Below are 54,889 nucleotides of genomic sequence, written 5' to 3' on the forward strand. Positions count from 1 at the left end.
ACCACCCCCCATGCGGAAGGGAGTTCGACCATGGCCGAGAACATGGAGCAGCAGAACGTCGGCGAGAGCGGCGAGGAGGGCCCGGAGGTCGAGGCGCACGTGGCCAACATCCTGGACCTCCAGTCGATGAAGGTCCTGAGCGAGGCCTCCGACGGCAACTGCTTCAGCCTGATCAGCTACGTCGCCGGCGCCGAGACCTCCGCCTGACCGGAGTCCGCACGCCGGGCCGGGCACGGGGGCGGACGCACCGCCGCCCCCGGCCGCCGGCCGCCGAAGGCCTCCGGGGCGGTCCCGCCGGGACGGGACCGCCCCGGCCCGATCCGCACCCCCGCGGGTGCCCCCGCCCGACCACGGAGGACGGCCATGGAGCCCACCCCGCTCGCCCGCAACCGGGACTTCCGGCTGCTCTGGGCCGGCGGCCTGCTGGCCTCGCTCGGCTCCCAACTCGCCTCGATCGCCCTGCCGTTGCTGGTCCTGCGGGAGACCGGATCGGCCGCCCGGGCGGGCGCCGTCGGCACCGTCTCGGTCGGCGCGCTGCTGCTCACCATGCTGCCCGGCGGGGTGCTCGCCGACCGGATCGAGCGGCGCCGGCTGATGCGGATCTGCGACGCCCTCGGTCTGCTCGCGGTCGGCGCCCTGGTCGTCGCCGTACTGCATGGGCACACCCCGCTGCCGCTGGTCCTGCTGGTCGCCGCCGCCGGGGCGCTGATCACCGGCGTCTACGGGCCCGCCGCGGGCGGGCTGCTGCGCGCGGTGGTGCCCGCCGGGCAGGCCCGCGAGGCCTCCTCCCGGATGCAGGCGCGCGGCGCGGCCGCCCGGCTGATCGGACCGCTCGGCGGCGGGGCGCTGTTCGCCTGGCACCCGGTGCTGCCGTTCCTCGCCGAGGGCGTCGGACTGCTGCTGTCCACCGTCTGCGTGGCGCTGATGCGGACCCGCTCGCTGCCCGCCGCGAGGAACGGGCCGGTGCTCGGCCGGGCCGAGCTGACCGCCGGACTGGCCTTCATCTGGCACCGGCCCTATCTGCGCACCCTGCTGCTGATCTTCGGCCTCGGGATGAACTTCGCGTTCAGCGCGCTGATGTTCGCCACCCTGGCCGTCGCCTCCGACGGCGGCCGCTCCGGCGTCGGAGGCGGCACGGTCGTCTCCTGCACCGCGGCCGGCGCCCTGGCCGGCGCGCTGCTGGCTCCCCGGCTCGGTGCCCGGGTCCGGGACGGCAGCCTGGTCGCGCTCGCCTGCTGGGCCTGCGCGCTCACCGCCGGGGTCCTGGTGCTCACCCGGGTGCCGCTGCTGATCGGACTGCTCTGCGCGGCCTGCATGTGCCTGTCCACCGTCGCCAGCATCGGCTTCGTCTCCGGCATGCTGATCGCCGCGCCGCCCGACCGGATCGGCCGGGTGCAGAGCGCGGCCGGCTTCCTGTCCACCCTGGTCCAGCCGTTCGGCCCGCTGGCCGCCGGCACCCTGCTCGGCTCGCTCGGCGGCACCCTGACCTTCGCCCTGCTGGCCCTCGCCATCGCGCTCTGCGCGGCCGCGGTCACCTGGGCGCCGCCGGTCCGGCGCGGACCGCGGCCGCGCCCGGCCGTCTGAACACCGCCCGCTCCCGGAAGACTTCGGAACAGGAGGCCCCATGGCCGGCGCCCACGAGACCCAGCTGTACTGCCTCGCCGATCCGATGTACTACGACACCCCCGGGCGGCTGCGGGACGGGGCGAACCGCTACCCGCCGGCCCTCGGCGAGCCGCCCGCGGGCTGGCGGCGGGAGCAGCGCGGGCTGTGGACGGTGCTGCGGCCCGAGGTCCCGTCGGCCGACTCCCGGCTGCCCGAGCAGGGCTGGAAGCTGCACGTGTCGGCGGTGCGGGAGAGCGCCGAGCGGACGCTGGACGCCGTCACCCGGATCTGCCTCGACCGCCGGGTCGCGTTCAAGTTCCTGCGCGGCCCGGCGGCGCTGGCGGTGACGAACGGCAAGTTCGCGGGGCGCGGCAGCAGCGGCAAGTTCATCACCGTCTACCCGGCCACGGAGGGCGAGTTCCTCACCCTGGCCGAGGAGTTGGCACGGGCGCTGGACGGCTTCCCCGGGCCGTACGTGCTCACCGACCTGCGGATCGGCGACGCCCCGGTGTTCGCGCGCTACGGCGCCTTCGTCGAACTGTGGTGCCAGGACGCGGCCGGGCGGGTCGTCCCGGCCCTGCGCGACCCGTCCGGCGCGCTCGTGCCCGACCCCCGCGAGCCGGCGTTCCGGCTGCCCGGGTGGGTCGAGCCGCCGGCCGCGCTGCGCCCGCACCTGGCCGCCCGGGCGGCGGCCCGCGGGCACCTGCCGTACCGGATCGTCGAGGTGCTCCGGTTCTCCAACGCCGGCGGGATCTACCTCGCCGAGCGGCACGGCACGGGAGAGCGGGTGGTGCTGCGCGAAGCCCGCCCGCACACCGGGCTGGACGGCGCCGGGGCGGACGCCCTGACCCGGCTGCGGCGCGAGCAGTGGGCGCTGGAGCGGCTGGCCGGGCTGGCGTGCGTGCCGCGGCTGCACGAGGTGCGCACGGTGTGGGAGCACACCTTCCTGGTGCAGGAGCACGTCGAGGGCGTCCAGTTGTTCACCGAGGCGATCCGGCGCTACCCGCTGGTGCACCAGAACTGCACACCGGAGCAGCGCGCCAGGTACGCGCGGTGGGTGGGCGGGGTGGTGGCGGGGTTGGAGCAGGCGCTCGCCGCCCTGCACGGGCGGGGCGTGCGGTTCGGGGACCTCCACCCGTCCAACGTGGTGCTCCGGCCGGACGGGTCGGTGGTGCTGGTGGACTTCGAGTACGCGGCCGGGCTGGACGACCAGCGGGTGCCGGTGGCCGGCGCGGCCGGACAGCACGTCCCGCCCGGACTGACCGGCGCCGAGGCCGACCGCTGGCTGCTCTGGGCCACCTGGCTGATGCTGCTGATGCCGGTGCTGGAACTGGCCGACCTCGACCCGGGCAAGCTCCCGGCGCTGGAGCGGCGGGCGCGCGAGTGGTTCGGACTCGGGGAGGAGGAGGGGCCGGTGCGCCCTGGAGCGGTGGCCCTGGTGGAGTCGGCGAGCGAGCGGCGCGGGCGGGAGCTGCTGGCCGGGCCCTCGCTGGACCCGGTGCGCCGGGAGCTGGTCGCGGGCCTGCACGCGGGCGCCACCCCGGACCGGCCGGACCGGCTCTTCCCCGGGGACGTGGCCGGGTTCGCCGACGGCGGTACGGGCGTGTCGCACGGCGCGGCGGGGGTGCTGTACGCGCTGCACCGCGCCGGCGCCGACTGGCCGCAGGAGTACGCGGACTGGCTGGTCGCCGCGGTGCGCCGGCGGGCCGACCGCCCCGGCACCGGCGGACTGTACGACGGGCCGCTCGGCACCGCGCTGGTGCTGGCCCGGATCGGCCGGACGGAGGAGGCGGAGGAACTGCTCGGGCGCGCCCGCACCGCCCGCCCGGCCCGGGAGGCGGGCCTGTTCGGCGGCCGGGCCGGTGCGGCGCTCGCCCGGCTGCGGCTGGCGCGGGCGCTGGACCGCCCCCGGGAGCTGGCCCACGCGCTCGACGACGCGCGGGAGTTGGCCGCCGTGCTGCGCGGCGAGCCGGTGCCCGGACTGGACGAGCCGGCGGCCGCCGGACTGCTGTACGGGCTGGCGGGGATCGCGTTGCTCCAGCTGCGGCTGTACCGGCGGACCGGCGAGCGGTGGCTGCTCGACTCCGGGCGGACCGCGCTGGAACGGGCCGTGGCCGGGTGCGTCCGGGTGCCCGACGGGTCGGTGCAGGTGCTGGAGGCCGGGCGCCGGCTGGCCTACCTGGACCGGGGCAGCAGCGGGATCGCGCTGGTGGTGCGGGAGTTCCTGGAGCACGCGGAGCTGCCGGGCGGGGAGACCTTCCTGGCGGACGTGCGCAAGGTCTGCGCGCCCGGGTTCATCCGGGAGCCGGGCCTGTTCCGCGGGCGGGTCGGGCTGACGCTGGCGCTGGACCGGCTGGGCGGGGCGCCCGCGCGGGAGGCCGTGCTCGGGCAGGTGCGCAAGCTCCAGTGGCACCTGGTGGCCCGGCCGGAGGGGCTGCTGGTGCCGGGGATGAGGCTGCGGCGCTTCTCCGCCGATCTGCACACGGGCGCGGCGGGGGTGCTGCTGGCGCTGAGCGGGCTGGAGGAGGGGCCCGGGGAGCGGCGGGCGGACGTGCTGGACCTGCTGACCCTGGGGTGAGCGAACCGCGCGGCCGTCAGGTCGGCGCCGGTGCCCCACGGGCGCGGCCGTCAGGTCAGTGCCGGCGCCCGCACGGCCTCCACCGCGCGTTCGCGGGCGTGCAGGTGGGTGAGCCGCGGCAGGGCGTACAGGGCGGCGTGGGCGGTGACCTCACCGGTGGGGGAGGTCACCGCCCCGGTGTCGGTGAGCGCCTCCAGGGTGCGCAGGGCGAGCCGCTCGGGCCGGCCGAGGGCGGCGGCGGCCTCGGGGAGGGTGAAGAGCAGGGCGAGCGGCAGGGCGGCGAGCCGGGCCAGGGCGAGCCGTCCCCGGTCGGTGAGGTCGCGCCAGCCGGAGTCCAGCCGGGCGCGGACGGTGACGTCCCCGGCTACCAGTTCGTCCAGGGCGCCCGCCGGGTCCTCCAGCCGGGCCGCGTACTCGGCGAGCGGGAGGTGGCGCAGCACGGCCAGCCGGGTGCCCGCGACCCGGACGGCGAGCGGCAGCAGCCCGCAGGCGGCCACGATCCGGGCGGCTGCGGCGCGGTCGGCGCCGGTCCGGCCGGTGCCGACGATCCGGCCGAGCAGGTCCAGGGCCTCGGTGGGGGCGAGCGGCGGGACGGCGACGCGGCGCACCGAGGCGAGGCCGGCCAGCTGGCTGCGGGAGGTGACCAGTACGGCGCTCGGGCCGAAGCCCGGCAGCAGCTCGCGGACCACGGCCTCGCCCGGGGCGTCGTCCAGGATCAGCAGCAGCCGGCGCCCGGCGAGCGAGGCGCGCCATAGGGCGGCCGCCCGGGCCGTGTCGCCGGGGCCGGGCTCGGGGGCGTGGTCGGGGCCTTGGTCGGGGGCGAGTCGAACAGTCCCGACGGGTGCGACGGGTGCGACGGGTGCGGCGCCCGGGCGGCCGGTGAGGACGGCGAGTTCGGCGAGCACCTCGGGCAGCGGGCGGGCGGTGCCGTCCTCGGCGCGCAGCCGGACCAGCACCCGGCCGTCCGGGAAGCGGTCGGCGAGCAGGTGGCCGGCGTGCACGGCGAGCGCGGTCTTGCCGCAGCCGGCCGGGCCGGAGAGCACCGCGACGCGCCCGCGGCCCTCGCCCAACTCGTCGACGAGATTGCGTAGTTCGTCGGTTCTTCCGGTGAAGTCGGCGGTGTCGGCGGGCAGCAGCGCGACGCCGTTCGGCCCGGCGCCGCGCTCCGGGCGGGTGTCGGCGGGCAGGGAGCGGCCGCGGGCGAGCAGCTCCCGGTAGCGGGCGGTCAGCGCGGGGCTCGGCTCCAGCCCCAACTCCCGGGCGAGCAGCTGGCGGTGGGTGTCGTAGACGGCGAGCGCCTCGGCCTGGCGGCCGGACAGGTGCAGGGCGTTCATCCGGGCGGCCTGGAGGCGCTCGCGCAGCGGGTGGCGCTCGGCGAGCTCGGTGAGGTCCTCGGCGACGGCCCCGGGGTTGCCGAGCTCCAACTCGGTCTCCGCCCAGTCCTCGTGGACGCCCAGGCAGCGGGCCTCCAGCCGGTCCGCCTCCGCCTCGACGGCCGGCGAACGGCGCAGGTCGGCGAGCGGCGGGCCCTGCCAGAGGTCGAGGGCCTGGCGCAGCAGCCGGGCGGCGGGGGCGAGCGCTCCGCCGTCGGCGGCGGCCCGGCCGGCCCGGGCCAGGGCGCGGAACCGCAGCAGGTCCAACTCGGGCTCGGCGACCCGCAGCAGGTAGCCGGCGGCCGAGTGCACCAGCCGGTCGGGCCCGTCCCCGCGGCCGAGCAGGGTGCGCAGGGTGCAGATGTAGACCTGGAGGTTCTTCCGGGCGGTGCGCGGCGGCTCCTCGGGCCACACCGCGTCGGTGAGCAGGTCGACCGGGACGGCGGTGTTGGCGCGGCTCAGCAGGACGGCGAGCACCAGCCGCTGCTTCAGCGGCCCGAGGGCCAGCGGGCGGCCGTCGGCCTCCCCGGTGAGCGGGCCGAGGACGGCGAAGCGCAGCCGGGCGGGGGTGGCGGGCTGGGCCAGGGGCATCGGCGTACCTCCGGGGCGTGGGCGTGGGCGTGGGCGTGCGCGTGGGTGTGGGCTTGGGCGTGCGCTTGGGCGTTCGCGGCAACGGTGTGGCAGGTGGCAGGTGGCGGGGCTGCCGGCGGCGGGGCGGCCGTGGTGCGGGTGCGGGTGCGGGTGCGGTGGTGCGGTGTGGGCGCAGGCTACTTGACGGCCGATCGGCGCTGAAGGCCGCGGAACCGGCCGGGTCCGCTCCCCCCGGGCCCATGGCCGGGGCCCCGCGGCGGGGCGTCGACGGTGGGGTCCGTACGGCTGCGCGGTCGCCGTTCCGGCAGGTCGGCCGGGGTGGCGCGGCCCGGTCGGGCCGGGTGGACGGGCGGCCCGCGGGGCGCCGCCGGGCGGGCGTACGGGACGGTGGGGAAGGGCGCGTTCCGGCGGTTCTCGACCGGGGCTCCGCGCCGCGGTGAGCGCGGCCCGAGCGGGCGGCGATCCGGGCACGCGGCCACCCGACGGCCGGTCAGGAGGCACGGGACGCGCGGCCGGGAGGCGCCGGGCGGGCGGCCGGGAGGTCCCGGGTGCGCGGTCGGGAGGTCCCGGTCGGGGCCCGGGAACTCGGGCCCAGCGGCCCCGGGCGGGCGGGCCGAAGGGCCCTGGGGCGCGGAGGGCGCCTGTTCGGATCATGGAGCGCCATCCATTCGCACGACGTTCCGAAGGAGTGCGTCCTTGAGCGCCACCCAGGCACAGGGCGACCCCACCTCACCGCCAACGGCCCTCCCAGCAGGGACGGCCAGGGCCAGGAGGCCCGGTTCGGCCCTGGTCAGACTGCTGACCACCACCGACCACAAGACGATCGGCACCATGTACCTGGTGTCGTCGTTCGCGTTCTTCCTGATCGGCGGCATCCTCGCCCTGGTCATGCGCGCCGAACTCGCCCGGCCCGGAACGCAGATCCTCTCCAACGAGCAGTTCAACCAGGCCTTCACCATGCACGGCTCGGTGATGCTGCTGCTGTTCGCCATGCCGCTGTTCACCGGCTTCGCCAACTGGATCATGCCGCTCCAGATCGGCGCGCCGGACGTCGCCTTCCCGCGCCTGAACATGCTGTCCTACTGGCTGTTCATGTTCGGCTCGCTGATCGCCGCGGCCGGCTTCGCGACCCCGGGGGGCGCCGCCGACTTCGGCTGGTTCCTCTACGCGCCGCTGTCCGACGCGATCCACTCGCCCGGCGTCGGCGCCGACATGTGGATCATGGGCGTGACGCTGTCCGGCTTCGGCAGCATCTTCGGCGCCGTCAACTTCATCACCACCATCATCTGCATGCGCGCTCCGGGCATGACCATGTTCCGGATGTCCATCTTCTGCTGGAACGTGCTGCTCACCTCGGTGCTGGTGCTGCTGGTCTTCCCGGTGCTGGCCGCCGCGCTGCTGGCGCTGGAGTGCGACCGCAAGTTCGGCTCCCACGTCTTCGACCCGGCCAACGGCGGGGCGATGCTCTGGCAACACCTGTTCTGGTTCTTCGGGCATCCCGAGGTGTACATCCTGGCGCTGCCGTTCTTCGGGATCGTCTCCGAGGTCATCCCGGTGTTCAGCCGCAAGCCGATGTTCGGCTACTCCGGCCTGATCGCCGCGACGGTGGCCATCGCGGGCCTGTCGGTGACGGTGTGGGCGCACCACATGTACGTCACCGGGCAGGTGCTGCTGCCGTTCTTCTCGTTCATGACCTTCCTGATCGCCGTCCCGACCGGGGTGAAGTTCTTCAACTGGGTCGGCACCATGTGGCGGGGCTCGCTGAGTTTCGAGACACCGATGCTCTGGACGGTCGGCTTCCTGGTCACCTTCCTGTTCGGCGGCCTGACCGGCGTGCTGCTCGCGGCCCCGCCGATCGACTTCCACGTCTCCGACTCGTACTTCGTGGTCGCCCACTTCCACTACACGCTGTTCGGCACCGTGGTCTACGCGATGTTCGCCGGCTTCCACTTCTGGTGGCCGAAGATGACCGGCAAGAAGCTCGACGAGCGGCTCGGCCGGATCACCTTCTGGACCCTGACGGTCGGCTTCCACGCGACCTTCCTGGTCCAGCACTGGCTGGGCGCCGAGGGCATGCCGCGCCGGTACGCGGACTACCTGGACTCGGACGGCTTCACCACCCTGAACACCTTCTCCACCATCGGCTCGTTCCTGCTCGGCCTGTCGATCCTGCCGTTCCTCTACAACATCTGGAAGACCGCCAAGTACGGCGAGAAGGTCACCGAGGACGACCCGTGGGGCTGGGGCCGCTCGCTGGAGTGGGCCACCTCCTGCCCGCCGCCGCGGCACAACTTCGTCAAGCTGCCGCGGATCCGCTCCGAATCCCCGGCCTTCGACCTCCACCACCCGGACATCGCGGCCATGGACGTCCTGGCGCACAGCGGCAAGCCCGCCACGCACCTGGGCGACGTGGAGCCGACGAAGTACGACCGGCCGCTGAGCCGGGCGGACCGGGCGGCCGCCGCCGTCGCGGTCAAGGCCCCGCCCTCCGAGGCCGCCGCGTCCACCGATTCACCCTCCTCGGGCGGCTGAGCCCGCCCCTCGAACGCCGTCCCCGCCCGCGTCGCTGCCCCCGGGCGGGCGGGGACGGCCCACTTCTCCCCTTCTCCCCTCCCCACCCCTTCGTGACCAGGAAGGCCGGGTCGTGAACCACACCGTTCTCGCCATCGGCACCGCCGCCCTCACCGCGAGCGGCTGTGTCTGGTACCTGCCCGCCATCGCCGACCTCCAGGCCGGCGCCGACCGGCCCCGCTCCACCCGTACGGCCGCCGCGGCCTGCGTGCTGTGGTGGGCCGGGCTCGCGCTCGCGGGCGGGCTGCTGCTCGTCGTGCCGGACTGGCGGCCCGCCGCACAGATCGCGCTCGCCGGACTGGTCGGCGGCACGGCGCTGCGGCTGCGGGCCCTGTGGGACCGCCGCCGGGAGGTGAAGGAGACCGCGGCCCGCTGGGCCGCCCTGGACGTGGGCCCCGCCCCGCGCTCCCACCGGCCGCCGGCCCTGGCCCTGGCCGGGTGGCTGGTGGTCGGCGCGGCCGTCGCCTCGCTCGGGGCGGTCGCCATCCTGGTGTCCGGCGGCGGCGAGGTCGTGCCCCGGGTGGTGCTCGCGGCGGCCAGCGGCGCGGGCATCGCGCTCGCCTTCCTGCTGATGGGGCTCGGGAACGTACGGCGGCAGGGGCGCTGAGGACGCTTCCGCCGGCGCGCCTCCCGAGCGGCCCGGCGGACCCTGAAGAGACCTGAAGAGAACCGCAGGACCGGCCCCGGTCCGGCCCGGGCCGTGTGGCCCGGCCGGAATGGGGCCGTTGGGCCCTGGGTCCGCGGCCGGGTCCGGGGGATGATGCCCTGGGCCCCGCTGGGAGTGTGCGGGGGTGCGACGAAGGTGGAGCCGCGTGATGGCGACCAAGACGGAGGGTGCCGGGGCCCCGGCGCCGGTCCGGGTGTTCCTGCTGGACGACCACGAGGTGGTGCGCCGCGGGGTGCACGACCTGCTGGACTGCGAGCCGGACCTGGAAGTGGTCGGGGAGGCGGCGACGGCCGAGCAGGCGCTCGTCCGGGTGCCCGCGCTGCGGCCCGACGTGGCCGTGCTGGACGTCCGGCTGGGCGACGGTGACGGCGTCTCGGTCTGCCGTGAGCTGCGCTCGCGGATGCCCGGGCTGGCCTGCCTGATGCTGACCTCCTTCGACGACGAGGAGGCGCTGCTGGACGCCGTGATGGCGGGCGCCGCCGGGTACGTGCTCAAGCAGATCAGCGGGACCGACCTGGTCGCCGCCGTCCGCACCGTCGCCTCCGGCCGTTCGATGCTCGACCCCGGCGCCGCGACCCGCCTCCTGAACCGCCTGCGCAGCGACGCCGAGCCCGCCCAGCCGGTCACCACCGGACCGGGCCTGACCGCGCGCGAGCAGGAGGTCCTCGAACTCATCGGCGAGGGCCTGACCAACCGGCAGATCGGCGAGCGGCTCTACCTCGCCGAGAAGACCGTCAAGAACCACGTGTCGCGGCTGCTCGCCAAGCTCGGCGTCGAGCGGCGGGTGCAGGCCGCCCTGATCGCCACCGAGCTGCGCCAGGCCTCCGCGGCCGCGCAGCCCTCCGTGCTGCGCACCGGCCGGGGCTGAGTCCGGCCGTTCGGCACTGTCTGTGCCCGTTCGGTGCGGTGCAGTGCCGTTCGGGGCCGAACGGTCCTTCGGTCCCGGGCCTGGGACCCGGGGCCGACGGCCCGCCGGGCGGGGCTCTCGCCGGGCCCGGCCGGGACCATCGGCCCTCGCGGCCCGGCCCGGGCCCGGGCGAGCATCGCTCGCATGAACCGCGACCACGTCCCGTCCCCCCGGCCCGTCCCGTACGACCCGCCCGGTCCGGCAGCTCTGCCCGGTCCGGCAGCTCTGCCCGCCCCGGCCGCCCCGGCCGTCGCGTACGACGGCCCCGCTCCGCTCGACCGGCCCGTTCCGTCCGGCCGACCTGTTCCGCAGGACCGGCCCGACCTGCCGGAACTGCGCGAACTCGACCGGAAGCGGTCGCTGGAGCTGCTGGCCCGTGCCGACGTCGGCCGGGTGGTCTACACCGTCGACGCCCTCCCGGCCGTCCTGCCGGTGCCGTTCCGGCTGGCCCCCGGCGGTGTGCTGCTCTCGGCACCGGCCGGCTCCGAACTGGCCCGGGCGGTGGACGGCGCGGTGATCGCCTTCGAGGCCGACGAGGTGGACGGCCGGGACGGCTCCGGCTGGTTCGTCACGGTCCTCGGCCGCGCGCAGGTCCGCCCGGTGGCCAGGACGGCCGATCCGGGCGGCACGGTCCGCATCCGCATCCGCCCGGAACTGGTCATCGGCCGGTGCCTGGCCTGAGCCGGCGGCCCCGAGGCGTCCTCACGGCCCCAGCAACGCCAGGGCGGTGCGCAGGAGTTCGGCGTCCGCCGCGGCGTCCGCGGTGCCGGCCAGGCCGGAGCGGAAGAGCGAGGCGCCCTCGATCAGCATGACGAACACCTGGGCGCGGGCTTGCCGTTCCTCCTCCGTCAGGGTCGGTTGGCGTTCGGCGAGGAAGCAGGCGACCAGCTCCCGGTAGCGGTCGTAGAAGGCCCGGACGGTGGCGGCCACCGAAGGGTCGCGGGCGGCCAGCGCCCACAGCTCGGCGAACAGGCGGACCAGGCGCACGTCCTGCTGCTCGGCGAGCAGTTCGCGGAGCAGGGCGTCCTCGTCGCGGCCCGGGTCGAGCAGCGGGGCGAGCCGCTCCACCGAGCGGGCGAGGACGCGCTCCAGCACGGCGGCCACCAGCTCGGCGTGGGTCGGGAAGTAGTGCTGGAGGTGGCCGAGGCGGACGCCCGCGGCGGCGGCCACCGCCCGCATGGACAGTTCGGTGCCGCCCGCGGTGACGAGCAACTCCTCCGCGGTGTCGAGCAGTTGCTCCCGCCGCTGGGCGCCCTTGCCGCTCAGGCCCCGGACGCTGCTCATGCCGCCGCCGCCGCCGTGCCGCGCCGCCCGTCGGCCCCGGTGGCCGTGACGGTGACGGTGACGCCCAGGGCCGCCAGGTCCTCCAGGACCTGCCCGGGGCGCGGGGTCTGCTCGGGGAAGGCCACCCCGGCGGGCGGCGGGGCGCCGTCCGTGCCGAGCGCCCGGCGCAGCGCCAGCAGGGCGCCGACGGCGGTGAGCCGGGCCTGGCCGCCCCGGTCCTCGACGGTGGCGGTGAGGGCGCGTCCGCCGGAGGCGACGTCGGTGCGCAGCAGGGCGGTGCCGCCCTCGCCGGGGGAGTGGAGCAGGGCGCGGCGGGCCGGCTCCCAGCGGTCGCCGCGGCCCCAGCGGAAGAAGCCGGCGTGCCGGGCCGCGAGCAGGGCGGTGGTGGAGGAGCGGGAGCTGAAGCCGATCCGGGTGGCGGCGGTGGTGGCGCCCAGCGTGAGCGGGAGGGTGAACTGCTCGGGGGTGTCGATCCCGGCGACCAGGGTCGGGGTGTCGCCGATGCGGACGGTCCGCGGGCGGCTGAGCGGGGCGACGGAGTGGCGTCGGCCGTCCTCGATCACCTCGTAGTCGAGTCCCAGGCGGTCCATGAACTCCACCGAGTCGGCGCCGGCCCGGTCCGCGAGGTCCCAGCGGATGGCGGTCTCGATCCGCTCGGCCCCGCCCAGCCGGTCCGCCAGGGCGGCGGCGACCAGGCTGGTCACCCCGCCCATCCAGGCCGAGGAGAGCAGCACCGGGGCGGTCGGGCGCAGCAGGGCGGCGAGCGTGGCCGCGCGCTGGAGCCGGGCGGTCCAGCGGGTGACGTCCACGTACGGGACGCCCGCGCGGACGGCGGCCCGCAGCACCCGGTCGTCCGGGTCGTTGACCACCCCGACCACGGCCCGTACGGCGGCGGTGAACGGCTCGGGGTCGGCGAGGTCCCAGCGGCGGACGGTGGTGTCGTCCAGTTCGGCGGCGAGGGCGGCGCCGCGCTGCTCGGAGCGGCCGGTGAGCAGCAACGGCCAGGTGGGGGAGGCGAGTCGGGCGAGTTCGGCGCCGACGGTGCCGTAGCCGCCGACCAGCAGGACGGGGCCGTCGGGGTTGTGGCTGAGGCGGTCCGAGGGGAAGGTGGGGTGCGGGGAGAGACCTGAGACGGATGTGGGGCTCATGGAGACAAATATAGGTCGCCCGACCTAAAATTTTCGTCATGACGTACTCCGATTCCCCCGAACAGACCTTTGACCTGCGTACCTTCGACAGCGGCCACGGCCGCCTCGCCTACCTCGACGCCGGTACCGGCGAACCCCTGGTGCTGCTGCACGGCGGCCTGCTGGACCGCCGGAGCTGGGCCGACCAACTCCCCGCCCTGCTGCCCGAATACCGGGTGATCGCCCCGGACACCCGCGGCCACGGCGCCTCCGACAACGCCGGCCGGCCCTTCCGCCCCGCCGACGACCTGGCGGACCTGCTGCGCCACCTCGGCCTGGGCCCGGTGACCGTGATCGGGCTCTCCATGGGCGGGACGATCGCCCTCGACCTCGCCCTCGAACACCCCGAACTGGTCCGCGCGCTGGTGATCAGCGGCAACGGCACCAGCGAATCCGAGTTCACCGACCCGTGGCTCGGCGAACTCGCCGCCCACCAGACCGCCGCGCTCGCCGAGGGCGACGCCGAGGCCTGGCTCGACTCCTTCACCAGCCTCGCCTCCGGGCCGCACCGCCGCCTGGACGAGGTCGATCCGGAGGTGGTGCGCCGGCTCAAGGAGATGACCCGGAGCACCGTCGCCAAGCACACCCCCGACGAGCCCCAGTACCTGGTGCCGGTGACCGACACCTGGAAGCGGCTCACCGGGATCACCGTCCCGCTGCTGGCGATCAACGGCGGCATCGACTCGGTGGACCACATCAACCTGGCCGAACGGGTCGTGCGCACCGTCGTCGAAGGCCGCGCGGTGATCGTCGAGGGCACCGGGCACTACCCCAACATGGAACGGCCGGAGGAGTTCAACAGCCACCTCCTCGGCTTCCTGCGCACCCTGCCCACCCTGCCCACCCTGCCCACCCTGCGCGGCTGACGGCTGACGGCTGACGGCTGACGGCTGACGGCTGACGGCTGACGGCTGACGGGAGGCGGGTGGCGGGAGGCCCTCAGGACCCGATCGGGGCCTCCCAGACCAGCCGGGTGCCGCCGCCCTCGGCCGGGTCGACGGTGAAGGAGCCGCCGACCCGGTCGGCGCGCTCGGCCAGGTTGCGCAGCCCGCTGCGCCGCCCGCCCTCGGGCACGCCGACGCCGTCGTCCGTCACGCTCAGCGCCACCCGCCCGGCCAGGGCGCGCAGCGTCACCTCGACCCGGGATGCCCTGGCGTGCCGGGCGGCGTTGCTGAGCGCCTCGGCGAGGACCGCGACCACGTGCCCGGCCAGCTCCTGCGGCACGTCGGTGTCCAGCAGGCCCTCCATGCTCAGCCGGGGCGGGAAGCCGAGCGTGCCCTGGGCGTCGGTGACCACCCGGGTGGCGCGGGCGCGCAGGCCGCGGTCCGGCTCGCTGTGGGCGCGCAGACCGAAGATGGTCGAGCGAATGATCTTGATGGTCTCGTCCAGGTCGGCCACCGCCCGGGCCACCCGGTCCGCCGCGGCCTGGCTCTCGATCAGCCGGCCCGCGCTCTGCAGCGTCATCCCGGTCGCGAACAGCCGCTGGATCGCCAGGTCGTGCAGGTCCCGGGCGATCCGGTCGCGGTCCTCCAGCAGGTTCAACTGCTCGGCGTCACGCCGCCGTTCGGCCAGCTCCAGGGCCAGCGCGGCCTGGTCGGCGAAGCCCAGCAGCGGACCGGTCTCCTCCGGCCCGAACGCCGGCTGACCCTGCGCCCGGGCCAGCAGCAGCACGCCCCGCCCGTACCCGGCACCCGTACCCAGCGGCACCGCCACCGCCGCGCCCAGCCCGTCGAAGCGGCCCGCCGGACCGGCCGGGAAACGGGCGTCGCAGGCCAGCTCGTCACTGGTGGCCGGCGAGCCGGAGGCGTACGCGGCACCCGACAGCGTGCCGTCCACCGGCACCGTCACCCCCAGCCGCGCGGACGGCGTGCCACCCAGCGCGACCTCCACCGTCAACTCCTCGGCCCGCTCCTCCGGACCGGCCAGCGCCACCGAGACGTCCGCCAGCTCGGCGCCCGAGATCTCCCGCGCCCGACGGGCGATCAGCTCGACCACCTCCAGCCGCGGCGCCCCCGACAGCAGACTGCGGGTGATCTCGGTGCTCGCCCGCAGCCAGCGCTGACGCAGCTGCGCCTCCTCGTACAGCCGCGCGTTGTCGATCGCCACACCGGCCGCGACCGCCAGGGTGGAGATCACCGCCTCGTCGTCCTCGTCGAAGTCCAGCCCGCCGCGCTTGTCCGTCAGGTAGAGGTTGCCGAACACCTCGCCGTGCACCCGCACCGGCACCCCCAGGAAGGTGTGCATCGGCGGGTGGTTCGACGGGAAGCCCACCGAGGCCGGGTGGTCGGACAGCACCGGGCAGCGCAGCGGCCGCGGCTCGCGGATCAGCTCGCCCAGGATGCCCCGGCCCGACGGCGGCGGGCCGATCTCGGCGATCTCCTCCTCCGTCAGGCCCACCGTCAGGAACTGCGACAGCGTGTGCCCGTCCGGCCCGATCACCCCGAGCGCCCCGTACCGGGCGTCCACCAGATCGGCGGCGGCCTCCACGATCCGGTGCAGCGCCTGCGCCAGGTCCAGCTCCCGCCCGACCGCCAGCACCGCCTCCAACAGGCTGTGCACCCGGTTCTGCGTGCCGCGCGCCGCGTCGATCCGCCACTGGAGCTCCTCCAGCAGCTCGTCCAGGCGCAGCCGTGGCATCCGCGCGCCGCCACCCGCCGCGCTGCCGTCCGCTCCGCCCACCGCTGTCCTCCTCGTCGTGCTGCCCTGACCGGCCCGTCCACCTTCCGGACGCGCCCCGTCCGCCCCGCGGACGGCCGCCCCCACCGCCCGACCCGACTCGGGTGCCGTCCGACCAGCGGGATTGCCGTGTTCAAGGTAGTGCCCCGGTGTCGGTGGTGGGGACGGCGGGGTCGGCCGTAGGCTCCGTCGGGCGGGCCTTTCGTCCCGCCGCGCAGGGTCCTGCGGCCTCTGCCGCCGGGCCGCGCGTAGCTGCCAGGGTGGGGGAGGAGCGGACGGGGCGTCAGAGCACACCGCGGCCCGCACCGAACCGCCGAGCGTCGACGACCTGTCGACAGTGTGGAGGAACAGTCATGACGTCAACCGTGCTGGCCGGGGTCGACGGATCGCCGCAGAGCGCCGCGGCCGCCCACTGGGCCGCCGCCGAGGCGGTGCGCCGGGGCGCCTCGCTGCGCCTGGTGCACGCCTGGCCGTGGCTGACCGACGGCGTGTCCTCCTTCGCCGAGGAGGACGACCTGCCCGAGGCCGTCCGCCGCACCCTCGCCGAGGCCGCCGAGGACATCCGCGGCCGGCACCCCGACCTGGCCGTGGAGACCGACGCCGTCCTGGACGCACCGGTGGACGGCCTGCTGGCCGCCGCCGCGGAAGCGGAGCTGCTGGTGCTCGGCTCGCGCGGCCGCGGCGGTTTCACCGGCCTGCTGCTGGGCTCGGTCAGCATGTCGGTGGCCGGGCGCAGCACCGTGCCGCTGGTCGTGGTGCGCGAGGAGGGCGAGGCCGGCGCGGGCGAGGTGGTGGTCGGCGTCGACGCCCACACCCCCGAGACCGAGGTGCTCGACTTCGCCTTCCGCGAGGCGGCCCTGCGCGGCGCCCGGGTCCGGGCGGTGCACGGCTGGGAGCTGCCGCCGGTGTTCGGCTACGCGGGCGGCGCCGTCCCGGCGGCCGAGCTCGCCCAGCTGGAGGCGCTGGAGGCCAAGCTGCTCTCGCTCGCCCTGGCCGGTCCGCGCGAGCAGCACCCGGAGGTGGAGGTGGTCGAGGACGTGCAGATCGGTGCCGCCCGCGCCCTGGTCGAGGTCTCCGCCGGCGCCGCGCTGGTCGTGGTCGGCCGGGGCCGGCGCCCGGTCGAGTTCGGGCCCCGGCTCGGCCGGGTCGCGCACGCCGTCCTGCACCACGCCGAGGCTCCCGTAGCGGTCGTCCCGCACGGGTGATGGACGGCCCGTCCGGTGGATCCGCCCCCGTCCCGATCCACCGGACGGGCCCGACGGCCTCCCGCCAGGGCCCGACGGCCTCCCGCCGGGGCCTCCCGAGCGGGAGGCCCCGGCCCGGCGGCCGCGAGGACGGGCCCAAGGGCCCTGTCCCCGGACCGGTCGGGGCGCGCACGCTCGTAAGCAGCGGGACCCGCGGGTCCCGTGCGGCCGAACCCCGCGGTTGAAGCCGAAGCCTCGCGGTTGAAGGAGTGGATCGCCATGACGCTCGACCCGGCTCTCACCCAGATGCTCAGCACGGCCGACCTGCGCCTGCTCGCCGCGGCCGGCGGCGCGGCGCCCTCGCTGCACAACAGCCAGCCCTGGCGCTTCGCGCCGACCCCGGACGGGCGCGGGCTCGCCGTGCACGCCGACACCGGGCGTTCCGTACCCCTGGCCGACCCGGTCGGCGCCGCGGCGCACATCGCGGTCGGCGCGGCCGTGTTCAACCTGCGGGTGGCGGCCGGCCGACTGGACCGGGAACCGCAGGTCCGGCTGCTGCCGGAGGCCGCCGAGCCCGGCCTGCTCGCCGTGCTCGACCTCTCCCGGCCGGCCGTCGAGGAGACGCCCTTCGGCCGCGACCTCTACCCCGCGATCGCCGCCCGGCACTCCAGCCGCGAGCCCTTCACCCAGCGCGACGTCCCCGAGGCGGTGATCGGCGAGCTGATGGCCGCCGCCCGCGAGGAGGGCGTCGCGCTCGCCGCGCTGGAGGAGGACGGCGTACGGCGGGTGCAGGCGCTGACCGCCGAGGCGGAGCGCCGCATCGCCGCCGACCCGGCCCGCGTCGCCGAGTCCCGCTCCTGGCTGCGGTCCGACGACGGCACCGCCGAGGACGGCATCCCGCAGGCCGCGCTCGGCCCGCAGGACCACGACGCCCGGGTGCCGATGCGCGAGTTCGCCGGCCGCCCGCCGGAGGCGCCCGCGCAGCCCTCCCGGCGGTTCGAGGCGCTGCCCCAGCTGTGCACCCTCACCACTCCCGGCGACGGCCCGCTGGACTGGCTGCGCACCGGGCAGGCGCTGGAGCGGGTCTGGCTGCTGGCCACGGTGCACGGCGTCCGGCTCACCGTTTGGCACCAGGCGATCGAGTGGCCGGACATTCGCTGGGCGCTGCGCGACCCGGCCGCCGGGCCGGGCCACGTCCAGCTGGTGCTGCGGGCCGGCTACGGCCCGCCCGGTGCGGCGACCCCGCGGCGGACGGTGGAGGAGACGCTCGGGGAGCCTCCTGCCTGAGCCGAGCGCCCTCCCGGAGCCGAGCGTCCTTCCCGGAGTGTCTCCCCCGGCCCCCGGGGCTCGAAGCCGTCGGGCTTCGGGCCCCAGGGCCTTCGGGGACGGTCAGCGCGGCCGTTCGGCCGCGGGCAGCACCTGGGCGGCGAGCCGCAGCGGCGGACTGTGCCGGAAGGCGAGGGTGAACTCCACCCACTGGCCGGCCCGCAGCGGCGGCGGCTCGGCGATCATCAGGTCCGCGTCCTCCGGGGTCATCCGCAGTTCGCCGCGGCCCGGCACCGGCAGCGCCGAGGCCGGCTCCCAGCGGCCCGCCGCGCCCTGGTGCAGGTGCCGCTTCAGTGTGATCCGGCCGCCGAACTCCCAGGAGGCGCCGGTCAGTTCGTCGGGGACGTCGCCCGGGTTGCGGACCGTGAAGAAGGCCGCCGTGGCGGTGGCCGCACCCGCCGTCGGCAGCAGTACCCAGCCCGGTTCGGCCGTCACCGGGAGGGCGCGGCCGGCCCCGCCGACCGCCGTCCACCCGGTGAGCAGGACCAGGGCCAGGGCCGCCGCGCCGACCGGCGGGCCGGCCACCGCGAGACGCCCGGCGGCCCTCGCCGCCGTCCCTCCCTTCGCACCCCTCACACCCGTCACGCCCCTCATGCCCCTCACGCCCTTCCTGTTCTCCACGCCCCTCACCGCCGTCCTCCCCGGCGCTGTCCCCGCCCCGGCTCCCAGGTGCGCAGCCGCAGGCTGTTGCCCACCACGAGCAGCGAGCTGAGCGACATCGCGACCGCCGCCAGCATCGGGTTGAGCAGCCCGACCGCCGCCAGCGGGATCAGCACCAGGTTGTAGCCGAAGGCCCAGAGCAGGTTGGCCCGGATGGTCGCCAGGGTCTGCCGCGCCAGCCGTACGGCGTCCACCACCGCCTCGATGTCGCCGCGCACCAGGGTCAGCCCGGCCGCGCCGATCGCGGCGTCGCTGCCGGAGGCCAGCGCCACCCCGAGGTCCGCCGAGGCCAGGGCGACGGCGTCGTTGACGCCGTCGCCGACCACCGCCACCGTCCGTCCGGCGGCGCGCAGTTCGGCCACCACCTCGGCCTTGCGCTCGGGGGAGGCCGAGGCGTGCACCCGCTCGATGCCCAGCTCGGCCGCCACCGCCCGCGCGGCGCCCGGGCCGTCCCCGGTCAGCAGGACGGTCTCCAGGCCCAGCCCGCGCAGCCGGTGGAGCGCCCGCCAGCTGCCCGATCGCAGGGTGTCGCCGACCACCAGGACGGCCGCCGGCCGCCCGTCCAGCTCGACCGCGACGGCCGTACGGCCCTCCTCCGCGGCCTGCGCGGCCGCCTCGGCCAGGGCCGGGGGCAGGACGGAGCCGTCCGGCCGCACCACCCGCACGGCCCGGCCCTCGACCGTCCCGGACACCCCGAGCCCGGTGGTGGCCGCGAAGCCGTCCACGGCCGCCGGCGGCCCGCAGCGCTCCCGGGCCGCCGCCGCGACGGCCCGGCCGATCGGGTGCTCGGAGCGGTGCTCGACCGCGCCGGCCAACCGCAGGGCCTCGTCCTGGGCGAGGCCGTCGGTGGTGGTGACGGCCGACAGCTCCATCCGTCCGGTGGTCAGTGTCCCGGTCTTGTCCATCACCACCGTGTCCACCCGGCGCAGGCTCTCCAGCACCTCCGGGCCGCGCACCAGCACGCCCAGTTCCGCGCCCCGCCCGGTCGCCGCCAGCAGCGCCGTCGGCGTGGCCAGCCCGAGCGCGCACGGGCAGGCCACCACCAGCACCGCGACCGCCGCCGTCACCGCCGCCTGCGGGGCCGCGCCCGCGCCCAGCCAGAAGCCCAGCACGCTCGCCGCGATCGCCAGCACGCAGGGCACGAACACCCCGGCCACCGCGTCCGCCAGCCGCTGCGCCCGCGCCTTGCCGGCCTGGGCCTGCGCCACCAGTGCGGTGATCCGGGCCAGTTGGGTGTCCGCGCCGACGGCCGTGGCCCGGACCACCAGGGCGCCGCCCACGTTGACCGTCGCACCCGCCACCACGGCGCCCGGGCCGACCTCGACCGGCACGCTCTCCCCGGTCAGCAGGCTCAGGTCGAGCGCCGAACCCCCTTCGACCACCACCCCGTCGGTGGCCACCCGCTCGCCCGGCCGCACCACGAACTCCTGCCCGGGCAGCAGCAGTTCGATCGGCACCAGGCGCTCCTCGCCGTCCGCCCCGCGCAGGCACACCTGCTTGGCGCCCAGCTCGGCCAGCGCCCGCAGCGCGGACCCGCTGCGCCGGCGCACCCGGCCCTCCAGCAGTCGCCCGGCCAGCACGAACAGCGGTACGCCGACCGCCGCCTCCAGGTACACGTGCGCGGTGCCGCCGCCGTCGGCGGTCAGCGAGAACGGCATCCGCATGTCCGGATCGCCGGCCCCGCCGAGGAACAGCGCGTACGCCGACCAGCCGAAGGAGGCCACCACACCCAGACTGACCAGGGTGTCCATGGTCGCCGCCGCGTGCCGCAGCCCCCGCAGGGCCCGGCCGTGGAAACCGGCCGACCCCCAGGTCACCACCGGGACGGCGAGCGCGAAGCAGACCCACTGCCAGGCGGTGAACTGCGCCGACGGCACCATCGACAGCACCAGCACCGGGACGGCCAGCAGGGCGGTGACCAGCAGCCGCCACCGCTCGTCCGGCTCCTCGGCCGCCATCCCGACCGGAGCCCCCGCGGGCAGCGGCTCGGCGGTGTAGCCCGCCCGTTCGACCGCCGCCACCAGTTCCGCGACCGGGATCCCGGCCGGGTGCAGCACCCGGGCCCGCCCGGTCGCCAGGTTCACCCCGGCCGTCACCCCGTCGATCCGGGCCAGCCGCTTCTCCACCCGGCCCACGCAGGCGGCGCAGGTCATCCCGCCGACCGCCAGATCGGTGGCGACCACGGGCTCGGCGACGGCGCTCACCGCATCCCGCCCATGTCGTGCCCGCCCATTCCGGGGGACGCCCCGCCCCCGCCGCTCGGCCGCAGACCGGGCGCCACCGGCCCCACCTGCCGGCCCACCCCGTAGGCCACCACGAACACCACCACCAGCAGCAGGAGGAAACCCGCCAGCACACTCAACGGCCGGACACCCGGCGACTTCGCACTCACCTCCCAGCAGTCGGACGCGACCGCGGAACGGTTCCCGTACGCTCCGAAATCGAGGCGCGAATAATCGGATGACGAGCCGCGGCCCGACCGGGTAGCGTCCGGGACGGCGCCTCCCGATGCGCCTGGCCCCGGTTACTTCCTTTTCGAAAACCATCAAGTGACACCGGTGCCGATTCTGATCCCGGGAGGCGCCCGTCCCGGCACGCGCCGGTTTCGGCCCGCGCCCGCCGTCGCCGCGTGCCCCGGCTCGCCCTTCCCCTCCCGCTCCGGCCCGACCACCCACCAGGGGGACCTCTGCATGACCCGGTTCAACCGCCAACGGACCAAGGCCGCCACCAGGGCCGAGATCCAGCGAGAACTACCGGGACTCACCGCACGGGGGGTGTCCTCCCCGCTCTCCACCCACGGCCAGTGGCCGATCCCGGAGGTCCGGCACCTGCGCTCGGCGCCGCCGCCGGTCGTCCGGCGCACCGCGGCCGCCCCGGGACGGACGGCCGCCCCGGGAACGGCGGTCACCAACCACCAGGGCGGCACCGGCTACCTCCGGGAGCCGAAGGAGGAGCTGTTCCTCCTCGCCGTCTCCCACCTGTTCGGCCAGGAGAGCTTCTACGAGTCGGCCGTCGAACGCGACGAGCGGTACGTGCGGCTGATCCGCGAGCACGCCGTGAGCGACCCCGAGTGGACCCTCGGGCTGCTGCGCTGGCTGCGCACCGGGTTCCGCGTCCGGACCGCCGCCCTGGTCGGGGCCGTCGAGTTCGTCCACGCCCGGTCGGCGGCCGGCGCCGCCGGGTACTCCCGGCAGGCCGTCGACGCGGTGCTCCAACGCCCCGACGAGCCGGGCGAGTTGCTGGCGCACTGGACCGGCCGGTACGGCCGTCGGCTGCCCCAGCCGCTGCGCCGCGGCATCGGCGACGCGGTCCGCCGGCTCTACACCGGCCGCGCGCTGCTGAAGTACGACACGCCCTCGCGCGCCTTCCGCTTCGGTGACGTCCTGGAGCTCACCCACCCCGCGCCCGACCCGGACAAGCCCTGGCAGGGCGCGCTGTTCCGGTACGCCCTGGACCGCCGCCACCGCCCGGACCGCGCCCTGCCGCCCGCCGACCAGCGCCTGCTGAGCGCCCACCACGAACTGCTCGGCGTCCCGCCGGCCGACCGCAGGGCGCTGGTCACCGAGCCCGGCGGCGCGCAGCGCCTCGCCGAGGCCGGGATGACCTGGGAGGCCCTGGCCGGCTGGCTGCAGGGCCCGCTGGACGCCGCCGCCTGGGAGGCCGTCATCCCCTCGATGGGCCCGATGGCGCTGGTGCGCAACCTCCGCAACTTCGACCAGGCCGGCGTCGGCGACGAGCCGGCGGCGCGGGCGGCCGGCCGGATCGCCGACCCGGAGGAGGTCCGGCGCTCCCGGCAGTTCCCGTTCCGCTTCCTCGCCGCCCACCGCGCCACCCGCTCGTCACGCTGGTCCGAGCCCCTGGAGACCGCCCTCGGGCACTCGTTGGCCGGGGTGCCCGTGCTGCCCGGCCGCACCCTGGTGCTGGTGGACCGCTCGTCCTCGATGTTCGACCTGCCGTCGGCCCGGACGCAGCTGAACCGGGCGGACACGGCCGCCGTCTTCGGCACCGCGCTGGCCCTGCGGGCCGAGCGGGCCGACCTGGTCCAGTTCGGCACCGGCAGCCGGGCGGTCGAACCGGAACCCTCGGTGCTGCGGACCCTGGGGCTCTTCCGCAACCTGGGCGGCACCGACACGGCCGGCGCGGTCCGCCGGCACTACCGGGAGCACGACCGGGTGGTCGTGGTCACCGACGAGCAGGCCCACCGGTCGAGCGCCGACCCGTTCGCGCCCGTCCCCGAGGACGTCCCGGTGTACACCTGGAACCTGGCCGGCTACGCCGTCGGCCACACCGCCCCAGGCCCGCGCCGCTACACCCTCGGCGGCCTCAGCGACGCGTCCTTCGAACTGATCCCGCTGCTGGAGAGCGGCCAGGACGGCGGCCACCCCTGGGAGCGGTCAGCTCCGCACACTGCGCGGCCCGATCGCCCCGGCGCCCAACACACCGACCCGGGAACGTAGTTCACGGTCGGCGGTGACCACCAGGCAGGTCCGCTCCGGGTCCTCGGTGCGGGCCGCGCGGACCAGCTCCACGATCCGGTCGTCCCCGCTGCCGCCCGCCGCGACCACCCGCACCCCGGCCACCCCGTCGACGCCCCGGGCCGCGCCCTCCACCACCAGGACCACCTCCAGCGGGCCGGGCAGCTCCGGCACGCCCCGGGCGGCCACCGCGACCAGCCCGTCCCGCAGCCGCTCGGCGGCGCCCCGCCGGTCCCGCCACCAGCCGTCCGGCACCGACCCGACCACGTTCGCGCCGTCGACGACCAGCAGGGGGAGCGGCCCGGCCGCGTTCTCGTCCATGGCCGCCAGCCTGCCACGTCGTCGCCCCGCGCCGGGCCGCGGGCACACGGGCACGCGGCTCGGCCGAACCGGGGACCCGCCCGGCATGTCCGGCGCGCGCTGCCGGGCGGCCGCACGGCGGTCGGGTAGGCAACGGGCCCATGGAGACACGCATCGACGAGATCGCCGAACGCGTCTACCGGGTCTCGACCTTCGTCCCGGAGATCGCCCCGCCCACCGGGTTCACCTTCAACCAGTTCCTGGTCGACGCCGAGGAGCCGCTGATCTTCCACACCGGGATGCGCCGGCTGTTCCCGGGCGTCTCGGAGGCGATCGGGAAGGTGGTGCCGCTGGAGCGGCTGCGCTGGGTGACCTTCGGGCACGTCGAGGCGGACGAGTGCGGGGCGATGAACGAGTTCCTCGCCGCGGCACCGCACGCGCGGGTGGCGCACAACACGCTGGGCTGCCTGGTCTCGCTGAACGACCTGGCCGACCGTCCGCCGGTGCCGATGGACGACGGCGAGGTGCTGGACCTCGGCGGGCGCCAGGTGCGCCGCCGGCTGCGCAACATCAACACCCCGCACGTGCCGCACGGCTGGGAGGCACGGGTGCTGTTCGAGGAGCAGACCCGCACCCTGTTCTGCGGAGACCTGGCCGGAGTTCGTCGGGCTGCCCAGCGTGCTGGCGGGCCCGCACCCGTAGCTCAGTCCGCGAGCGTGATCCGGATGCCGACGGTGCCGCGCTCGCCGCGCCGCAGCCGGCTGCCGAGCAGGGTGAGCACGCCGAGCAGGCCGTACTTCTGGCGCAGCAGCGTGCGGTAGGCGGCGGTGCGCTCGGGGCCGAGGATCTCGGCGGTGGCGGGGTACTGGTCGCCGGTCGGGTTGCCCTTGACGTCGCAGGGGCCGACCACCACGTCCGCGCGGTTGCGGATCCGCTTGACCTTCCAGGAGTCCGCGACGGTCCAGACGCCGAGCGCCTCCCCGTCACGCACCACCCACACCGGGGTCGGCACGGTGGTGCCGTCCTTCTTGTACGTGGTGACGAGCAGGTAGCTCCCGGAGGAGAGCCGGACGATCCGGGAGAGCCGGTCCGCGGCGGAGTGGTCGGGCGTGGTCATGGCCGGAAGTCTAGAGGGCGGTTCGCCGGAACCCGGCCGGCGCGCTCCCCCGGAAGGGCGTGCGGGCCGGGTACCGTCCCCGCCGGTCAGTCGGATCCGGTGCGGTGGGTTCGGGCGTGGGGGCGGGCGCTGCGCGCGCTGCGGATCAGCGTGCGGGCGTGGCGGACCGCGCGGCGCCGGCCGCGGCCACCGACGCCGGTGGCGCCCCCGACGGAGGTCGCGCCGCCCCCGCCGTACGCGGGGACGGGGACGGCCCGGGCGGGCGCGGCTCGGCGGCGGGCGGCGGTGCGGGCGGTGGCCCAGGCGGCGAGCGCGGTGCCGAGGGCCGCGGCGGTCCAGACGGCGGCGGCGAAGCCGGAGTCGGAGCTGCCGGCCACCGGCGGGCGGGACCAGGGCGGGAGCTGGTCGACGGCCTCGGCGCCGGCCCCGGCGGACGGGGCGGGCGAGGGGCGGGCGGGCTCGTCGACCAGTTTGCCGACCGGCTGGACCTTTCCGGCGGCCGCGAAGCCCCAGTCGAGCAGGCTGGCGGCCTCGTCGTACACCCTGCCCTGCACCTCGGGGTGCATCACCGTCACCAGCAGGGTGCGGCCGTCGCGTTCGGCGGCGCCGGTGAAGGTGGCGCCCGCGTTGGTGGTGTAGCCGTTCTTGACGCCGATCAGGCCGGGGTACTTGCCGAGCAGCCGGTCGGTGTTGGCGATGTCGAAGCTGGTGCGCCGGCCGGTGGTCTTGTCCAGCCCGCCGGGGAAGCTCGCGGTGCGGGTGGAGCAGTAGGAGCGGAAGTCGGTGTTGCGCAGCCCGGCCCGGGCGAAGAGCGTGAGGTCGTAGGCGGAGGAGACCTGGCCGTCCATGTCGTAGCCGTCGGGGGAGACCACATGGGTGTCCCGGGCCTGGAGGGTCCGGGCGCGCTCCTGCATCTCGGTGACGGTCCGCTGGATGCCGCCGTTCATGTGGGAGAGGACGTGGACGGCGTCGTTGCCGGAGCTGAGGAAGACGCCCCGCCAGAGGTCCTCGACCCGGTAGGCGAGGTTCTCCTTGACGCCGACCAGGCTGCTGCCGGCGCCGAGGCTGGCGAGTTCGGCCGTGGTGACCTTGTGTTCCAGGCCCCGGTCGAACTTGGGCAGCACGGTGTCCGCGAACAGCATCTTGAGGGTGCTGGCCGGGGGCAACGGCAGGTGGGCGTCACGGGCGGCGAGCACCTCGCCGGTGGCCGCGTCGGCGACCAGCCAGGATCGGCCGGTCAGTTCGGACGGCAGGGCCGGCGCCCCGGCCAGCGGTTCGACCTGGACGGCCGGGCGGCCGAGCCGCTCCCCGCCGACGGCGGGGACGGAGTCCTGGGCGAGGGCCGCCGGGGCGATGGCGGAGAGCACCAGGGCGGCACAGGCGGCGGTGCCGGCCGCGGCCCTGGTGACGTACGGGGACTTCTGCTGCACACGCTTGGGCTGCACACGGCGAACGTACCCGGGCCGCCGCCGGGCCGCCGGACCTGCTGCTCCGTCCGGAGTTCTGCGGGCGCGCGGGGAGCCCGGGGGGCCGCCCGGAGCCGTGCGGACCCGTGCGGAAGGGACGACTTTGGTGGCGCGGGTCCGCACCGAAAGTCGGACGTCCGGCGACCGGCCGCCTTCCTAGGCTCGGGGGCATGAAGACGCTGCTCGGCTACCTCGGTTCGGTGTTGATCGTCGGCGGCGCCTCGGGCCTGTTGTCCACCTGGATCGAGGGCTTCCGGCTGTTCGGTTTCGTCCGGGTCCTGGTGCCGGCGGGCCACGAGATCGCCGGGTACGCGACCCTGGTGGTGCTCGGTGTCCTGCTGGCGCTCCCCGCAGCCCGGCACGGCTAGCGCGGCCGGGCGGCGGGGAGCGGTTGCGCGGCGGCGAACCGCGGTGCGGCCGCCGCCGACGGGGTCCGCACCGGGCGCCCGGCCCTCAGCGGGCCAGGGCCGGGGCGTCGCCCATGACCACCACCGGGTGCAGGGCGGGGTCGAGGGCGAGGAGCAGTTCGCGCATCCGGTCGGGGGTCAGTCCGACGCAGCCGTGGGTGGGCCCGCCGTGGTCGACGTGCAGCCAGATGCCTCCGCCGTACTGCCCGCCGCGCGGGCGGCGCCGGTCGAGCGGGGAGGCGCCGGGCACGCGGTTGTAGTCGATGGCCACCACGTAGTCGAAGGCCCCGGCGAGCGGCTCGCCCGCGAAACCGGTGCCGGAGATGCTGAAGTCGTCGGTGTGGTCGTAGGGCAGCCGGGTGCCCGGGTCGGGCAGGCGCCCGCCGGCGTCGCCGAGGTTGAACACGCCGATCGGCGAGCGCAGATCGCCCTCGTGGTGGTCCGCGGTCCAGCCGTGCAGGGCGTTGCGGGTGGGCCAGGTCGGGCCGGCGAGCCAGCCCGTGCCGTCGTCGCGGTAGAGGACGGCGCGGCCGGTCGAGGCGTCGGGGCCGTCGCCGGTGACGACCAGCGCCTGCCGCGTCCCGGCGGGTACGGCCGCCAGCAGGCGGGGCCCGACCCCGGGCAGTTGGCGCGGCAGTTCGGGCGGAGCGGGCCGGGCGGCCACGGCCGCCGCGGTCGGGTGCGGCGTGGGCGCTGCGGGCGCGGGGGCGCCCGGGGTGCCCGGGGTGTCGGGGACGGCCGCGGCCGGCGGCACGGGCCCTGCGGCGGTGTTGGGCGCGCAGCTCACGAGGAGCAGCGCCAGCCCGGCCAGGGCGCGACGGGGTAGGGACATGGCGGTTCAGCCTTCGGAAAAGGAGCTTCGGAAAAGGAACTTGGGGGGAGGAGCGTCGGGCGAGGGGGCTCGGATCAGCCGCGCGGGGTGTTCGCGGGCGTGCTGCCGTTCCCGGTGGTGGTCCGCAGGGAGTCGAGCACCTGCCGTACCTGCCGCAGCGTCGGGTCGGACGGCTGGCGCAGGCAGGCCGTCAGCTCGATCAGCTCGGGGCGGCCGCCCCGGACGACGACGCGGTGCCCGACGAACTCCCGGGTGCCGCCGTACATGGTGCAGAACGTCTCGGGGCTGCCCTCGGTGAGGGTGGCCGGGCGCGCGGCGGTCTGCGGGATCCGGGCCGGGTCGTCGACCAGCCGGAGCATGACGAAGGCGTCGTCGGCGGTGAGCGGTCCGACGGGCACGCAGAGGTCGCCCTCCGGGCAGGACGACTTCACGTCGAGCGGGTGGGTGGCCAGGAAGCCGATCCCGTCCCGGGGGTCGTCGGTGACGCCGGCGCGGGTGCGCCAGCCGTGCGGCACGTCGACGGCCACGTCCGGCAGGGACGGGAAGCGGACGGTCGCCTCCGGGGGCGGGACCGTGGCCACGGCGGACGGTGTCGCCGCCGGCCCCGCGGCCGCCCCTCGTTCCGGGGCCGGGGCGACGGCGGGTGCGGCCGCCAGCGCCGCGGCGACCAGCCCGCCGGTCAGTCCGGCACCGATCGTGGCGGTCCGCCGCCGGGACCGGGTGCGGGCGGCGCGGGCGCGGACCCGGTCCATCCGGTCCTCGGGGGCGTCCAGGTCCGGTACGGCCCGCTGGAGCAGGAACCGCAGCTCCTGCTCCTCGTCGCCGCCGGCGGGCCCGTGCGAGTCCGGGTCCAGCAGGTCACATCCGGTCACGGTGTCCTCCGTCCAGCAGCAGTTCCCGGGTGGGCAGCCGGCCGCGCAGGGCGGCCAGCGCGTGGTGCGTCTGGCTCTTGACCGTGCCGGTGGAGCAGCGCAGCGCCTCGGCGGTCTCCTCCACACTCAGGTCCTCGAAGAAGCGCAGCACGACCACGGCCCGCTGACGCGGCGGCAGCGCCCGGACGGCCTGGGCGACGACCTGCCCGACCACCACGTCCTCGTACGGGTCCGCGCCCGGCGACGGCCGGTCCGGCAGTTCCCCGTGCGGCAGTTCCCCGGTCCAGCGGCGGCGCCACCAGGAGACGTGGCAGTTGACCAGGACCTTGCGCAGGTACGCCTCGGGACGGTCGGGGGCGATCCGCTCCCACTTGGGCCAGACCTTGGCCAGTGCGGTCTGCAGCAGGTCCTCGGCCTGGTGCCGGTCGCCGGTCAGCATCCAGGCCGTGCGCAGCAGCTTCGGTCCGCAGGCGGAGACGAACTCCTCGAAGTCCGGTGTCGCGTCCCTCATCGTGCTGTCCCCGCCATGGTGCTCGTGCCGTTCCCGTTCGCTGCGGCGGCCCGGTCGGCCGCGGTGGTCGTCTCATTCTCACGGCTGCTGAACGCGATGGGTGACGGGGCGGGTTGCCTGCCTGCGGGAAAAAGTTTTTCGGGCCGGCGCGGAGCGGCGGTGCCGCGGGCGATGCGGTATCCGAGGCCGGGGACCGCGCCGCCCGCAGCGGCCCGGTTCCCGGTTCCCGGTTCCCGGTTCCCGGCTCCTGGTTCCCGGTTCCCGGGACCGCGTCACCGTGGATCAGTCGGGAGGCCCTCCGCCGCGATGCCGTCGAGCAGCACGGCGAGCCCGCTGCGGAAGGCCTCCAGGTGGCCGTCCTCCGGGGCGCCGCCGCCTTCGCTCTGCAGGGCGACGAGAAGGGGGAAGCGTTCCGCGAAGTCCGGGGCGAGTTCGACCAGTCGGGCGGAGCGGCCGGCCCACCAGTCCTCGTCGGTGACGCCGGTCGCGGCGGCCGCGCCGCGTGCGTCGGCGGTGGTGGCGGCCAGGCCGCGGACGAACTGCCAGAGTGCGGCGACCGCCCCGCGCAGCCGCCGGGGAGCCAGCGCGGCCGGTCGCAGCGCGCGCAACAGCGCCTCCATCGCGGCGAGTTCGGCGGGGCCGAGCACCGGGCGGGCCTGCGAGACCTGGAGCACCCAGGGGTGGCGCAGGTAGCAGGCGTACAGGTTCTCGGCCCAGGCGGTGACGGCCCCCCTCCAGTCCTCGGCCACAAAGGGGCCGTCCGGGAGTCCGGACGGGTATTCGGCGGGGCGCTCACCGGGGAGTTCGGACAGGTATTCGGCGGGGCGTTCGGTCGGGCGTTCGACCGGGAGCTCGGCGAGCACCCGGTCGTGCATCAGGTCGAGCAGTTCGGCCTTGCCGGGCACATAGGTGTAGAGGGCCATCGCGGTGCGGCCGAGCCGTTCGCCCACGGCGCGCATCGACAGTGCGGCCATGCCCTCGGCGTCGGCCACCGCGATTCCGGCCGACACGATCGCGTCCACGCTCAGGCCCGGCTTGGGGCCGCTGCGCCCGGTGCGCGGTTCCGCGGGCGCACCCCAGAGCAGGGCGAGCGAGCGATGGGCGTCGCCCTGTCCGGCGTAGACGGTCATCCGACATCTCCTTATGGCGTAAAGTATCGCCCCTGCGGCAACTCTTTATGCCGTAAGGTTACCAATCGAAGGGGTTTCGCGATGACATTGCCCGTCACCTTCGTCGAGGTCGTCGAGGTCCGCCGGATCACGCCGCGCACCGCCCGGATCACCTTCGCCGCCGAGGAACTGCCCGACGCCGTCGGTACCGCCCCCGACCAGCAGCTCAAGCTCTGCTTCCCCCGCCCCGGCCAGCGCGAGCCGGTGCTGCCCGCCCGGCAGGACGACCCGACGGGCTGGTACCGGGCCTACCTGGCGATCCCCGAGGAGCGGCGCCCGCTGCTGCGCGGTTTCACCCTGCGCGGGCGGCGCCCCGGCACCCGGCTGGTCGAGATCGACTTCGTGCTGCACGGCGACACCGGGCCGGCCGCCGCCTGGGCGCTGCGGGCCGCACCGGGGGACCGGCTCGGGATGGTCGGCCCCTCCGCGCTGTACGCCCCGCCGGTCCCGTTCGCCGAGGCCGCGGCGGCGGCCGACTGGGTGCTGCTGGCCGGCGACGAGACCGCGCTGCCGGCGCTCGCGACGCTGGTCGGGGCGCTGCCCGCCGGGGTGCGGGCGGTGGTGTACGTCGAGGTCGCGGACGAGGCCGAGCGGCAGCCGCTGGAGGGGCCGGAGGGCCTCGACGTGCACTGGCTGCACCGGGACGGCGCCGCCCCGGGCGCCGTGCTGACCGGGGCCGTCCGGTCCGCCGAGCTGCCGCCGGGCCGGCCGTTCGCCTGGCTGGCCGGCGAGGCGGGGGCGGTCCGGGTGCTGCGCCGCCACCTGGTCGAGGAGCGCGGCGTGCCGAAGGCGTCCGTCGACTTCACCGGCTACTGGCGCCACCGGCTGACCCAGGACGACGCGCCGACCGCCGAGGACCTGGCGGACGCTCAGGAGCGGCTGGCCGGGTACTGACCGGGACGGGCTGGACGGCGGGCGGGCGGCGGAGGGGCGGGCGGAGGCCTCGACAGGAGCCGGCCGCGCCGGTTCGCGGGCACGTCGTTTCGCCGGCCGCGTCGTTTCGCCGGGCGGTGGCGCGGGAAGGGAGTCGCCACCGCCCTTCCCGCGGTGGAGTCGCCCCGGGTCCGGTAAGGGCCGATCGGCTGAAAGATGATGATTCAGCCCGATTTCCTCCGTGAATTTTACTGATTGATGGTCAACTTTACTTTCTGATGGGGATTTACCCCCTTGTCGTGATCCTCTCAGGTGCGTTGGAATGCGTCAGCTATCCATCTGACGAGAGGATTTATATGATCGGCTGGCGGAAAACCCAGCTGGCGGCGGCCGTCACGGTCACCGCCGCGTCGATGGTCCTGAGCCTCGGGACCATGGCGAACGCGGCCCCGGCCCCCGACCCGCAGAACGCCCGGGCGGCGTCCGCGGACGGCGCCCCGGTGCCGGTGATCGTGATTCTGAAGGACCAGATCGCGGACGCCCCGGCCGACCACGGCCACCTGGGCGCCCGGCAGCAGAAGACCGCCGACGCGCAGGCGCCGCTGCTGAAGAAGGTCAAGGCGGCCGGCGGCACCGACATCAAGAGCTTCGTGGTCGGCAACGCCTTCTCGGCCACGGTCAGCCCCGCCCTGCGCGCCCAGCTCCAGGCGGACCCGGCCGTCTCCACCGTGGTGGCCGACGCCCAGGTCCAGGTCGCCCCGGCGGCCGCCGGAAAGGCGAAGGCGGCCAAGGACGCTGCCGCCGCCGGCGCCAAGGCGCCCAAGGCCGATGCCGCTCCGCAGGCCGTTTCGGGCAGTAACGGCCAGGGGGCGGAGGAGAACGCGACCAACACGGTCTGCCCCTCCGACCCGAGCAAGCCGCTGCTGGAGCCCGAGGGCCTCTACTCGACCCGGGCCGTCACCGGCAACGGCAAGCCCGGCGTGGAGGACCTGGCCACCGGCAAGGGCGTCAAGGTCGCCTACATCGCCGACGGCCTCGACCCCGACAACCCGGACTTCATCCGGGCCGACGGCTCGCACGCCGTGGTCGACTACCAGGACTTCGCGGGCGACGGCTGGGACGCGCCGACCGGTGCGGCCGAAGCCTTCGGCGACGCCTCGGCGGTCATCGCCCAGGGCCGCCAGGTCTACGACGTCTCCAAGTTCGTGAACTCCTCGCACCCGCTCCCGGCCGGCTGCAACATCCGCATCCGCGGCCTCGCCCCGGACGCCGACCTGGTCGCGCTGAAGGCCGGCGGCGAGATGATGTCCAACTCATCGATCCTGCAGTCGATCGACTACGCGGTGCGGGTCGCCCACGTCGACGTGCTGAACGAGTCCTTCGGCGGCAACGTCACCCCGGACAGCGGCGCGCACGACACCATCTCGCTCTTCAACGAGCAGGCCGTCAAGGCCGGTGTCACCGTCGCCGTCTCCAGCGGTGACGCCGGCATCAGCGGCACGGTCGGCACCCCGGCCACCGACCCGTACGTGATCGCGGTCGGTGCCTCCACCGACAACCAGAACTACCAGCAGACCGGCTACGCGGCCTCCCAGTTCTCCAACAGGACCTGGAGCAACAGCCGGATCTCCGCGCTCTCCTCGGGCGGCTTCACCCAGGCCGGCCGGACCGTCGACCTGGTCGCCCCGGGCGAGTCGGACTGGGCGCTGTGCACGCCCGACACCAGCAAGTACACCGACTGCACGGGCTACAACGGCCAGCCCTCGCCGATCCAGCCGTTCGGCGGCACCAGCCAGTCGGCCCCGTTCGTCACCGGCGCCGCGGCCCTGGTCATCCAGGCCTACCGCGACACCCACGGCGGCGACTCGCCCGCCCCGGCGCTGGTGAAGAAGTTCCTCACCGGCACCGCCACCGACCTCGGCGTGCCGGCCGAGGAGCAGGGCGCCGGCCTGCTGAACGTCCGCGCCGCCGTCGAGGCCGCCCGCGGCTACGACGACGGGGACGGCACCGACGGCGCGAAGACCGTCGTGGTCAACACCGGCCAGGTCGACATCGCCGGCGCCCCCGGCTCGACCCACACCGCCGACGTGTCCGTCACCAACACCAGTGACACCACCCAGACGGTGAGCGCCGCGACCCGCAGCTTCGCCCCGCAGTCGGGCAACCAGCAGACCGTCCAGCTGGACCCGTCCTCGAAGGACACCTTCAAGTACGCGACCAACGGCGCGGACTGGGTGCAGAAGCAGGTCAAGTTCACCGTCCCGGCCGGCGCCGACCGCCTCGCGGCCTCGATCGCCTGGCAGGGCGCGCCCAACCCGGTCACCAACGGACCGGTGGTCCGCATGACGCTGCTCGACCCCTCGGGCCGCTTCGAGACCAACACCCGTCCGCAGGGCGGCGCCACCCCGGCGAACTTCGGCCTGGTGGACGTTCCGCACCCGGTGGCCGGCGAGTGGACCGCGATCCTCTACACCCCGGCCGGCAAGGCCGGCTACAGCGGCGCCGTCCAGCTGGGCACCGCCACCCAGCGCGCGGTGCCGGCCGGCACCGTGAGCCCGAACACCACCGACCTGAAGCCGGGCCAGACCAAGACCCTCAAGGTCCAGCTCACCACCCCGGCCACCAGCGGTGACTCCAGCGAGGCCGTCCTGGTCTCCAGCTCCAACGGCAACACCACCAGCGTCCCGGTCGTGCTGCGCAGCCTCGTCCCGGTCAACCAGGGCAAGGGCACCTTCACCGGTACCGTCACCGGTGGCAACGGCCGCAGCGCCTCGCCGACGCAGAGCTTCGCGTACGCCTTCGACGTCCCGAAGGGCCAGAAGGACCTGCGGGTCGGCGTGACCGTCGGCAAGGACCCGAAGCTGCTCATGCAGGGCGCGCTGATCAGCCCGAACGGCACCCCGGTCGACATCGAGGGCAACGGGCAGTTCGACGCCCAGGGCAACCTGGCCGGCACCGGCAACGGCGTCTCGGCCACCGCCGTCAACCCGGCCGCCGGCCGCTGGCGGTTCGTCCTGAACGTGCTCGGCCCGGTCAGCGGCCAGGAGCTCGCCCAGGACTTCACCGGCACCGTCGCGTTCAACCAGAACCAGGCCACCGCGGCCGGTCTGCCGAACGACGCCCGCACCGAGCTGGCGGCCGGCAAGCCGGTCACCGTCCAGGTGAACTACACCAACAACACCGTCGCGACCCAGCGGATCGCGGCCGACGGCCGGCTGGACCGCCGGGTCGACCTGGCGCTGGTGCCGCAGGGCGCCTCGGCGACCGTCAGCCTGCCGCTGAGCCTCAGCTCCGCGGTGCCGTCCTTCCTGGTGCCCCCGGGCACCGACCGGCTCAAGGCCGTGGCGGCGTCCTCGACGCCGGCGCAGATCGAGCTGAGCGCCACCACCGGCTCGCCGGACCTGTTCGGCGACCTGAAGAAGGCCCAGGACGGCTCGACCGTCTCGGTGGTCACCGACAACGGCACCGCCGAGCAGCCGGTCGTCCCCGGCACCTGGGGCACCTTCGTCCAGCAGATCGGCCCGTTCGGCAGCGGCTCCGCGCCCGCCGGCACCTCCACCATCACGGCCACCGCGCACACCCAGGCCTTCGACCCGGCGCTGACCTCCAGCACCGGTGACCCGTACGCCGCCTCGGTGAACGCCTCGGCCGCGGCCGCCACCCCGGTGACCGTCGCCCCCGGCGCCACCGGCTCGCTCCAGGTGACGCTGACCCCGGCCGGCCCGAAGGGCAGCACCGTCAAGGGCGTGCTGTACCTGGTGTCCGGCCCGACCGGCGTGGCCACCGCCAACAACGTCCTGAACACCACCGGTTCGGTGCTCGCGGCGATCCCGTACAGCTACACCGTGAACTGACGTCCGATCAGTTCCGTTCAGGCCGAGGCCGTCCCGGGATTCCGGGGCGGCCTCGGCCGCTTCCATCCCCCGGAGCCGGCGGGGTTCCGGGGGCGGTCGGCTGGGCAGGGTCGGAAGTGACGGCATGTCTTCACCGGATGGGAAGTGGCGAGTTGAACGACGCGATCAAGCACGGCGAGATCGAGGTGAACGGCGTCCGGCTGCACTACGCGGAGCAGGGCGAAGGCCCGCTGGTCCTGCTGCTGCACGGCTTTCCGGAGAGCTGGTACTCCTGGCGCCACCAGTTCGCGCCGCTCGCCGAGGCCGGCTACCGGGTCGTCGCACCGGACCAGCGCGGATTCGCCCGCAGCGACCGGCCCGAGCGGGTGGACCAGTACAGCCTGCTGCACCTGGTCGGCGACGTGACGGCGCTGATCGGCGCGCTCGGCGAGGAACGGGCGGTCGTGGTCGGGCACGACTGGGGCGCGCCGGTGGCCTGGGCCACCGCGGCGCTGCGGCCGGACCTGGTGCGCGCAGTGGCCGGGCTGAGCGTGCCGCCGCTGCCGGTGGGCGGGCCGCCGCCGCTGGAGGCCGCCCGGGCGGCCTTCGGCGAGGGCTACTACCAGGTCTACTTCCAGGAGCCCGGCCGGGCCGACGCCGAACTGGCCGCGGACGTCCGGACCAGCCTGCGCCGCATCCTGTCCGCGAAGTCGCCGGACGGCACTCCGCGCGTGTGGATCGTCCCCGAGGGCGAGGGGCTGCTGGACAGCCTCCCGGAGCCGGAACGCCTGCCGGACTGGCTCACCGAGGCGGACCTCGACGCCTTCGAGGCCGACTACGCCCCGCACGGCGAGAAGGCCTTCACCGGCGGGCTCAACTGGTACCGCAACCTCGACCGGAACGCCGAACTGCTGGCCGCCTTCACCGGGGTGACGGTCGACGTGCCCGCGCTGTTCGTGGTGGGGGAGCAGGACCTCGTCAACGCGATGGTCCCGCGCCCGGTGCTGGACCACCTGCTGAGCCGGGTGCCCAGGCTGCACGGGCACGTCCGGCTGCCGGAGACCGGGCACTGGACGCAGCAGGAGCGCCCGGCCGAGGTCAACGCGGCGCTGCTGGACTTCCTGGCCCACCTCGAAAAGTAGACCCCGGGGCGCCGGTCGAGGCCGTCCGGGGACGGGGGCCGCGACCGGCGCCCCCGCACCGTCGGACCGGCGTCAGACCGGCAGCAGGCGGGCGATCAGCTCGCCGAGGCGGCGGGCGTTGCGGCAGGAGTGCATCTCCACCACGCCCGCGTACACGAGGGCGGCGGAGTCGCCGGTCGGCCAGAGCGAGGGCTGCTCGGGGTTGAGCCAGAACACCCGGCGGGCCCGGCCGGCGATCCGGCGCAGCGCGTCCGGGTTGGGGTCGCGCCGGTTGTTCCTGGCGTCGCCGAGGACCAGCACGCAGGTGCGCGGGCCGACGGCGTCCAGGTGCCGCTCGGCGAACTCGCCGAGCGCGGCGCCGTAGTCGCTGTTGCCGTGGTAGCCCGTCACCTTGGCCTCGGTGAGGATCCGCGCGGCCAGGCGGGCCGGGTCGTCGTCGCCGCGCAGCAGGCCGGTCACCTCGGCGGTGCGGTTGACGAACGCGAACACCCGGACCTTGCTGAACTGTTCGCTCATCGCCCGCACCAGCAGCATGGTGAAGTCGGCGAAGCCCGCCACCGAGCCGGAGACGTCGCACAGCAGCACCAGCTCCGGGCGGACCGGGCGGCGCAGCCGGTACGCGGGGCGCAGCGGCACCCCGCCGGTGCTCAGCGAGCGGCGCAGGGTGCGGCGCAGGTCGATCTCGCCGCGGGCGGCGCGGCGACGCCGGGCGGCCAGCCGGGTGGCCAGCTTGCGGGCCAAGGGGTGGACGGTGCGGCGCAGTTCGGCGACCTGGCCGCGCCCCGCGTAGAGGAAGTCGACCAGGTCGGCGGTGGGGGCGACGGCGCGTTCGGCGATCCGCTCGGGGCCGCGCAGCTCGGCGACCCGGCGGCGGGCCTCGCCGGCGGCCAGGGCGCGGAAGTCCTGGATGCGGCGGCGGATCTCGTCGGCGAGCACCAGGTCGGAGAGGTCCGGGGCGCTCCGCCGCTCGCGCAGGGCGGCCAGGACGCGGGCGAGCAGCGTCTCGGGGGCGAGCCGGCCCAGCGCCTGCTGGGCGGACCAGCCGTCCGAGCCCGGGGTGCCGCCGGCGCCGTACCGGCCGAAGGCCTCCACCACCTCGCCGGCCAGCCGGGCCTGGGCGGCGCGGTCGTCGTCGGCCAGTGCGGCGGCCAGGCGCTCGCGCAGCTGCTCGCGCAGCGGGTCGGGGCGGCCGAAGCGGGGCGGCTCGGGGTCGTCGGGGACGGGCGGCGGGTCGGCCCGGACGGCCTCCGGGGTGCCGACAGCGAGGGGGAAGAACAGGTCGAAGGCGGCGTCGAAGACGCTCCGCTGGCCCTCCGAGCGCAGCAGGGCCGCGGCCACACCGGCCCGCATCTGCTCGCGGTCGGCGAAACCGAGGACCTCCAGCACGGCGGCGGCGTCCACCGTCTCGGCCGGGCCGATCCGCAGGCCGTGCCCGCGCAGGGCGCGGACCAGGCCGGTGAGGCGGGCGGCGGTGTCGGCCGGCGGGGGCGTCGTCATGCGAGGGTGAGCTTCTGGGCGGCCTTGCGGACGTCGTCCTGGTGCTTGAGGATCACCCCGAGGGTCTCCCGGACGACCGTCTCGTCGAGGGTGTCGGCGCCGAGGGCGAGCAGGGTGCGGGCCCAGTCGATGGTCTCGGCGACGGACGGCGCCTTGCGCAGCTCCATCGCGCGCAGCGCGCCGACGACCCGGACCAGCGAATCGGCCAGCGTCCCGTCCAGGCCGGGCACCTTGAGGCGGACGATCCGGCGCTCCAACTCGGCCTCGGGGTAGTCGAGGTGGAGGAAGAGGCAGCGGCGGCGCAGGGCCTCGGAGAGCTCGCGGGTGGCGTTCGAGGTGAGCAGGACGAAGGGGCGGCGGGTGGCGGTGATGGTGCCGAGCTCGGGGACGGTGACCTGGAAGTCGCTGAGCACCTCCAGCAGCAGCGCCTCCACCTCGACGTCGGCCTTGTCCATCTCGTCGATCAGCAGCACCGTCGGCTCCTCGCCGCGGATCGCGGTGAGCAGCGGGCGGGTGAGCAGGAACTCCTCGCCGAAGATGTCGGTGCGGGCCTCCTGCCAGCCCTCGTCGCGGCCGGCGGTGATCCGCAGCAACTGCTTGGCGTGGTTCCACTCGTAGAGCGCGCGGGCCTCGTCGATGCCCTCGTAGCACTGGAGCCGGACCAGCCGGGCGTGGCCGATCGCGGCCACCGCCTTGGCGAGTTCGGTCTTGCCGACCCCGGCCGGGCCCTCGACCAGCAGCGGCTTGCCGAGCCGGTCGGCGAGGAAGACGGTGGTGGCCACGGCCGTGGAGGCCAGGTAGCCGGTGGCGGCCAGCTGTTCGGCGGCGTCCGCCACCGAGGTGAAGAAACCCGTGCCGTTGTCGCTCATCCGCTCGCCCCGTTCCGGTTCGCCGTCTCCGTGCGGCGCCACCCTACCGGCCGGTCACTTCGCTGTCTCGGGGGTGGGCGGCCGGGTCCGGGGGCGTGCCGCGGGGCCGGTCGGCGCGGCGGCGCACGGCCCGGTGAGGGTGCCGTGCGCCGCCGCTGTCGGGACGGGCCGGGAGGGCCCGGGCGTCAGTTGACGAAGAGGGCCGGGCTGCCGGCGACCGAGGTATCGAGGACCGGGCCGTAGGTGGCGCTGAAGTAGCCGGTCGCGAAGCACAGGCTCGGCCCGGAGGCCAGGGCGAACGGCTGGCCGGTGAAGCCGATGGTGTTGCCGGTGTTGGAGGTGGTGCCGTTGATCCCGGTGGTGTTCTGGTAGTTGCAGTTGATGCTGCCCAGGATGGTGTTGAGCACCACCGTGGTGCCCATCACGCCGGCCGCGCCGGGGGTGAGCTTGACCGGGTTGCCGGGGCCGTCGCTGACGGTGTTGGTGAACGGCAGGCTGGTGACCGTGACGCTCTTGACGCCGGTGACGCCGATGACGTTGGAGGTGCAGGAGCCGAAGGTCTGGGTGTTGAGCTGCTCGGTGGCGCTGCCCGGCGCGGCCGGGTTGGAGGTCACCGTCGCCGAGAAGGAGGAGGCGGCACACTTGACGCCGGTCGTCCCGGTGGCGCTGTTGTAGAAGGTCGCGGAGGTGCCGGAGACCAGGTTGGCGGTCAGTACGTCGCCGACGGCGACGGCCGGGCCGGTCGGGCTGCCGGTGGTGAGGACCGCGCCGGCGGCCTGGGCGGGGGCGACGGCCGCGCCGGTGAGGGCGAGTGCGGCGAGGGCGGCGGTGGCGAGGGTGCGGCTGATGCGCATGAGGGTGCCTCTCTCCGTCCGACGGACGGGTGGGGGAATCCCCGCGTGCGGGTGTGGTGGTGTGCACGACGGGGGAGGTGCATGGCGTACCGGAGTGCTTCGTACCGGAGGGCTTCGTACCGGTGGTTCGGCGCCGGTGGCCCGGTGCCGGGGCGACGTCCCGCGGGCTTCGGCACCGGCCGGCGTGCGGGCGGGCCCGGCGCCACGGGCCCGCCCGCTCGGTACGGCGGTGCGGACGTACGCAAGGGTGGGCGTACGGCGGTGCGGTGGTACGGCATTGCGGTGGCACGGTCGTGCGGTGGTGGTGCGGCGTTGCGGTGGCACGGTCGTGCGTACGGACGGCGGCGTGGAACACCAACGGCACCGCGCCGTTCGGTCGGGGACGTGCGGTGCCGTGGGGCACGTCGACGGCTGCCGCCGTCGCGCCCCGTCTCCGCCGTGGTCCCGTGGCCCGGGCGTTCGCCCGGGCTCCCCGGAGCCCCCGGAGGTCCGGCCGGTGGGGGCCTGCTGGCCCACCGGTTGGAAACCTGTCAGTGTTGTAAACCCGGTGTTCCATCAATGTCAATACAGGACACAGGAGTTGGTGATGGATCGGAAGAACCTCCGTGGAGCCGACGTGGTCCTGCTGCCGGGCGCCCGGACCGGCCGCGATCCGGCCCGCTCGATCAAGCCCGGGCCGCGCCGGCTGCCCGCCGGCGTGGTCGCCGCGACCCAGCGCGAGCGGCTGCTGGACGGCCTGGTGCGGACCGTCGCCGAGCGCGGCTACCAGCACGCGACGATCAGCGACATCTGCCGCGCGGCGGGCGTGACCAGGCCGGTCTTCTACGAGCTGTTCAGCGGCAAGGAGGATGCCTTCCTGGCCGCGCACCGGCACGGCACCGGTGTGGTGATCCGGCGGATGGCGGCGGCCTTCACGGCTGAATCCGACTGGTGCCGGGGCATCCGGAAGGCGCTCGGCGCGATGCTCCAACTTCTCGCCGGAACACCGGCGTTCGCCACGATGGCGGTGATCGAGGTCGAGGCGGTCGGCCCGGCGGGCCGACGGGAGCGGGCCCAACTGCTGACCAGGTTCCGGGCGTTCTTCGACGAGGTGCCCCAACTGCCGGGCGGGGTCAACTCGAAGGAGATGGTGGACTCGGTGGTGGGCGGTGTCTACAGCGCGATCTACCGGTGGATCGACTCCGGCCGTACCGAACAACTGATGGAACTGCTACCGGTGTTGAGCATGTTCTGCCTGTCGCCGTTCCTCGGTCCGGCGGAAGCGGCCGAGAGGATGGGGGTGCGGGACTGGCCGAAGCGGGTCGCCGATTGGTGAAGATCCCTTCGTGCACCCGTATTGACCCGGCCAATACCGGGCAGTAGCTTCCCAGTTACTTACCGCGTGCTGACCGGACCCGCCCCGCTGCCGAGGGGCGGACGGCCCGGTCGCGCCCGGGGAACGCTGTCCGCGCCAGGACAACGTGCCAAGTGCCTGCAGACCCATCCACCCACAGGGAGCACACACATGGCCATGTCCGAGGACGCCGCCACGGCGGCCGAGACCCCGCAGACGCCGAGCGGGCCGAGAAGAGGACGGGTCCGGCTGAAGCGCACCGCCCTGATGGCCGTCCCGGCCGTCGCCGCCGGGGGCGTCCTGATGGCGCTCACCGCCCAGGGCGTGCTCGCCGCCCAGTTCTCCATCTCCGGAATGCCGTTCACCATCACCGCGGACAAGCTGGACGGCGAGGGCTTCGCCCAGTTCGGCGCGCTGGACTCGATGATCCCCGACAGCCCCAACGCCGGCTCCACCGGCGGTCAGGTGCTGGTCGCGGTGTCGGCGATCAAGAAGGCCGAGATCACCAACCTGTGCCAGAGCGTCGACCTCGGCGGCATCAACCTGGTGATCCACGCGGGCGACGGCGGCACCCCCGTCACCGCCTCCGACCTCACCACCGACTCCGACCTGCTCTCCGGCGACGCGGAGTTCAAGAACATCGAGATCGGCGGCGACGCCAGCACCTACACCAAGGCCGGCCCGGTCGGCAAGGGCGGCGCCGGTGTCTTCGGCCAGCAGGCCGACCACGTCACCCTGACCCACCTGAACCAGCACAACTACGCGAGCACCGCCGTCGGGTTCAAGCTGCCCAACCTGCGGCTGAGCTTCAGCTCCACGGGCTGCTGACCATGACGGAGTCCGTACCGGAGCCGGCCGGCACCGGCGAGGGCACCGCGGCACGGGCCGAGGGGGTGGCCGCCGAGGGGACGGCGGCCGCACCCGCCCGGGCCGCGGCGGCCACCGCCGCCGAGCCGACCGCGCGCCCGACCAAGCGCGACTGGCGGGGCAAGCGACCGTTCTGGGGCGGGCTGCTGGTGACGCTCGGCGGCGCCGAGATCCTGTTCACCCTGAAGGCCCCGCTGCCCGTCATCCTGCACATCGGGATGCAGGGGCTGGCCGGGTACCTGGTGCCGGCGGTGATGATGCTGTGCGGCCTGCTGATCCTGTTCAATCCGGCGCAGCGGCTGTTCTACTCCATCCTCGCCGTGCTGGCCTCGCTGGCCAGCTGGCTCACCTCCAACCTGGGCGGCTTCGTGATCGGGATGCTGCTCGGAGTGGTCGGCGCCTGCCTCACCTTCGGGTGGCTGCCCGAACAGCCGCTGCGCCAGGGCCGGCAGCGGCGGCTGGAGCGCCGGGAGACGCACCGGGCAGGGGTCTGACGACGGCGGTGCCCCGGGTCCTGGTGGTGGGAGAGCACCGGGGCGTGGGGCACCTGCCCGTCGCACCCGTTCCTTCGCGGGCGCCCTGCCGCGCGTGTCCTTCGGCGGCCGTCCTTCCGGGGCCGTGGGGGTCGTGCCCGCCCTTCCGGGCCTGTCCGTCCGGGGCCGCCCGTCCGGGGCCGCCCGTCCGGGGCCGCCCGTCCGGGGCCGCCCGTCCGGGGCCGCCCGTCCGGGGCCGCCCGTCCGGGGCCGTACCGGCCCTTCCGGGCGGTCCGGTCCGTGGTGGCCGAAAGCCATCCCGGTCCACACGTACCAACGCAAGGGGTCGATGGTCCCGGGTTCCTCCGGGGCGATCGGCCCTTCTCGCGCTCGGCCGCCCGGCAGTTGACTGGACGGGACATGGACAACAGCAGCATGAGCATTGGCACCGCCACCGCCACCGCCGAGTACGACCGCCTGATCGCCCGCCATCACGCGATGCGCCTGCGACGCCAACTCCTCGCCCCGTCCTCCTCGGGCGGCGGCGACTTCGGGTACGGCGCGTACGGCGAGGACGGCGGCTACGACGGCGCCGCCGACCAGCACCTGATCCGGCGCGACCTCGACCTGATCTCCCCGCTCGCGGACCTGATCGACCACCTCTACGCGGTGATGTTCAGCCATCGCCCGTATCTGCGACCGCTCTTCCCCGCCTCGATGGAGTTCCAGCAGCTCCACCTGGAACGGATCTTCCACCACCTGATCGACAACCTCGACCGCCCGGCCGAACTGGAGCAGACACTCCGCCAACTCGGCCGCGACCACCGGAAGCTGGGCGTCCGACCGGTGCACTACGAGGCCTTCGAGGAGGCCCTGTGCGCGGCCGTCCGGCACCGGGCCGGCGAGCGCTGGACCGACGACCTGGAGGGCGCCTGGGTGCGGATGCTGCGCTTCGCCGTCGGCGCGATGGTGGCCGGCGCCGACTCCGCGCTCACCGAACCCCCGTACTGGCACGCCGTGGTGACCGGCCACGAACGCCGCCGCCCCGACCTCGCCGTGCTGCGGGTGCGCACCGGCGAGCCGTACCCGTACCGGGCCGGGCAGTACGGCACCGTCGAGCACCCGGCGCTGCCGCACACCTGGCGGCAGTACTCGATGGGCTGCGCCCCGCGCGCCGACAACGAGCTGGAGTTCCACGTCCGCCGCACCGGCCCCGGCGGGGTCAGCGCCGCCCTGGTCGAGCACATCGCCGTCGGCGACCGGCTGCGCCTCGGCCCGCCGCGCGGCAGCCTGCTGCCCGACGACGACGCCCGCGACCTGCTGCTGGTCGCGGGAGGCACCGGCCTCGCCCCGATGAAGGCGATCATCGAGCAGCAGACCACCCGCCGGCCGACCGGGCGCCGGGTCCACCTGTTCGTCGGCGCCCGGGAGCGCGCGGACCTCTACGACTGGCATTCGCTGGCCGAACTCGGCCTGCACAAGCCGTGGTTGACCGTCACCCCGGTCACCGTCGGCGAGCTCGCCGACACCGTCGCCTCGGCCGGCGACTGGCGCGAGCACCTGGCCTGCGTCACCGGGCCGATCGGCATGGTCGGCTCCGTCCGCACCCGGCTGGCGGCGGCCGGGCTGCCGTCCACGCAGGTGCGGTTCGACCAGGCGCTGTACCGGTGACGCCGGCCGGACGGCCGTCGGACCGGCGGCCGCCGACCGGGCGGCCGTCCGCTCCGTCGGCGGGTCAGCGGAAGCAGTAGGAGTCGGAGGAGGCGTCGCCGCCCGCCAGGTGGGTCTGGTGGACGCGCAGGCCCCGGAAGTCGGCGCCGTGCGGGAAGAAGCGCTCGTCGATGCTCAGCCCGCCGGCCTCCGGGTCGGCGTCCAGCTTGACCATCCAGGGCTCGATGCCCTCCGGGTAGAACTGGTCGTCCCAGGCGCCGTAGAGCGAGTTGGTGAGGTACAGCCGCCGGCCGTCCCGGCTGATCTCCACCATCTGCGGCGCCCCGCTCAGCGGACGGCCGGGCTCCGCCGGGTGCGGGGTGCGGGCGGCGATCCCGCCGAGCCGCACCGAGCCCGCCAGGCGGGGGTGGAACGGGTCCGAGACGTCGTACTGGAACAACTCCCCGGTGCCCCACGCCGAGACGTACAGCCAGCGGTCGTCCACCGACAGGTTGATGTCCGTGACCAGCGGCGGCACCGCGCCGAACGGCTGCAGCGCGGGCGGCAGGTCCTCGGCCTTGGCCGGCTCGGCGGGAATCTCGATCACCTTGCGCGCGGTGAACGCCGGCCCGTCCCGGTACCAGAGCCACACCGAGGAGGAGAGGTCCTCGACGTTGGTGACCACGCCGACGAAGCCCCACTCCGCCTGCGGATCGTGCGCCGGGCGCAGCTCCAGCACCATCTGGTACTGGTCGCCGAGGTCCACCCGCTGGAGGTGGCGCCCGGAGTCCAGCTCCCAGAAGTGCAGCGCGTGGCCGTACTTGCGCCCGAGCAGGAGGTCCGGCACCACCCCGTCCTCGACCATCGACGGGGTGCCCCACTCGCTGGTGATGCCCACGTTGGTGCCCAGGTGCCACCAGACGTCGTACGCGAAGTGCTGCGGACCGCGCTCGGTCTCCCAGGGGCGCAGCACCTCGAAGGTGGTGTGGTCGAGCAGCGCCACCCCGCCCGGCCCGTCCTCGCCGTCGGCGCCGCCGAGGCAGGAGAGGAAGACGCCGTCGGGGCCGCAGTGCAGGGTGTGCGGGCGCGAGTAGCCGGCCTTGGCGGCCAGTTCCTCGGCCTCGATCGTCTTCACCAGGCGCGGGCGGACCGGGTCGGGCCGGGTGTCCAGGACGTGCAGCCGGGAGGAGCGCAGCCCGGGCAGCAGCAGGTAGCGCCGCTCGGGGTTCTCGTGGCAGGCGTGGGCGAGGGCGCTGGAGCAGGCGTTCCAGCCGAAGTGGTGCAACTCGTCGCCGAGCGTGGGCAGTTCGGCGAAGTTCAGAACCTTCCCGTAGCTCGCCGAGTCCGGATCGGTGTCGACGCTCAGCAGTGCGTCCGGCTGCTGCCCCGACCGGTCGAACCCGGCCACGTACGCCAGCTTCTCCGGCGGAGCGGCGATCGCCTCGGCGGCCGAACGGTAGAGCGACGGATCGGTATGCCCGTGCTGCATGCAAACTCCCCAACTCGCCTGGTCTGTCCGGGAAGCGTTCCACAGAACCACCGGCGCACAGGAGGCGCACGAGAAGCGGCCGGGAGGCGCGGGCGGCTACCCTGACCGGGTGCACAACAGCATTCGCGGGGGCAACTTCCACGGCCCGGTCGTCCAGGCGCACACCGCGCACGTGACGGTCACCCCCCGGCCGCCCACCATCGCCGGCCTCCCGCCACTCACCTCCGCCTTCACCGGACGGGAGCAGGACCTCGCCGAGCTCCGGGCCCTGCTGACCACGGACGGCCCGTCGACGGTGACGGTCACCGGCCTCGGCGGCATCGGCAAGACGACGCTGGCGACCGCCGTCGGCCATGCCCTCCTGGACGCCGAGCACTTCTCCGCGGCCTTCCTCGTCGACCTCCGGGGCTACGACGGGACCCCGGTCGAGGCCGGGCAGGCCCTCGACACCCTGCTGCGCGCCCTCGGCGTCCCGGCGGAGCACATCCCCCCGGACCCGGAGACCCGGGCCGCCCTCTACCGCGCCCGGCTGGAGCAGCACGGCGGCGGCGTCCTGGTCGTCGCCGACAACGCCTCCGCCGCCGACCAGGTCCGCCTCCTCCAGCCGCCGTCCACCCGCCACCGCCTCCTGGTCACCTCCCGGGAGACCCTCCCCGGCCTCGGCGCCCGCCTCCACCGCCTCGGCGTCCTCGGTCCCGAGGCGGCCGTCGCCCTCCTCGACACCGTCGTCCGCGCCGCCCGCGCGGACGACGCGCGCGTCACGGCCGACCCGGCAGCCGCCCGGCGCATCGCGAAACTGTGCAGCCACCTCCCGCTCGCCCTGCGGCTCGCCGCCGCCCAGCTCGTCCTGGACCCGCACTTTCGCTCCGACGAGCTCGCCACGGACCTGGCCGATCACGCCGCCCGGCTCGACCTCCTGGACGACGGCGAGGTCGGCGTCCGGATCGTGCTCGACCGCTCGTACCGGAGACTCACCGAGCCGCAGGCGGAGCTGTTCCGGCTGCTGGCCCTCAACCCCGGCCCCGACATCTCGACCGACGCCGCCGCCGCACTGGCCGACGCCAAGGTCCGCGAGGCCCGCTCCCGGCTCGCCCGGCTCGTCGGCAGCGCCCTGGTCGAACAGACGGCGGGCGGCCGCTGGTACCTCCACGACCTGGTCCGGGACTACGCGCTGGAACAGGCCGGTCGCCACCGGGCGGCCGGCGGCAGCGCCCTGCAGCGCCTGCTGGTGCACTACGCGGAGACGGCCGTGGCCGCCGACGAGGAGATCGAGGCGCTTCCCGGAAGGCGGGGCCCCGGTCGGTTCCGCGACCGGGGCGAGGCCCTGGGGTGGCTGGAGTGCGAGCGGGCCAACCTGGTCGTGACCGTGCGTCTGGCGGCGGCGATCGGCCTTCCCCTGGTGGCCGTACCGCTGTCCTCGGCGCTGGTCGGCCATCTGGTCCGGTGGTGCCGGAACGACGACGCCGTCGCGATGACGACGGCGGCGCTGTCCGCCGCCCTCGCCGTCGGGATCAGGTCCGAGGAGGCGACGGCACGGCACAACCTCGGCTTCGCGCAGGGCCGGGCCCGCCGGTTCGAGGAGGCGATGGAGGCCCTGCTGACCGCCGGCGAGATCTTCCAGGAGGTCGGCGACCGGAAAGGGGAGGCCTCGGCCCACGCGAACCTCGCCGAGATCCTGGCGAGCCTGCACCAGCGGCAGGCGGCCATCGACGCGATCCGGTACGCCCTCACCCTGGTGCACGGCCGGGACGACCCGCGGTGGGAGGCCCGGCTGTCGTTCAACCTCGGCATCCTGCTGATCGACGCGGAACGGTTGGACGAGGCCGACGAGACGTTCCGGCGGACGGCAACGGTCTTCCGGGACCTCGGTGACCGGAGCGGCGAAGGGATGTCCTGGGGCTGCGTCGCCCAGATCCTCAGCCGCCGGGGTCGTTACGACGAGGCGATCGAGGTCCACCAGCGGGCGCGGACCGTCTGCCAGGAGGCCGGTGACCGGTACAACGAAGCGCTGGTGCTGGGCGATCTCGGCGTCACCCTCGTCGGTGCGGGCCGGGTCGGGGAAGCGGTGGAGGCCCACGAGCGGGCCGGCCGCCTGCTGCGGGAGACCGGTGACCGCCAGGGGGAGAGCCTGAGCCTGCGCAACCTCGGCATCGCGCTGCGGCGTGCCGGGAGGGCGGACGAAGCCCTGGCCGCCCACCGGCGGTCCCTGGCCGTCTGTCAGGAACTCGGCGACCGCACCGGTGAGGGCAGCACCTGGATCGCTCTCCAAGCCGTGTTCAAGGACCTCGGCCGGTACGAGGAAGCCGAGGAGGCCCGTCGGCAGGCCGATCGTGCCATCGACGACGCCCACGCAGCGCTCTCCGAAAGCATTGCGATCATCACATCGCGCCAGGTCGGAGATGCCGGGGTCGACAACGGCTGAGCCAGTACAGTCACCCTCATGGAGTTCCGTGAAGACATCCTGGGTGCCCCCTACGAGGCCGCCGAGCTGACGCTGAGGCCGGACGACGAGGGGGCGGTGTGCGCGACGCTCGTCCGTCGGCCGGTGCCCGGGGCGGACCGGGCCGTGCTGTACATCCACGGGTACAACGACTACTTCTTCCAGACCAACCTCGCGGACCACTACACCGCGCTCGGCTTCTCCTTCTACGCCCTCGACCTGCGCAAGTACGGCCGCTCGCTGCGCCCCCACCAGTCGCCGAACTTCGTCCGCGACCTCATCGAGTACGACGAGGAGATCGACGAGGCCGTCCGGATCATCCGCGAGGTGGACGGGCACCGGCAGCTGCTGCTGAACGGGCACTCCACCGGCGGGCTGATCGGGGCCCTGTGGGCCGGCCGGCGGGCCGGGCGCGGGGTGGTGGACGGCCTGTTCCTCAACAGTCCGTTCCTGTCGATGCCGGTCGGGCCCGCGGTCCGCACACTCGGCGGGCCCGCCGTGACGGCGGTCGGGCGGCTGGCGCCGACCCGCGTCCTGCCGTCCGCGCTCAACCCGCACTACACCCACAGCCTGCACAAGGACCACCAGGGCGAGTGGGACTTCGACCTCACCCTCAAGCGCCCCGAGAGCTTCCCGCTGTACGCGGGCTGGCTGTCGGCGATCCACCAGGGCCACCGGCGGCTGCACCGCGGACTGGGCATCGACGTGCCGGTGCTGCTGATGGCCTCGACCCGGTCCATCTCCACCACCAAGTGGCACAACGCGCTGCACCACGCCGACGCCGTGCTGCGCGCCGACGACATCGCCGCGCAGGGGCCGCGGCTGGGCCGGCACGTCACCGTCGTGCGGATCAAGGGCGGCATGCACGACCTGGTGCTGTCCGGTGCGGAGGCCCGCGCCGAGGTGTTCGCCGAACTGGACCGCTGGCTCGCCGCCTACCTCGACGTCGAGCCCGTCGGGGAGCACGCGTGACCTTCCCGCAGCACGACGGTGCCGAGCAGGCCGAGGACGACGAGCACGGCGAGCCGGTGCCCGTCGGGCGGCGGACCGACCTGGGCTTCGCCAAGCTCATGCCCGACCTCGACCGGGACGGCGGCTGGCTGCTCACCCTGGACGGCACCCCCCAGTCCTACGTCGACCTCGCCGACCCGACCCACCTGGAGTTCGAGTACACCCGGCGCCTCGGCCACCTCGCCGACGCCCTCGCCCCCGCCGGACAGCCGCTCGACGCACTGCACCTCGGCGGCGGAGCCCTCACCCTGCCCCGCTACCTGGCCGCCACCCGACCCGGCTCCCGGCAACGGGTCGCGGAGGTGGACGGACCGCTGCTGGAACTGGTCGCCGAACAGCTGCCCTGGCAGGGCCCCGGCGCGGACATCACCGCGACCGTCGGCGACGCCCGGGAGGCCCTCGCCGAGACCCCGGCCGGCTCGCAGGACCTGGTGATCGCCGACGTCTTCCACGGCTCGCGCACCCCCGCCCACCTCACCTCCGTGGAGTTCCTGCGACTGGCCGCCGCCGCGCTGCGCCCCGGCGGCTGCTACGCGGCGAACCTGGCGGACGGCCCGCCGCTGGCCTTCGCCAAGGCGCAGGCGGCGACGGTGCGGGCGGTGTTCCCGTACGTCTGCCTGGTGGCGGAGGCGCCGGTGCTGCGCGGCCGCCGGTACGGCAACATCCTGCTGGCCGGCTCGACGGCGCCCCTGCCGGTGGCCGAGCTGACCCGGCTGCTCGCGGGCGACATCTTCCCGGCCCGGCTCACCGACGGGGACGACCTGGCGGACCTGGTCGGCCGGACCGCCCCGGTCACCGACGCCGAGGCCACCGACTCCCCGCCCCCACCGGATGGCGCGTTCAGCATCGGCTGAGGGCCGTGATCGGGGGATGTGTACGGCGTAGGTCATGAATCCGTTGTGCTCGCCGGTCAGGACGAACCCCGCCTTGAGGAGGACGCGGCCGGAGGCGGGGTTGTCCGGGTGGTGCTTGGCTCGGACCTCCGACAGCCCGAGGTGGCCGAAGGCCAGGGCGAGGATCCTGCGCACCCCCTCGGTGGCGTAGCCCCGGCCCCAGGCGTCCGCGCGCAGGATGTAGCTGACGGCGGCCACGGGACGGTCCCGGTGGAGCTTGACGACGCCGAGGAGGTCGCCGTCGACGTCGAGGCCGAGCACGTACAGCGTGCGGGGCGACTGCGCCGCAGCCGCCACGATGTCGCGCACGCAGTAGCGGGCTTCGGCAGCGTCCATCGCCGCCCGGCCCAGGTGCTTGGTCGACTCCGCGCTGTAGATCCGCGGCAGGGCCTCGGCGTCACCGGGGCCCAGCTCCCGTAGCCCGATCACCCGTCCACCGCTTCGACGAGGTTCGCCAGTTTGGCGGCGGTGGGCCGCTCGTCGGGTGCGGCCAGCAGGACGTGGCGCAGCCGGGCCTGGAGGGCGGGCCAGGGCATCGCGGTGGACAACGGGACGGCTCTGCGGGCGATGGCCCTGCGGAATTCCTCCACCGGCGTTCCCTTGTCGAGGCCGGCGGTGTCGTAGTCCAGCGGCCACTTCCCGGTGACGCAGGTCCACAGGGTGCCGGCGAGGGCGTGGACGTCGGCGGTCTGTGTCGTTTCGACGGGCTGGGGGCCGTTGATGATGCGGGCGGCGAGTTCGGGCGCGGTGAGGTGGATCATGGTGCCGTCGAACGCGGTCCACGGGGTGCTGCCGATCCGCCGCGTCCAGGCGAAGTCGAGGAGGCGGACCGTGCCGTCCTCGCCGTGGATGCCGTGCGCGGGCTGGAGGTCGCCGTGCACCCACCCGTCGGTGTGGAAGTCCGCCACGGCGCGGCAGAGCCCGACCGAGGCGGCGAGGGCTTCGTCCTTTCCGCCGTCGCCCTTGCGCAGGGACCGGAAGACGTCCCACGTGGACGGACCGGTCAGCCACGGGGTGACGTACCAGGTCCCGCCGTCGAAGCGCCCGGCGGTCACGGTGTATCCGGGGAGCTGGTCGAGCACGGAGGCTTCGCGGGCGGTGACCTCGGCGGCCTCGCCGGTGCCGAGCTTGATGCTCACCGAGCCGCGCGGGCCGCCGGCCTTCCACACCGCCGAGCCCCGGCGGTTGCTGATCTCCTCCAGCTCCAGCGGCCCGCAGAAGGCCTCCGCGGCCCTCAGCGCTTCGCGGGCCTCGGCAAGGAACTCGCCCATTCTCGAACTGCCTTCCATTCGCAAGGGATGTGCTCGAAGACGTCGCGGCCGTCGTCGGCCGAGACCGCCAACGCCGCCGCGAGGTCGGGGGTGGTCTCCAGGAATCGCGGGTCCAGCGGCCGGACGCCCGCCCGTACCGGGAGGAACGAGAAGGGCGGCGGCGGGATCCGCTGCCCGTGCCGACCGGACTCGCCGGCGCCCTGCGGGAACTTGCCGAACATGACCCCGACCGGTCCGTACAGGTGCTTCAACGCCCAGTGCGGCCAGGCCATCAACTCCCGGTGGTCCGCGCCCTCGCAGTGCCCGCACAGCACGATGTTCTCGCACGCGAGGAGGCCGAACGGCCTCCCCATGAGCGGGCGGATCCACTCCGCGGCCTGGACCCCGGCGTGGAACAACTCGGCTTCCACGGCGAACCGGTGGCTGCCCGGGGCGATCTCGTAGATCGTCCACCCGGTCATCCCGCGCAATGTGGACGGCCGCAGGAACGGGCAGTGCTCGTACAGCCCGGCGATATAGCCGTCCACGTCCACGCCGGCGGGGTTCTCCGTACGGGCTTCGGTGAGGCGGAGCGCCCCGGCGGTCGGCCGGGACGCTCCGTCGAAGGGTGCGGTGATCACCGGGTGGTCGCCACCGGAGCGAGGTCGTCGCCGTCGCCGGGCTCGGGCGAGCAGTTCCACTCGGCCCGGACCTCGCCCGTCTCGCGGTAGCGGGCCAGGGCCTCGGTGTCGACCAGGCCGTCGGCGTCGGCGAACCAGATCTCCGGCAGGGGGCCGTACGCCTCCTCGTACGCGCCCACCCAGGAGACGAAACCGCTGCCGGCGCTCTCGACGTGGACCAGCCTGCGACCGGCGTGCCGGAGCGCGAACGCCTCGTGTGCGGCCGGGTCGTTGACGAGCCGGTGCCACGCCGAGTCGACGGCGGCGGAGAACATCTCCGGCGCGGCCTGGCCCGCGTCGATCCGGCGGGCGGCGATCGTGAAGAACCTGCCCAACTCGTTCAACTCGACGCCGGGCGTGGTGGGGGTGCTCATGGACCTCTCCCATCGGGGTTGGCGCTGCCCGCCCGAGCAGGGACGGTCAGCGGTGAGGGTGGTGCAGGCCCGGCCCGTCATGACCCGTTCCGAACGGGCCGGGAGTTCGTGGGCCACCCAGAGGCTGGCGGCGGCTAGTTCCAGGCGGGGGTGAGCGCGGCCCGCAGCGCGGGGCGGCGCTGGGGATCCCGCGCGCGGGCGATGCAGTCGGCGCAGATCAGGTGGCAGGTGCTCCGGTCGTCACCGGGAGCCTGGAGCGTGGTGCCCGCGCAGACCAGCGTGTCCCGAAGGCAGACCCAGCAGGTCCCCTCGCGGTAGCCGTCGGGTCGGTCGACCACGATCCCCTCGCCCGGGGGCAAGACGTGCAGCGGCGGGGTGTTCAATCCGTGGCCTCCAAGTCGTCCAGGAGAACCAGCTCGGGGTAAGGGTCGCTGGAGCTGTCCCGGTCCACCCAGGCGTGGTTGGACAGCTTGCCCGGGGTCTCGGCGACGGTGCCCGTCCAACCGTCGGTGCGGTGCCGGACCGGGTCGCCCTGGATCGCACTGTTCACAGTTGCGCCTCCCCATCGAGTCGTTGGGTGTGGGGGCGTTGAGCTGGTCGCCCTCGGGCCGACAAGGCCGACGGGCCGGTGCGGCGGGCCGTGCAGGCGGGGCAGCCACAGGTGGAGCGCACGGCGGCGATCTGGAGCAGCGTTCCGACGGACAGGGCTTGACCGGCCACGTTGGCCGCTCGGTAGTCGTCCAGCGGGCTCCAACCGGCGGGGAGCTCAGTCCGCTTGGGCTTCATGGCCCGGGCCGGGTCTCCGTAGACGGGCTTCGCCCCGCGTCGCTTCGGAGTCGTCATCGAGGACTTCTCGGACTGCTTCGCCATGGTGACGCTCCCTCCGTCTCAGCACGTCTGGTGCCGTTTAAAGACGGTAGGGAGAAGCACGGTACGCGGTCGACGAACTTGCTTGAGCTTGCTCGCATTCACTCGAGCGCGTTGATGGCTCCAGTGATGAGCGATCTTGCATCAGCACCATAGACAGCGATGCTGGCCAACTCGGAGAAGGCCTGGCCGTACTCCGAAATCTCGGCCGGCTGGGTGATGGTGAGGTGGGCGGAGACGAGCTCGACGTTCACCTGTGTGTCGTCATAGATGGTGAAAGACTCAACCGGCCAGCCGGCGCCTCTGGTCGAACCGAGGGGAATCACCCCAAGACTTACCGATGGGAGAGAGCCGACGGTGATGAGGTGACCGAGCTGACCGACCAGGATGTCCGGAGTTCCGATGACGGTTCGCAGCACCCACTCCTCGATCAGGATGGCGAACCGGTGATCTCCCGTGTGCAGCACCTTCTGCCGATCCATTCGCACGGCGACAGCGTCGTCAACGTCGTCGGGAGTGCTGCGCAACGAGACGATCGTGCTCAGCACTTCGCGCGTGTAGGCCGCCGTCTGGAGCAGTCCGGGCACGACCCACGACTGGTACATCCGGAACCTCCGCGTGCGCTCGAACAGAGGACGCACGGACTCCTGTGCCCGTTTGAGGCCGGCGCGCTCAAGGCGCCGCCACTCGACGTACATTCCCTCGATGTTCCGGGCCGTCGCGATGAGGTCTGCGGCCTGATCCGGGACGCCGCAGACGGCCGTCCAGACACGTAGGTCTGCCTCCGAAAGCATCACCCGGCCGCTCTGGATCTTGGAACACTTCGATTCATGCCAGCCCGCAGCTTCGGCCAGCGCCCGCGCGCTGAATCCGGAGTCCCGCCGGATATCGCGCAGACGCTGGCCGAGGGCCTGCTTGGCTTGTTGAACGCTGGAGGATGCGGACACGGTTAGCGCAGCCGGAAGTCCTCGTGCGGGACCGCCCGTTCCCAGACTGCCTCGAAGGCGGAGGTGCAGAGCTTCACAGTCTGCGGATCAGTGGTGACCTCATCGTCCACGAAGTCGCCATCGCCGCTGAAGTGGTGAACCAGGAGGAGCGATCCGTCGATCAGCCAGAAGTCGTTGCCCGGAAGCGCCAGGCTGGTCGCCTGTCGGCGGGGAAGCCACCTGACCTGCTCACCGCAGGCGACGTTCCGGAACGTGATCCCGTGCTCGAACCGGATGTACTCGCTCACCGGTTCCGAGACGACCCGTGCGCGCAGCACCTCAACGCCGCGGTTCGTGGTCTCCTCGATGAGCTGCAACCACGGGCTCCACCACGATGGGCGGTCCTCAGGGTCGTCTCGTTCTCCACTGAGCCAGCGGAGAAACAGGGGGTCGTCCCGCATGTATCCGTCGCGCATCTCCAGGTGGAGAGCTGAGCGGGTACAGGTCCGCAGCAGATCCTCAAGCGTTGGGGGTGCTGCCACCGTTCACCTCCGGGAAGAACTGCATCATGCGCCTGGGGAATTCGATCACGGTCTCGTGCCCGGGAATGTCCATCTGTGCGAGACGCTCCGGGTCGAGAACCTTCCAGCCCTGGAGGAGGTAGTTGCCCGTCGCGTCGTCGAAGTAGACCGTCGGGGACTTGCCTTCGGGGCTGCTGGGGTCTTGCCCGAGCTTGTGCAGTGCCATGGCGAGCCTCCTGGCAGGTCGGAGTCGATCGCCTTGAACGATCTTGCCGCACAAGTCGCCGCTCGTACCATGAACTTGCTCGAACTTGCTCGATCCTGACCCGTCAGAGCACTTGGCTGATTCTCCCGGATTCACTCCTGCAGCGACGGCCGCCCACATCCCGGAGATGCCCTGGGAATCCAGACGCCTCCTTGCTTCTGCACGGTGCCGATCTGCTCGCCCAGACCCCAGACGACCCGGCAGTGACCTCTGCGGCCTTCCTGGTCGAGCGGGTTGCACCGGCCGCCGGGCAACAGGTTCCGTTCGGGTGGGGCGGGGTGGGGCCTGGCGCCCTCGACCGGCGGGGCCGGTCGGGTGCGGAGCTGGCGGAGGCCGCGGGGGTGATGAGGATTCGCGAAAATCCCCAGGCCCGCTCTCAGCTCCCCACTTGGTTGCGCGTGCATCGGCCCGTCTCCGTAGGGTCCGGCTCGGCCGGTAAGGGCGCCTGCGGCGTCGCTACGCGCTGCCCGCCGGGTGGTGCGGTAGGGCGCGGGGCCAGGGCCGGGTTCTGCCGTGGGCATGGTGATGGGCGGCTACCGGTGGGAGTCTGGCGGCAACATCGGTTGACTGAGAGTCAGGTACGACACGAGGAGCTCGATGTCGAGCTCCTTCTCCAGGGCCGCCTGGAGCTCGACGATGCCCGGGAAGTCCGCTCTCAGGCGCCTCAAGGTGCGGTTCATGGCGAGATAGCATTAGGCGCCTCCTGACGGCCAATGAGTTCCATCCGCCCTGTCGTGCAACCTGCGTGAGGCCGTCTTTCATCTCTGGAGGTCATGTGTCGACCGTCAATGTGCTTGCGCCCGAATTCCCCGAGTCTGCTGGTGACGCCACTCTCGCGACCTGGTACAGCAATGTTGGCGACCGCGTCAAGCACGACGACATCATTGTCCAGATCGAGACCAGCGAAGTGATCTTTGAGGTGCCTGCGGGTAGCGACGGCACTCTGCAAGCGCCCGGGTAGCGTGCGGGGACGATCCCGGAGGAGGCGAGGCGATGCGGCCGTTGCTGCTGCTGGACGTCGACG

General features: G+C 74.6%; 52 protein-coding genes and 1 pseudogene (1 of these 53 cut by a window edge). 25 read left to right on the top strand and 28 right to left on the bottom strand.

Annotated features, from left to right (window positions below; genetic code table 11):
* From ACFVHV_RS19000 to lanKC, 3 genes are all read left to right on the top strand, one after another.
* Positions 1-207 (top strand): hypothetical protein (locus ACFVHV_RS19000; protein WP_380352256.1); only part of this gene is annotated, 207 nt, incomplete at its 5' end.
* Between the two features lie 156 nt (positions 208-363).
* Positions 364-1,584 (top strand): MFS transporter, encoded by a 1,221-nt coding sequence (locus tag ACFVHV_RS19005; protein ID WP_380352258.1) that lies wholly within the window; start codon positions 364-366, stop codon positions 1,582-1,584.
* Between the two features lie 40 nt (positions 1,585-1,624).
* A complete protein-coding gene (lanKC, locus tag ACFVHV_RS19010; RefSeq protein ID WP_380352260.1) occupies positions 1,625-4,183 on the top strand; it encodes a class III lanthionine synthetase LanKC in 2,559 nt (852 codons plus the stop codon).
* 50 nt (positions 4,184-4,233) lie between these two features.
* On the opposite strand, the gene ACFVHV_RS19015 is transcribed toward lanKC, so the two are convergent.
* Entirely contained in the window at positions 4,234-6,147 is a 1,914-nt protein-coding gene (locus ACFVHV_RS19015; RefSeq protein WP_380352262.1) for a BTAD domain-containing putative transcriptional regulator, read from the bottom strand.
* A gap of 696 nt (positions 6,148-6,843) precedes the next feature.
* Between ACFVHV_RS19015 and ctaD the strand changes: the two genes are divergently transcribed.
* The 4 genes from ctaD (at position 6,844) to ACFVHV_RS19035 (ending at position 10,973) form a co-directional block, all read left to right on the top strand.
* Positions 6,844-8,679 (top strand): cytochrome c oxidase subunit I, encoded by a 1,836-nt coding sequence (gene ctaD, locus ACFVHV_RS19020; protein WP_380352263.1) that lies wholly within the window; start codon positions 6,844-6,846, stop codon positions 8,677-8,679.
* Between the two features lie 112 nt (positions 8,680-8,791).
* A complete protein-coding gene (locus ACFVHV_RS19025) occupies positions 8,792-9,325 on the top strand; it encodes a hypothetical protein (protein WP_359900911.1) in 534 nt (177 codons plus the stop codon).
* A 208-nt stretch (positions 9,326-9,533) separates the two neighbouring features.
* A complete protein-coding gene (locus ACFVHV_RS19030; protein ID WP_359900914.1) occupies positions 9,534-10,253 on the top strand; it encodes a response regulator transcription factor in 720 nt (239 codons plus the stop codon).
* 183 nt (positions 10,254-10,436) lie between these two features.
* Positions 10,437-10,973 carry a pyridoxamine 5'-phosphate oxidase family protein gene (locus tag ACFVHV_RS19035; protein ID WP_380352265.1) on the top strand — a complete coding sequence of 179 codons (537 nt, stop codon included), beginning with the start codon at positions 10,437-10,439 and terminating at the stop codon, positions 10,971-10,973.
* A gap of 21 nt (positions 10,974-10,994) precedes the next feature.
* Here ACFVHV_RS19035 and ACFVHV_RS19040 read toward each other — a convergent pair whose 3' ends face one another.
* Positions 10,995-11,576, bottom strand: coding sequence for a TetR/AcrR family transcriptional regulator (locus ACFVHV_RS19040; RefSeq protein WP_380352267.1), 582 nt, complete (start codon positions 11,574-11,576; stop codon positions 10,995-10,997).
* On the bottom strand, positions 11,573-12,724 hold the full coding sequence (locus tag ACFVHV_RS19045) for a saccharopine dehydrogenase (RefSeq protein ID WP_380352269.1): 1,152 nt from the start codon (positions 12,722-12,724) through the stop codon (positions 11,573-11,575). The genes ACFVHV_RS19040 and ACFVHV_RS19045 overlap by 4 nt, the downstream gene beginning before the upstream one ends.
* Positions 12,725-12,762: 38 nt before the next feature.
* Between ACFVHV_RS19045 and ACFVHV_RS19050 the strand changes: the two genes are divergently transcribed.
* Complete coding sequence (locus tag ACFVHV_RS19050; RefSeq protein WP_380352270.1) at positions 12,763-13,629, top strand: alpha/beta fold hydrolase; 867 nt, start codon at positions 12,763-12,765, stop codon at positions 13,627-13,629.
* 73 nt (positions 13,630-13,702) lie between these two features.
* Here ACFVHV_RS19050 and ACFVHV_RS19055 read toward each other — a convergent pair whose 3' ends face one another.
* Positions 13,703-15,400: a GAF domain-containing protein gene (locus ACFVHV_RS19055; RefSeq protein WP_380352337.1), complete on the bottom strand. Its 1,698-nt coding sequence runs from the start codon at positions 15,398-15,400 to the stop codon at positions 13,703-13,705.
* Between the two features lie 392 nt (positions 15,401-15,792).
* Between ACFVHV_RS19055 and ACFVHV_RS19060 the strand changes: the two genes are divergently transcribed.
* Together ACFVHV_RS19060 and ACFVHV_RS19065 are read left to right on the top strand one after the other, a co-directional pair.
* Complete coding sequence (locus ACFVHV_RS19060) at positions 15,793-16,644, top strand: universal stress protein (RefSeq protein WP_380352272.1); 852 nt, start codon at positions 15,793-15,795, stop codon at positions 16,642-16,644.
* Between the two features lie 258 nt (positions 16,645-16,902).
* Positions 16,903-17,910 (top strand): Acg family FMN-binding oxidoreductase, encoded by a 1,008-nt coding sequence (locus ACFVHV_RS19065; RefSeq protein WP_380352274.1) that lies wholly within the window; start codon positions 16,903-16,905, stop codon positions 17,908-17,910.
* A 102-nt stretch (positions 17,911-18,012) separates the two neighbouring features.
* Here the strand turns inward: ACFVHV_RS19065 and ACFVHV_RS19070 are convergent, their stop codons facing one another.
* The 3 genes from ACFVHV_RS19070 to ACFVHV_RS19080 are packed head-to-tail and all read right to left on the bottom strand — an operon-like array spanning position 18,013 to position 20,971.
* Entirely contained in the window at positions 18,013-18,534 is a 522-nt protein-coding gene (locus tag ACFVHV_RS19070; protein ID WP_380352275.1) for a copper chaperone PCu(A)C, read from the bottom strand.
* Between the two features lie 41 nt (positions 18,535-18,575).
* The gene (locus ACFVHV_RS19075) at positions 18,576-20,813 is read right to left on the bottom strand and encodes a heavy metal translocating P-type ATPase (RefSeq protein ID WP_380352277.1); all 2,238 of its coding nucleotides are present in this window, start codon (positions 20,811-20,813) and stop codon (positions 18,576-18,578) included.
* Entirely contained in the window at positions 20,810-20,971 is a 162-nt protein-coding gene (locus ACFVHV_RS19080) for a hypothetical protein (RefSeq protein WP_359900935.1), read from the bottom strand. Before ACFVHV_RS19080 ends, ACFVHV_RS19075 begins: the two co-directional genes overlap by 4 nt.
* Before the next feature lie 328 nt (positions 20,972-21,299).
* Between ACFVHV_RS19080 and ACFVHV_RS19085 the strand changes: the two genes are divergently transcribed.
* The gene (locus ACFVHV_RS19085; protein WP_380352279.1) at positions 21,300-23,066 is read left to right on the top strand and encodes a TROVE domain-containing protein; all 1,767 of its coding nucleotides are present in this window, start codon (positions 21,300-21,302) and stop codon (positions 23,064-23,066) included.
* Here the strand turns inward: ACFVHV_RS19085 and ACFVHV_RS19090 are convergent.
* Positions 23,004-23,405, bottom strand: a complete 402-nt coding sequence (locus tag ACFVHV_RS19090) for an NTP pyrophosphohydrolase (RefSeq protein WP_359900939.1) — start codon at positions 23,403-23,405, stop codon at positions 23,004-23,006. The two genes, ACFVHV_RS19085 and ACFVHV_RS19090, sit on opposite strands and share 63 nt — an antisense overlap.
* A 140-nt stretch (positions 23,406-23,545) precedes the next feature.
* Here ACFVHV_RS19090 and ACFVHV_RS19095 point away from each other — a divergent pair, with 140 nt between their 5' ends.
* Positions 23,546-24,205, top strand: a complete 660-nt coding sequence (locus tag ACFVHV_RS19095; RefSeq protein ID WP_380352281.1) for a hypothetical protein — start codon at positions 23,546-23,548, stop codon at positions 24,203-24,205.
* Here the strand turns inward: ACFVHV_RS19095 and ACFVHV_RS19100 are convergent.
* Both ACFVHV_RS19100 and ACFVHV_RS19105 read right to left on the bottom strand, forming a co-directional pair.
* Complete coding sequence (locus tag ACFVHV_RS19100; RefSeq protein WP_380352283.1) at positions 24,088-24,501, bottom strand: PPOX class F420-dependent oxidoreductase; 414 nt, start codon at positions 24,499-24,501, stop codon at positions 24,088-24,090. The genes ACFVHV_RS19095 and ACFVHV_RS19100 overlap by 118 nt on opposite strands.
* 86 nt (positions 24,502-24,587) lie before the next feature.
* Positions 24,588-25,946 carry a D-alanyl-D-alanine carboxypeptidase family protein gene (locus ACFVHV_RS19105; RefSeq protein ID WP_380352284.1) on the bottom strand — a complete coding sequence of 453 codons (1,359 nt, stop codon included), beginning with the start codon at positions 25,944-25,946 and terminating at the stop codon, positions 24,588-24,590.
* 191 nt (positions 25,947-26,137) lie between these two features.
* On the opposite strand from ACFVHV_RS19105, the gene ACFVHV_RS19110 reads away from it, so the two are divergent.
* The gene (locus tag ACFVHV_RS19110) at positions 26,138-26,335 is read left to right on the top strand and encodes a hypothetical protein (RefSeq protein ID WP_359900946.1); all 198 of its coding nucleotides are present in this window, start codon (positions 26,138-26,140) and stop codon (positions 26,333-26,335) included.
* Between the two features lie 85 nt (positions 26,336-26,420).
* On the opposite strand, the gene ACFVHV_RS19115 is transcribed toward ACFVHV_RS19110, so the two are convergent.
* The 4 genes from ACFVHV_RS19115 to ACFVHV_RS19130 form a co-directional block, all read right to left on the bottom strand.
* Complete coding sequence (locus tag ACFVHV_RS19115; RefSeq protein ID WP_380352286.1) at positions 26,421-27,206, bottom strand: L,D-transpeptidase family protein; 786 nt, start codon at positions 27,204-27,206, stop codon at positions 26,421-26,423.
* A gap of 74 nt (positions 27,207-27,280) precedes the next feature.
* Complete coding sequence (locus ACFVHV_RS19120) at positions 27,281-28,078, bottom strand: hypothetical protein (RefSeq protein WP_359900952.1); 798 nt, start codon at positions 28,076-28,078, stop codon at positions 27,281-27,283.
* Positions 28,065-28,589 (bottom strand): SigE family RNA polymerase sigma factor, encoded by a 525-nt coding sequence (locus ACFVHV_RS19125; protein WP_359900955.1) that lies wholly within the window; start codon positions 28,587-28,589, stop codon positions 28,065-28,067. Before ACFVHV_RS19125 ends, ACFVHV_RS19120 begins: the two co-directional genes overlap by 14 nt.
* A 272-nt stretch (positions 28,590-28,861) precedes the next feature.
* Positions 28,862-29,719 (bottom strand): TetR/AcrR family transcriptional regulator, encoded by an 858-nt coding sequence (locus ACFVHV_RS19130; RefSeq protein WP_380352288.1) that lies wholly within the window; start codon positions 29,717-29,719, stop codon positions 28,862-28,864.
* Positions 29,720-29,800: 81 nt separating this feature from the next.
* Here ACFVHV_RS19130 and ACFVHV_RS19135 point away from each other — a divergent pair, with 81 nt between their 5' ends.
* The 3 genes from ACFVHV_RS19135 to ACFVHV_RS19145 all read left to right on the top strand — a co-directional run bounded on the left by ACFVHV_RS19135 (position 29,801) and on the right by ACFVHV_RS19145 (position 35,606).
* Positions 29,801-30,652 carry a siderophore-interacting protein gene (locus ACFVHV_RS19135; protein ID WP_380352289.1) on the top strand — a complete coding sequence of 284 codons (852 nt, stop codon included), beginning with the start codon at positions 29,801-29,803 and terminating at the stop codon, positions 30,650-30,652.
* A gap of 335 nt (positions 30,653-30,987) precedes the next feature.
* The gene (locus ACFVHV_RS19140) at positions 30,988-34,485 is read left to right on the top strand and encodes a S8 family serine peptidase (RefSeq protein ID WP_380352291.1); all 3,498 of its coding nucleotides are present in this window, start codon (positions 30,988-30,990) and stop codon (positions 34,483-34,485) included.
* A 152-nt stretch (positions 34,486-34,637) separates the two neighbouring features.
* On the top strand, positions 34,638-35,606 hold the full coding sequence (locus tag ACFVHV_RS19145) for an alpha/beta fold hydrolase (protein ID WP_380352293.1): 969 nt from the start codon (positions 34,638-34,640) through the stop codon (positions 35,604-35,606).
* Between the two features lie 72 nt (positions 35,607-35,678).
* On the opposite strand, the gene ACFVHV_RS19150 is transcribed toward ACFVHV_RS19145, so the two are convergent.
* The 3 genes from ACFVHV_RS19150 to ACFVHV_RS19160 form a co-directional block, all read right to left on the bottom strand.
* Positions 35,679-37,103 carry a VWA domain-containing protein gene (locus ACFVHV_RS19150; protein WP_359900968.1) on the bottom strand — a complete coding sequence of 475 codons (1,425 nt, stop codon included), beginning with the start codon at positions 37,101-37,103 and terminating at the stop codon, positions 35,679-35,681.
* Positions 37,100-37,972 carry a MoxR family ATPase gene (locus ACFVHV_RS19155; protein WP_359900970.1) on the bottom strand — a complete coding sequence of 291 codons (873 nt, stop codon included), beginning with the start codon at positions 37,970-37,972 and terminating at the stop codon, positions 37,100-37,102. The genes ACFVHV_RS19150 and ACFVHV_RS19155 overlap by 4 nt, the downstream gene beginning before the upstream one ends.
* 185 nt (positions 37,973-38,157) lie before the next feature.
* Positions 38,158-38,826 (bottom strand): Tat pathway signal sequence domain protein, encoded by a 669-nt coding sequence (locus ACFVHV_RS19160; protein ID WP_359900971.1) that lies wholly within the window; start codon positions 38,824-38,826, stop codon positions 38,158-38,160.
* Between the two features lie 586 nt (positions 38,827-39,412).
* On the opposite strand from ACFVHV_RS19160, the gene ACFVHV_RS19165 reads away from it, so the two are divergent.
* From ACFVHV_RS19165 to ACFVHV_RS19180, 4 genes are all read left to right on the top strand, one after another.
* Complete coding sequence (locus ACFVHV_RS19165) at positions 39,413-40,141, top strand: TetR/AcrR family transcriptional regulator (RefSeq protein ID WP_380352295.1); 729 nt, start codon at positions 39,413-39,415, stop codon at positions 40,139-40,141.
* 189 nt (positions 40,142-40,330) lie between these two features.
* Positions 40,331-40,987, top strand: a complete 657-nt coding sequence (locus ACFVHV_RS19170; RefSeq protein ID WP_359900974.1) for a DUF6230 family protein — start codon at positions 40,331-40,333, stop codon at positions 40,985-40,987.
* 2 nt (positions 40,988-40,989) lie between these two features.
* Positions 40,990-41,520 carry a DUF6114 domain-containing protein gene (locus ACFVHV_RS19175; protein WP_380352297.1) on the top strand — a complete coding sequence of 177 codons (531 nt, stop codon included), beginning with the start codon at positions 40,990-40,992 and terminating at the stop codon, positions 41,518-41,520.
* 414 nt (positions 41,521-41,934) lie between these two features.
* Positions 41,935-43,170: a globin domain-containing protein gene (locus ACFVHV_RS19180; RefSeq protein ID WP_380352299.1), complete on the top strand. Its 1,236-nt coding sequence runs from the start codon at positions 41,935-41,937 to the stop codon at positions 43,168-43,170.
* Between the two features lie 64 nt (positions 43,171-43,234).
* On the opposite strand, the gene ACFVHV_RS19185 is transcribed toward ACFVHV_RS19180, so the two are convergent.
* Positions 43,235-44,638: a selenium-binding protein SBP56-related protein gene (locus ACFVHV_RS19185; RefSeq protein WP_380352301.1), complete on the bottom strand. Its 1,404-nt coding sequence runs from the start codon at positions 44,636-44,638 to the stop codon at positions 43,235-43,237.
* Positions 44,639-44,747: 109 nt separating this feature from the next.
* On the opposite strand from ACFVHV_RS19185, the gene ACFVHV_RS19190 reads away from it, so the two are divergent.
* The 3 genes from ACFVHV_RS19190 to ACFVHV_RS19200 all read left to right on the top strand — a co-directional run bounded on the left by ACFVHV_RS19190 (position 44,748) and on the right by ACFVHV_RS19200 (position 48,943).
* The gene (locus tag ACFVHV_RS19190; protein WP_380352303.1) at positions 44,748-47,060 is read left to right on the top strand and encodes a tetratricopeptide repeat protein; all 2,313 of its coding nucleotides are present in this window, start codon (positions 44,748-44,750) and stop codon (positions 47,058-47,060) included.
* An 18-nt stretch (positions 47,061-47,078) separates the two neighbouring features.
* On the top strand, positions 47,079-48,050 hold the full coding sequence (locus tag ACFVHV_RS19195) for an alpha/beta hydrolase (RefSeq protein ID WP_380352305.1): 972 nt from the start codon (positions 47,079-47,081) through the stop codon (positions 48,048-48,050).
* 98 nt (positions 48,051-48,148) lie between these two features.
* A complete protein-coding gene (locus ACFVHV_RS19200) occupies positions 48,149-48,943 on the top strand; it encodes a fused MFS/spermidine synthase (RefSeq protein WP_359901057.1) in 795 nt (264 codons plus the stop codon).
* A gap of 72 nt (positions 48,944-49,015) precedes the next feature.
* Here ACFVHV_RS19200 and ACFVHV_RS19205 read toward each other — a convergent pair.
* The 10 genes and pseudogenes from ACFVHV_RS19205 to ACFVHV_RS19250 form a co-directional block, all read right to left on the bottom strand.
* Positions 49,016-49,411, bottom strand: a pseudogene (locus tag ACFVHV_RS19205) (GNAT family N-acetyltransferase); the annotation flags it as partial.
* Entirely contained in the window at positions 49,408-50,253 is an 846-nt protein-coding gene (locus ACFVHV_RS19210; RefSeq protein WP_380352306.1) for a hypothetical protein, read from the bottom strand. The gene ACFVHV_RS19210 and the pseudogene ACFVHV_RS19205, both read right to left, overlap by 4 nt.
* The gene (locus ACFVHV_RS19215) at positions 50,217-50,873 is read right to left on the bottom strand and encodes a hypothetical protein (RefSeq protein WP_380352307.1); all 657 of its coding nucleotides are present in this window, start codon (positions 50,871-50,873) and stop codon (positions 50,217-50,219) included. Before ACFVHV_RS19215 ends, ACFVHV_RS19210 begins: the two co-directional genes overlap by 37 nt.
* Positions 50,870-51,286, bottom strand: a complete 417-nt coding sequence (locus ACFVHV_RS19220; RefSeq protein WP_380352309.1) for a hypothetical protein — start codon at positions 51,284-51,286, stop codon at positions 50,870-50,872. Before ACFVHV_RS19220 ends, ACFVHV_RS19215 begins: the two co-directional genes overlap by 4 nt.
* 134 nt (positions 51,287-51,420) lie before the next feature.
* Complete coding sequence (locus ACFVHV_RS19225; RefSeq protein WP_380352311.1) at positions 51,421-51,669, bottom strand: hypothetical protein; 249 nt, start codon at positions 51,667-51,669, stop codon at positions 51,421-51,423.
* The gene (locus tag ACFVHV_RS19230) at positions 51,666-51,836 is read right to left on the bottom strand and encodes a hypothetical protein (protein WP_380352313.1); all 171 of its coding nucleotides are present in this window, start codon (positions 51,834-51,836) and stop codon (positions 51,666-51,668) included. Before ACFVHV_RS19230 ends, ACFVHV_RS19225 begins: the two co-directional genes overlap by 4 nt.
* Positions 51,837-52,254: 418 nt before the next feature.
* Positions 52,255-53,100 carry a helix-turn-helix domain-containing protein gene (locus tag ACFVHV_RS19235; RefSeq protein WP_380352315.1) on the bottom strand — a complete coding sequence of 282 codons (846 nt, stop codon included), beginning with the start codon at positions 53,098-53,100 and terminating at the stop codon, positions 52,255-52,257.
* A 2-nt stretch (positions 53,101-53,102) separates the two neighbouring features.
* A complete protein-coding gene (locus ACFVHV_RS19240) occupies positions 53,103-53,555 on the bottom strand; it encodes a DUF6879 family protein (protein ID WP_380352317.1) in 453 nt (150 codons plus the stop codon).
* 43 nt (positions 53,556-53,598) lie between these two features.
* Entirely contained in the window at positions 53,599-53,826 is a 228-nt protein-coding gene (locus ACFVHV_RS19245; RefSeq protein ID WP_380352319.1) for a hypothetical protein, read from the bottom strand.
* Positions 53,827-54,398: 572 nt separating this feature from the next.
* Positions 54,399-54,545, bottom strand: coding sequence for a hypothetical protein (locus ACFVHV_RS19250; RefSeq protein ID WP_380352321.1), 147 nt, complete (start codon positions 54,543-54,545; stop codon positions 54,399-54,401).
* A 95-nt stretch (positions 54,546-54,640) separates the two neighbouring features.
* Between ACFVHV_RS19250 and ACFVHV_RS19255 the strand changes: the two genes are divergently transcribed.
* Together ACFVHV_RS19255 and ACFVHV_RS19260 are read left to right on the top strand one after the other, a co-directional pair.
* The gene (locus tag ACFVHV_RS19255; protein ID WP_380352323.1) at positions 54,641-54,826 is read left to right on the top strand and encodes a biotin/lipoyl-containing protein; all 186 of its coding nucleotides are present in this window, start codon (positions 54,641-54,643) and stop codon (positions 54,824-54,826) included.
* 32 nt (positions 54,827-54,858) lie between these two features.
* Positions 54,859-54,889, top strand: the 5' portion of a protein-coding gene (locus ACFVHV_RS19260) for a hypothetical protein (protein WP_359900987.1). It continues 518 nt past the right edge of the window; 31 of the gene's 549 nt are visible here — the first part of the coding sequence; the start codon lies at positions 54,859-54,861; its stop codon lies beyond the right edge, outside the window.

This window comes from Kitasatospora sp. NPDC127116 (genome assembly GCF_042677365.1).
Classification (GTDB): Bacteria; Actinomycetota; Actinomycetes; order Streptomycetales; family Streptomycetaceae; genus Kitasatospora; species Kitasatospora lactacystinica.

Excerpts from the sequence above, each read along its gene's own strand:
- ACFVHV_RS19200 (WP_359901057.1), top strand. The coding sequence starts at position 48,149 with ATGCCCGACCTCGACCGGGACGGCGGCTGGCTGCTCACCCTGGACGGC.
- ACFVHV_RS19140 (WP_380352291.1), top strand. The coding sequence starts at position 30,988 with ATGATCGGCTGGCGGAAAACCCAGCTGGCGGCGGCCGTCACGGTCACC.
- ACFVHV_RS19110 (WP_359900946.1), top strand. The coding sequence starts at position 26,138 with ATGAAGACGCTGCTCGGCTACCTCGGTTCGGTGTTGATCGTCGGCGGC.
- ACFVHV_RS19040 (WP_380352267.1), bottom strand. The coding sequence starts at position 11,576 with ATGAGCAGCGTCCGGGGCCTGAGCGGCAAGGGCGCCCAGCGGCGGGAG.
- ACFVHV_RS19030 (WP_359900914.1), top strand. The coding sequence starts at position 9,534 with ATGGCGACCAAGACGGAGGGTGCCGGGGCCCCGGCGCCGGTCCGGGTG.
- ACFVHV_RS19170 (WP_359900974.1), top strand. The coding sequence starts at position 40,331 with ATGGCCATGTCCGAGGACGCCGCCACGGCGGCCGAGACCCCGCAGACG.
- ACFVHV_RS19090 (WP_359900939.1), bottom strand. The coding sequence starts at position 23,405 with ATGGACGAGAACGCGGCCGGGCCGCTCCCCCTGCTGGTCGTCGACGGC.
- ACFVHV_RS19045 (WP_380352269.1), bottom strand. The coding sequence starts at position 12,724 with ATGAGCCCCACATCCGTCTCAGGTCTCTCCCCGCACCCCACCTTCCCC.
- ACFVHV_RS19150 (WP_359900968.1), bottom strand. The coding sequence starts at position 37,103 with ATGACGACGCCCCCGCCGGCCGACACCGCCGCCCGCCTCACCGGCCTG.
- ACFVHV_RS19185 (WP_380352301.1), bottom strand. The coding sequence starts at position 44,638 with ATGCAGCACGGGCATACCGATCCGTCGCTCTACCGTTCGGCCGCCGAG.
- ACFVHV_RS19125 (WP_359900955.1), bottom strand. The coding sequence starts at position 28,589 with ATGAGGGACGCGACACCGGACTTCGAGGAGTTCGTCTCCGCCTGCGGA.
- ACFVHV_RS19180 (WP_380352299.1), top strand. The coding sequence starts at position 41,935 with ATGAGCATTGGCACCGCCACCGCCACCGCCGAGTACGACCGCCTGATC.
- ACFVHV_RS19220 (WP_380352309.1), bottom strand. The coding sequence starts at position 51,286 with ATGAGCACCCCCACCACGCCCGGCGTCGAGTTGAACGAGTTGGGCAGG.
- lanKC (WP_380352260.1), top strand. The coding sequence starts at position 1,625 with ATGGCCGGCGCCCACGAGACCCAGCTGTACTGCCTCGCCGATCCGATG.
- ACFVHV_RS19065 (WP_380352274.1), top strand. The coding sequence starts at position 16,903 with ATGACGCTCGACCCGGCTCTCACCCAGATGCTCAGCACGGCCGACCTG.
- ACFVHV_RS19250 (WP_380352321.1), bottom strand. The coding sequence starts at position 54,545 with ATGAACCGCACCTTGAGGCGCCTGAGAGCGGACTTCCCGGGCATCGTC.
- ACFVHV_RS19130 (WP_380352288.1), bottom strand. The coding sequence starts at position 29,719 with ATGACCGTCTACGCCGGACAGGGCGACGCCCATCGCTCGCTCGCCCTG.
- ACFVHV_RS19195 (WP_380352305.1), top strand. The coding sequence starts at position 47,079 with ATGGAGTTCCGTGAAGACATCCTGGGTGCCCCCTACGAGGCCGCCGAG.
- ACFVHV_RS19240 (WP_380352317.1), bottom strand. The coding sequence starts at position 53,555 with ATGCGCGACGGATACATGCGGGACGACCCCCTGTTTCTCCGCTGGCTC.
- ACFVHV_RS19210 (WP_380352306.1), bottom strand. The coding sequence starts at position 50,253 with ATGGGCGAGTTCCTTGCCGAGGCCCGCGAAGCGCTGAGGGCCGCGGAG.
- ACFVHV_RS19035 (WP_380352265.1), top strand. The coding sequence starts at position 10,437 with ATGAACCGCGACCACGTCCCGTCCCCCCGGCCCGTCCCGTACGACCCG.
- ACFVHV_RS19165 (WP_380352295.1), top strand. The coding sequence starts at position 39,413 with ATGGATCGGAAGAACCTCCGTGGAGCCGACGTGGTCCTGCTGCCGGGC.
- ACFVHV_RS19050 (WP_380352270.1), top strand. The coding sequence starts at position 12,763 with ATGACGTACTCCGATTCCCCCGAACAGACCTTTGACCTGCGTACCTTC.
- ACFVHV_RS19085 (WP_380352279.1), top strand. The coding sequence starts at position 21,300 with ATGACCCGGTTCAACCGCCAACGGACCAAGGCCGCCACCAGGGCCGAG.
- ACFVHV_RS19155 (WP_359900970.1), bottom strand. The coding sequence starts at position 37,972 with ATGAGCGACAACGGCACGGGTTTCTTCACCTCGGTGGCGGACGCCGCC.
- ACFVHV_RS19055 (WP_380352337.1), bottom strand. The coding sequence starts at position 15,400 with ATGCCACGGCTGCGCCTGGACGAGCTGCTGGAGGAGCTCCAGTGGCGG.
- ACFVHV_RS19175 (WP_380352297.1), top strand. The coding sequence starts at position 40,990 with ATGACGGAGTCCGTACCGGAGCCGGCCGGCACCGGCGAGGGCACCGCG.
- ACFVHV_RS19100 (WP_380352283.1), bottom strand. The coding sequence starts at position 24,501 with ATGACCACGCCCGACCACTCCGCCGCGGACCGGCTCTCCCGGATCGTC.
- ACFVHV_RS19005 (WP_380352258.1), top strand. The coding sequence starts at position 364 with ATGGAGCCCACCCCGCTCGCCCGCAACCGGGACTTCCGGCTGCTCTGG.
- ACFVHV_RS19060 (WP_380352272.1), top strand. The coding sequence starts at position 15,793 with ATGACGTCAACCGTGCTGGCCGGGGTCGACGGATCGCCGCAGAGCGCC.
- ACFVHV_RS19135 (WP_380352289.1), top strand. The coding sequence starts at position 29,801 with ATGACATTGCCCGTCACCTTCGTCGAGGTCGTCGAGGTCCGCCGGATC.
- ACFVHV_RS19160 (WP_359900971.1), bottom strand. The coding sequence starts at position 38,826 with ATGCGCATCAGCCGCACCCTCGCCACCGCCGCCCTCGCCGCACTCGCC.
- ACFVHV_RS19095 (WP_380352281.1), top strand. The coding sequence starts at position 23,546 with ATGGAGACACGCATCGACGAGATCGCCGAACGCGTCTACCGGGTCTCG.
- ACFVHV_RS19115 (WP_380352286.1), bottom strand. The coding sequence starts at position 27,206 with ATGTCCCTACCCCGTCGCGCCCTGGCCGGGCTGGCGCTGCTCCTCGTG.
- ACFVHV_RS19015 (WP_380352262.1), bottom strand. The coding sequence starts at position 6,147 with ATGCCCCTGGCCCAGCCCGCCACCCCCGCCCGGCTGCGCTTCGCCGTC.
- ACFVHV_RS19245 (WP_380352319.1), bottom strand. The coding sequence starts at position 53,826 with ATGGCACTGCACAAGCTCGGGCAAGACCCCAGCAGCCCCGAAGGCAAG.